Origin of the sequence: Pseudooceanicola spongiae (assembly GCF_014899185.1) — a bacterium.
GTDB lineage: Bacteria > Pseudomonadota > Alphaproteobacteria > Rhodobacterales > Rhodobacteraceae > Pseudooceanicola > Pseudooceanicola spongiae.
In genome coordinates, this window is sequence record NZ_CP045201.1 from 232,501 (window position 1) to 290,171 (window position 57,671).

Annotated in this window: 48 protein-coding genes and 2 rRNA genes (2 of these 50 only partly in view); 32 read left to right on the forward strand and 18 right to left on the reverse strand. The window is 63.6% G+C overall.

Features of this window, described 5'->3' with window-relative positions; translation table 11 throughout:
* The 4 genes from F3W81_RS01100 to F3W81_RS21070 all read left to right on the forward strand — a co-directional run.
* Positions 1-1,575: ribosomal RNA gene (locus F3W81_RS01100) — 23S ribosomal RNA — on the forward strand; it begins 1,257 nt to the left of the window's first position.
* A 104-nt stretch (positions 1,576-1,679) separates the two neighbouring features.
* Positions 1,680-1,794, forward strand: a 5S ribosomal RNA gene (gene rrf, locus F3W81_RS01105).
* Between the two features lie 1,358 nt (positions 1,795-3,152).
* A complete protein-coding gene (locus F3W81_RS01110; RefSeq protein WP_193081787.1) occupies positions 3,153-4,211 on the forward strand; it encodes a YcjF family protein in 1,059 nt (352 codons plus the stop codon).
* Positions 4,198-5,748 carry a GTPase family protein gene (locus F3W81_RS21070; protein ID WP_319022280.1) on the forward strand — a complete coding sequence of 517 codons (1,551 nt, stop codon included), beginning with the start codon at positions 4,198-4,200 and terminating at the stop codon, positions 5,746-5,748. The genes F3W81_RS01110 and F3W81_RS21070 overlap by 14 nt, the downstream gene beginning before the upstream one ends.
* Before the next feature lie 46 nt (positions 5,749-5,794).
* Here the strand turns inward: F3W81_RS21070 and F3W81_RS01120 are convergent, their stop codons facing one another.
* From F3W81_RS01120 to F3W81_RS01160, 9 genes are all read right to left on the reverse strand, one after another.
* Positions 5,795-6,118: a hypothetical protein gene (locus F3W81_RS01120; protein ID WP_193081788.1), complete on the reverse strand. Its 324-nt coding sequence runs from the start codon at positions 6,116-6,118 to the stop codon at positions 5,795-5,797.
* Positions 6,119-6,133: 15 nt separating this feature from the next.
* On the reverse strand, positions 6,134-6,844 hold the full coding sequence (locus tag F3W81_RS01125; protein WP_226941788.1) for an orotate phosphoribosyltransferase: 711 nt from the start codon (positions 6,842-6,844) through the stop codon (positions 6,134-6,136).
* Positions 6,841-8,106 carry a Zn-dependent hydrolase gene (locus tag F3W81_RS01130; protein WP_193081789.1) on the reverse strand — a complete coding sequence of 422 codons (1,266 nt, stop codon included), beginning with the start codon at positions 8,104-8,106 and terminating at the stop codon, positions 6,841-6,843. Before F3W81_RS01130 ends, F3W81_RS01125 begins: the two co-directional genes overlap by 4 nt.
* Positions 8,103-9,047: a dihydroorotate dehydrogenase gene (locus F3W81_RS01135; RefSeq protein WP_193081791.1), complete on the reverse strand. Its 945-nt coding sequence runs from the start codon at positions 9,045-9,047 to the stop codon at positions 8,103-8,105. The genes F3W81_RS01130 and F3W81_RS01135 overlap by 4 nt, the downstream gene beginning before the upstream one ends.
* Positions 9,047-9,892 carry a dihydroorotate dehydrogenase electron transfer subunit gene (locus tag F3W81_RS01140; protein ID WP_193081793.1) on the reverse strand — a complete coding sequence of 282 codons (846 nt, stop codon included), beginning with the start codon at positions 9,890-9,892 and terminating at the stop codon, positions 9,047-9,049. The genes F3W81_RS01135 and F3W81_RS01140 overlap by 1 nt, the downstream gene beginning before the upstream one ends.
* 14 nt (positions 9,893-9,906) lie before the next feature.
* The gene (locus F3W81_RS01145; RefSeq protein WP_193081794.1) at positions 9,907-11,190 is read right to left on the reverse strand and encodes a TRAP transporter large permease; all 1,284 of its coding nucleotides are present in this window, start codon (positions 11,188-11,190) and stop codon (positions 9,907-9,909) included.
* Complete coding sequence (locus tag F3W81_RS01150; protein WP_193081795.1) at positions 11,187-11,684, reverse strand: TRAP transporter small permease; 498 nt, start codon at positions 11,682-11,684, stop codon at positions 11,187-11,189. The genes F3W81_RS01145 and F3W81_RS01150 overlap by 4 nt, the downstream gene beginning before the upstream one ends.
* 80 nt (positions 11,685-11,764) lie before the next feature.
* The gene (locus F3W81_RS01155) at positions 11,765-12,775 is read right to left on the reverse strand and encodes a TRAP transporter substrate-binding protein (RefSeq protein WP_193081796.1); all 1,011 of its coding nucleotides are present in this window, start codon (positions 12,773-12,775) and stop codon (positions 11,765-11,767) included.
* A gap of 152 nt (positions 12,776-12,927) precedes the next feature.
* Positions 12,928-13,809: a helix-turn-helix domain-containing protein gene (locus F3W81_RS01160; RefSeq protein WP_226941789.1), complete on the reverse strand. Its 882-nt coding sequence runs from the start codon at positions 13,807-13,809 to the stop codon at positions 12,928-12,930.
* A gap of 378 nt (positions 13,810-14,187) precedes the next feature.
* Between F3W81_RS01160 and F3W81_RS01165 the strand changes: the two genes are divergently transcribed.
* From F3W81_RS01165 to F3W81_RS01205, 9 genes are all read left to right on the forward strand, one after another.
* A complete protein-coding gene (locus F3W81_RS01165; RefSeq protein WP_226941790.1) occupies positions 14,188-14,934 on the forward strand; it encodes an ABC transporter ATP-binding protein in 747 nt (248 codons plus the stop codon).
* The gene (locus F3W81_RS01170) at positions 14,934-15,701 is read left to right on the forward strand and encodes an ABC transporter permease (RefSeq protein WP_226941791.1); all 768 of its coding nucleotides are present in this window, start codon (positions 14,934-14,936) and stop codon (positions 15,699-15,701) included. The genes F3W81_RS01165 and F3W81_RS01170 overlap by 1 nt, the downstream gene beginning before the upstream one ends.
* On the forward strand, positions 15,691-16,455 hold the full coding sequence (locus tag F3W81_RS01175) for a nucleoside phosphorylase (protein ID WP_193081798.1): 765 nt from the start codon (positions 15,691-15,693) through the stop codon (positions 16,453-16,455). The genes F3W81_RS01170 and F3W81_RS01175 overlap by 11 nt, the downstream gene beginning before the upstream one ends.
* 19 nt (positions 16,456-16,474) lie before the next feature.
* Entirely contained in the window at positions 16,475-17,464 is a 990-nt protein-coding gene (locus tag F3W81_RS01180) for an ABC transporter substrate-binding protein (RefSeq protein WP_193081799.1), read from the forward strand.
* A gap of 3 nt (positions 17,465-17,467) precedes the next feature.
* Positions 17,468-18,211 carry an ABC transporter permease gene (locus F3W81_RS01185; protein WP_193081800.1) on the forward strand — a complete coding sequence of 248 codons (744 nt, stop codon included), beginning with the start codon at positions 17,468-17,470 and terminating at the stop codon, positions 18,209-18,211.
* Positions 18,204-19,448 carry a phosphopentomutase gene (locus tag F3W81_RS01190; protein ID WP_193081802.1) on the forward strand — a complete coding sequence of 415 codons (1,245 nt, stop codon included), beginning with the start codon at positions 18,204-18,206 and terminating at the stop codon, positions 19,446-19,448. Before F3W81_RS01185 ends, F3W81_RS01190 begins: the two co-directional genes overlap by 8 nt.
* A gap of 106 nt (positions 19,449-19,554) precedes the next feature.
* Entirely contained in the window at positions 19,555-20,418 is an 864-nt protein-coding gene (locus F3W81_RS01195; RefSeq protein ID WP_226941792.1) for an ABC transporter permease, read from the forward strand.
* Between the two features lie 24 nt (positions 20,419-20,442).
* Entirely contained in the window at positions 20,443-21,468 is a 1,026-nt protein-coding gene (locus F3W81_RS01200) for an ABC transporter substrate-binding protein (protein WP_193081806.1), read from the forward strand.
* On the forward strand, positions 21,465-22,211 hold the full coding sequence (locus F3W81_RS01205; protein ID WP_193081808.1) for an ABC transporter ATP-binding protein: 747 nt from the start codon (positions 21,465-21,467) through the stop codon (positions 22,209-22,211). The genes F3W81_RS01200 and F3W81_RS01205 overlap by 4 nt, the downstream gene beginning before the upstream one ends.
* 74 nt (positions 22,212-22,285) lie before the next feature.
* Here F3W81_RS01205 and F3W81_RS01210 read toward each other — a convergent pair whose 3' ends face one another.
* The 4 genes from F3W81_RS01210 to F3W81_RS01225 form a co-directional block, all read right to left on the reverse strand.
* A complete protein-coding gene (locus F3W81_RS01210) occupies positions 22,286-24,718 on the reverse strand; it encodes a membrane-bound PQQ-dependent dehydrogenase, glucose/quinate/shikimate family (protein ID WP_193081810.1) in 2,433 nt (810 codons plus the stop codon).
* Positions 24,719-24,931: 213 nt separating this feature from the next.
* Positions 24,932-26,080, reverse strand: a complete 1,149-nt coding sequence (locus F3W81_RS01215) for a GGDEF domain-containing protein (RefSeq protein WP_193081811.1) — start codon at positions 26,078-26,080, stop codon at positions 24,932-24,934.
* A 246-nt stretch (positions 26,081-26,326) separates the two neighbouring features.
* Positions 26,327-27,403, reverse strand: coding sequence for a GGDEF domain-containing protein (locus tag F3W81_RS01220; protein WP_193081814.1), 1,077 nt, complete (start codon positions 27,401-27,403; stop codon positions 26,327-26,329).
* Between the two features lie 237 nt (positions 27,404-27,640).
* The gene (locus F3W81_RS01225; protein WP_193081816.1) at positions 27,641-30,625 is read right to left on the reverse strand and encodes a sensor domain-containing protein; all 2,985 of its coding nucleotides are present in this window, start codon (positions 30,623-30,625) and stop codon (positions 27,641-27,643) included.
* A gap of 1,119 nt (positions 30,626-31,744) precedes the next feature.
* Here F3W81_RS01225 and F3W81_RS01230 point away from each other — a divergent pair.
* The 8 genes from F3W81_RS01230 (at position 31,745) to F3W81_RS01265 (ending at position 43,277) form a co-directional block, all read left to right on the forward strand.
* Positions 31,745-32,425 (forward strand): hypothetical protein, encoded by a 681-nt coding sequence (locus F3W81_RS01230; protein ID WP_193081818.1) that lies wholly within the window; start codon positions 31,745-31,747, stop codon positions 32,423-32,425.
* A 37-nt stretch (positions 32,426-32,462) separates the two neighbouring features.
* Positions 32,463-34,802 (forward strand): UDP-forming cellulose synthase catalytic subunit, encoded by a 2,340-nt coding sequence (bcsA, locus tag F3W81_RS01235; protein WP_193081820.1) that lies wholly within the window; start codon positions 32,463-32,465, stop codon positions 34,800-34,802.
* The gene (locus F3W81_RS01240) at positions 34,799-37,018 is read left to right on the forward strand and encodes a cellulose biosynthesis cyclic di-GMP-binding regulatory protein BcsB (protein ID WP_193081822.1); all 2,220 of its coding nucleotides are present in this window, start codon (positions 34,799-34,801) and stop codon (positions 37,016-37,018) included. Before bcsA ends, F3W81_RS01240 begins: the two co-directional genes overlap by 4 nt.
* Positions 37,015-38,133, forward strand: a complete 1,119-nt coding sequence (locus tag F3W81_RS01245) for a glycosyl hydrolase family 8 (protein WP_193081824.1) — start codon at positions 37,015-37,017, stop codon at positions 38,131-38,133. The genes F3W81_RS01240 and F3W81_RS01245 overlap by 4 nt, the downstream gene beginning before the upstream one ends.
* Positions 38,130-39,605, forward strand: coding sequence for a hypothetical protein (locus F3W81_RS01250; RefSeq protein WP_193081826.1), 1,476 nt, complete (start codon positions 38,130-38,132; stop codon positions 39,603-39,605). The genes F3W81_RS01245 and F3W81_RS01250 overlap by 4 nt, the downstream gene beginning before the upstream one ends.
* Positions 39,606-39,631: 26 nt before the next feature.
* Positions 39,632-40,522 (forward strand): viral aspartic protease, encoded by an 891-nt coding sequence (locus F3W81_RS01255; RefSeq protein WP_193081827.1) that lies wholly within the window; start codon positions 39,632-39,634, stop codon positions 40,520-40,522.
* A gap of 34 nt (positions 40,523-40,556) precedes the next feature.
* Entirely contained in the window at positions 40,557-41,618 is a 1,062-nt protein-coding gene (locus F3W81_RS01260) for an autotransporter outer membrane beta-barrel domain-containing protein (RefSeq protein WP_193081828.1), read from the forward strand.
* A gap of 171 nt (positions 41,619-41,789) precedes the next feature.
* The gene (locus F3W81_RS01265) at positions 41,790-43,277 is read left to right on the forward strand and encodes a sensor domain-containing diguanylate cyclase (RefSeq protein WP_193081829.1); all 1,488 of its coding nucleotides are present in this window, start codon (positions 41,790-41,792) and stop codon (positions 43,275-43,277) included.
* A 6-nt stretch (positions 43,278-43,283) separates the two neighbouring features.
* Here F3W81_RS01265 and F3W81_RS01270 read toward each other — a convergent pair whose 3' ends face one another.
* Positions 43,284-44,216 (reverse strand): LysR family transcriptional regulator, encoded by a 933-nt coding sequence (locus tag F3W81_RS01270; RefSeq protein ID WP_193081830.1) that lies wholly within the window; start codon positions 44,214-44,216, stop codon positions 43,284-43,286.
* Positions 44,217-44,336: 120 nt separating this feature from the next.
* Here F3W81_RS01270 and F3W81_RS01275 point away from each other — a divergent pair, with 120 nt between their 5' ends.
* The 7 genes from F3W81_RS01275 to F3W81_RS01305 all read left to right on the forward strand — a co-directional run bounded on the left by F3W81_RS01275 (position 44,337) and on the right by F3W81_RS01305 (position 49,461).
* On the forward strand, positions 44,337-45,344 hold the full coding sequence (locus F3W81_RS01275) for an ABC transporter substrate-binding protein (protein WP_193081831.1): 1,008 nt from the start codon (positions 44,337-44,339) through the stop codon (positions 45,342-45,344).
* 2 nt (positions 45,345-45,346) lie between these two features.
* Entirely contained in the window at positions 45,347-46,063 is a 717-nt protein-coding gene (locus F3W81_RS01280; RefSeq protein ID WP_319022314.1) for an isochorismatase family protein, read from the forward strand.
* A complete protein-coding gene (gene rutC / locus F3W81_RS01285; RefSeq protein WP_193081832.1) occupies positions 46,060-46,452 on the forward strand; it encodes a pyrimidine utilization protein C in 393 nt (130 codons plus the stop codon). Before F3W81_RS01280 ends, rutC begins: the two co-directional genes overlap by 4 nt.
* The gene (locus F3W81_RS01290; RefSeq protein WP_193081833.1) at positions 46,449-47,258 is read left to right on the forward strand and encodes an ABC transporter permease; all 810 of its coding nucleotides are present in this window, start codon (positions 46,449-46,451) and stop codon (positions 47,256-47,258) included. The genes rutC and F3W81_RS01290 overlap by 4 nt, the downstream gene beginning before the upstream one ends.
* Positions 47,259-47,295: 37 nt before the next feature.
* Positions 47,296-48,105: a pyrimidine utilization protein D gene (rutD, locus tag F3W81_RS01295; protein ID WP_193081835.1), complete on the forward strand. Its 810-nt coding sequence runs from the start codon at positions 47,296-47,298 to the stop codon at positions 48,103-48,105.
* Positions 48,102-48,875, forward strand: a complete 774-nt coding sequence (locus tag F3W81_RS01300; RefSeq protein ID WP_193081837.1) for an ABC transporter ATP-binding protein — start codon at positions 48,102-48,104, stop codon at positions 48,873-48,875. The genes rutD and F3W81_RS01300 overlap by 4 nt, the downstream gene beginning before the upstream one ends.
* Before the next feature lie 184 nt (positions 48,876-49,059).
* A complete protein-coding gene (locus tag F3W81_RS01305; RefSeq protein WP_193081839.1) occupies positions 49,060-49,461 on the forward strand; it encodes a (R)-mandelonitrile lyase in 402 nt (133 codons plus the stop codon).
* Between the two features lie 146 nt (positions 49,462-49,607).
* On the opposite strand, the gene F3W81_RS01310 is transcribed toward F3W81_RS01305, so the two are convergent.
* From F3W81_RS01310 to F3W81_RS01320, 3 genes are read right to left on the reverse strand one after another with little or no spacing between them, the layout of a single operon-like run.
* Positions 49,608-51,860 (reverse strand): xanthine dehydrogenase family protein molybdopterin-binding subunit, encoded by a 2,253-nt coding sequence (locus tag F3W81_RS01310; RefSeq protein WP_193081841.1) that lies wholly within the window; start codon positions 51,858-51,860, stop codon positions 49,608-49,610.
* The gene (locus tag F3W81_RS01315; protein ID WP_193081842.1) at positions 51,853-52,920 is read right to left on the reverse strand and encodes an FAD binding domain-containing protein; all 1,068 of its coding nucleotides are present in this window, start codon (positions 52,918-52,920) and stop codon (positions 51,853-51,855) included. Before F3W81_RS01315 ends, F3W81_RS01310 begins: the two co-directional genes overlap by 8 nt.
* Complete coding sequence (locus F3W81_RS01320) at positions 52,917-53,411, reverse strand: (2Fe-2S)-binding protein (protein ID WP_193081843.1); 495 nt, start codon at positions 53,409-53,411, stop codon at positions 52,917-52,919. The genes F3W81_RS01315 and F3W81_RS01320 overlap by 4 nt, the downstream gene beginning before the upstream one ends.
* Before the next feature lie 265 nt (positions 53,412-53,676).
* On the opposite strand from F3W81_RS01320, the gene F3W81_RS01325 reads away from it, so the two are divergent.
* Both F3W81_RS01325 and F3W81_RS01330 read left to right on the forward strand, forming a co-directional pair.
* Positions 53,677-54,234, forward strand: a complete 558-nt coding sequence (locus F3W81_RS01325) for a TetR/AcrR family transcriptional regulator (protein ID WP_226941793.1) — start codon at positions 53,677-53,679, stop codon at positions 54,232-54,234.
* 121 nt (positions 54,235-54,355) lie between these two features.
* Positions 54,356-55,186 carry an SHOCT domain-containing protein gene (locus tag F3W81_RS01330; RefSeq protein WP_193081845.1) on the forward strand — a complete coding sequence of 277 codons (831 nt, stop codon included), beginning with the start codon at positions 54,356-54,358 and terminating at the stop codon, positions 55,184-55,186.
* 14 nt (positions 55,187-55,200) lie between these two features.
* Here F3W81_RS01330 and F3W81_RS01335 read toward each other — a convergent pair whose 3' ends face one another.
* Positions 55,201-55,503, reverse strand: coding sequence for a DUF6476 family protein (locus F3W81_RS01335; protein WP_193081846.1), 303 nt, complete (start codon positions 55,501-55,503; stop codon positions 55,201-55,203).
* A 31-nt stretch (positions 55,504-55,534) separates the two neighbouring features.
* Between F3W81_RS01335 and F3W81_RS01340 the strand changes: the two genes are divergently transcribed.
* Both F3W81_RS01340 and rpoH read left to right on the forward strand, forming a co-directional pair.
* Positions 55,535-56,587, forward strand: a complete 1,053-nt coding sequence (locus F3W81_RS01340) for an RluA family pseudouridine synthase (protein WP_193081847.1) — start codon at positions 55,535-55,537, stop codon at positions 56,585-56,587.
* Between the two features lie 347 nt (positions 56,588-56,934).
* A protein-coding gene (gene rpoH / locus F3W81_RS01345; protein ID WP_193081848.1) for an RNA polymerase sigma factor RpoH crosses the window boundary here: on the forward strand, positions 56,935-57,671 show its 5' portion. 160 nt of this gene lie beyond the right edge of the window; the window shows 737 of its 897 coding nt (coding positions 1-737); its start codon is at positions 56,935-56,937; the stop codon falls past the right edge of the window.

Here is a 57,671-nt window from a genome sequence, read left to right on the forward strand (position 1 = left end):
GGAAGGATTGGACGCAAGGAGCTTTCTGTGAAGCCGGGGCGTGAGCCATCCGGTGGAGAGATCACTAGTGAGAATGATGACATGAGTAGCGACAAAGGGAGTGAGAGACTCCCTCGCCGAAAGTCCAAGGGTTCCTGCTTAAAGCTAATCTGAGCAGGGTAAGCCGACCCCTAAGGCGAGGCCGAAAGGCGTAGTCGATGGGAATCAGGTTAATATTCCTGAGCCAGTAGGATGTGACGGATCTCGAAGGTTGTTCCTCCTTATCGGATTGGAGGGGCCGCTTAGAGGTTCCTGGAAATAGCCCTACATGAGATCGTACCCTAAACCGACACAGGTGGACTGGTAGAGAATACCAAGGCGCTTGAGAGAACGATGTTGAAGGAACTCGGCAAAATACCTCCGTAAGTTCGCGAGAAGGAGGCCCGGTATGTACGCAAGTGCGTGCCGGGGGCACAAACCAGGGGGTGGCGACTGTTTACTAAAAACACAGGGCTCTGCGAAGTCGTAAGACGACGTATAGGGTCTGACGCCTGCCCGGTGCCTGAAGGTTAAAAGGAGGGGTGCAAGCTCTGAATTGAAGCCCAGGTAAACGGCGGCCGTAACTATAACGGTCCTAAGGTAGCGAAATTCCTTGTCGGGTAAGTTCCGACCTGCACGAATGGCGTAACGACTTCCCCGCTGTCTCCAACATCGACTCAGCGAAATTGAATTGCCTGTCAAGATGCAGGCTTCCCGCGGTTAGACGGAAAGACCCCGTGCACCTTTACTACAGCTTCACACTGGCATTAGGCCGAACATGTGCAGGATAGGTGGTGGGCTTTGAAGCAGGGACGCTAGTCCCTGTGGAGCCTCCCTTGAGATACCACCCTTGTTCTGCTTGATGTCTAACCGCGCACCGTTATCCGGTGCCGGGACCCTGTGTGGCGGGTAGTTTGACTGGGGCGGTCGCCTCCTAAAGCGTAACGGAGGCGCGCGAAGGTTGGCTCAGAGCGGTCGGAAATCGCTCGTTGAGTGCAATGGCAGAAGCCAGCCTGACTGCGAGACTGACAAGTCGAGCAGAGACGAAAGTCGGCCATAGTGATCCGGTGGTCCCAAGTGGGAGGGCCATCGCTCAACGGATAAAAGGTACGCCGGGGATAACAGGCTGATACTGCCCAAGAGTCCATATCGACGGCAGTGTTTGGCACCTCGATGTCGGCTCATCTCATCCTGGGGCTGGAGCAGGTCCCAAGGGTACGGCTGTTCGCCGTTTAAAGAGGTACGTGAGCTGGGTTTAGAACGTCGTGAGACAGTTCGGTCCCTATCTGCCGTGGGTGTAGGATACTTGAGAAGAGTTGCCCCTAGTACGAGAGGACCGGGGTGAACGAACCACTGGTGGACCAGTTGTCGTGCCAACGGCAGTGCTGGGTAGCTATGTTCGGACAGGATAACCGCTGAAGGCATCTAAGCGGGAAGCCCCCTTCAAAACAAGGTATCCCTGAGGGCCGTGGTAGACCACCACGTCGATAGGCTGGAGATGTAAGTGCAGCAATGCATTCAGTTGACCAGTACTAATTGCCCGATAGGCTTGATTTGATCCAGTAGAAGTCAGACTTCTGCGATTAATCAAAAGCATACACAACATAACAGTGTATCAGTACAATACGGACATCATTGATATCTCTCTGCTTTTTCCTCGGTCTGGTGGTCATAGCGCGAGCAAAACACCTGGTCCCATCCCGAACCCAGCCGTTAAGTGCCGTAGCGCTGATGGTACTGCGTCTTAAGACGTGGGAGAGTAAGTCGCCGCCAGACCTAGAAAAAAGCAATTACGATGTCAGAATACACAAAACCCCGGAGCAGAAATGCTCCGGGGTTTTGTCGTTCCTAATACACACCAAAAACACCCAAGACAGCGCCACAAATCCTCACGTCGGTATCCCGTCGGTATCAGAACGGTATCCCGTCAGTCCTAAATCACAAACACAACAGAAACTCACAGACCGCCAGATGGCCTGGCTCGCCGGCAACCCGCCCCCTCAGAGCCCTCCCGCCAACGCCTCACGCCAGACACGCGCAAGCACAGAAACGCGCGCGAGCGACGGACCCTGCAGCGAAGAGCAGGGGCCTCCAGGACGGACCGACCCTGTAACCGACAGGCGACGCCCGCCCGGCCGCCAGGCTTCGCGACGCCACGAGCAAAGCGCCAGGCAAGGACCGGGAGCCGTCAGCTGACCAGCCTAGAAGGCCCGCCTCACGGCCCTCCCAGACCCCCTGAGGCCCGCAGGAGACGCCCTCCAACGCCGCAGCACACTGGTGACACACAGGCGCAGTCGCCCGCCTCAGGGCGTTCCTGGAGGCCCTGCAGGAAACGTACTCCAAGAAGCAGTACAGCTCAGAGCTCCCAGAACGCCCTCACGAAGGCCGCGGGGGGCATGGAGCAGAAGGGGTGCGAGAGATGATGGGCGAATTTTCAGTTGCTTAGCATCTGCGCTTGTTACAGCCGTGAAGGGGGCGATGAATATGGCTATGGGGGATTGCATCAAACGTTGAACTGCCATCTGAAATATAGCCGGAACCTCAGGTAGCAAGGTAGCAATACGTCTGCCGCCATCGCTTCGAGAAGTATCCATCAGACGACACGCGTCATGGTGACTGGATCGGCTTATAGAACAGTCGCTGCTCTCGTCTGGCGCTTGCAATGCGCTCGGCTGCCGAGGTTTTCAGATGAGCGGCTGAGCCTGAGCTGATTTGGAGGGGGCAGTAGAGCAGAGGCCGCCCGCAGCCGCCTCAAGCCAGACGCAGGTTGGGCGGGACGGGGCTCTCTGCTGTCCTCAGAAGGTGACGCGCCGCAGGCGCAGCCCTTCAGGGTCTTCCGAAGCCAAAGAAACTCTCAAATATTATGGATCAATCAGAGGCTTTCAGGTGGAGGGTTGCCCGCCTGAAAGCCTCTGCAACGCCACAACACCGGCCAGAGCTACACAGAAGAGGCGGGCAGCAGGTGCCGCGAGGAAAGCCGTTTTGGGGGCCGCCCAGATAATAGGGGCGATGAAAGCCCAAAACCGCTCAGCGAAGATGAAGACCGTCTTAACGCAGCACAACGCATTGCAGAGGCACAGTCTTTCGCGGAAAGATGGGCGGACTGGTCCCTTGCCGAAAGCTGAGCTGCCGTGATGCCCTTTTCCGATGACAAAGATCCGATCGCGGAGGCGCTGCCGGTCGAGGCGCTGCCGGTGGTCTGGCTGCTCGGCAAGACCGGGGCGGGGAAATCCTCGCTGGTGCGGGCGTTGACGCAGCAGAGCGACGCGGAGATCGGCAATGGCTTTCAGGCCTGCACGCCCTCGGCCAGAGCCTATGACTTTCCTCCCGATCTGCCGCTGTTGCGCTTTCTCGACACGCGCGGCTTGGGCGAGGCAAACTATGACCCCACAGCGGATCTGGCGGAGTGTCGCAACCGCAGCCATGTTGTTTTGGTGGTCTGTCGGCTGGATGACCCGGTTCAGGGCGCTGTTGCGGATGCTTTTGAGGAGATTGCCCGGCATGACGCGAAACTGCGGGCGATCCTGGTGCTGACGGGCGCGGATCTGCTGCGCGACGTCGGCGCGCGCGAGCGGGCGCAGACCACTGTGTTCAAGACGATGTCGCGGGCCGCGCGGCGCAAGGATCTGCCCGTGGTCACGGTGTCCCTGTCGCCCGAGGCGGAGGAGGGGGTGGAGCAATTGCGCGCGGAATTGCTCAAGGTGCTGCCCGCTGTCGGGCTGTTGCTGGCGCAGGATCGCGCCAGCGGCGACGAGGGCGCGGCGTTTCAGGCGATCCGCAACAGGGTGCTGTTTTACGCGGGGCTTGCGGCCTCGACCGATCTGGTGCCGATCGTCGGTGCTGTCACTGTGCCGACGGTGCAGCTGGGGATGCTGCGCGAACTGGGGCAGCACTACGACGTGCACTGGGATCGGCGGACGATGTCGGCGTTTCTCGGTGCGCTCGGGGTTGGGCTGGGGGCGCGCTTTGCCGCGAGCTACGGGTTGCGCCAGCTGGCCAAGCTGATCCCGGTCTACGGCCAGACAGTGGGGGCGGCGGCCTCAGGCTCGATCAGTTTCGCCACGACCTATGCGCTTGGCCGGACAGCGGCCTATTTCCTGCACACCCATGCCTCTGGCAGCGACACGGACGAGGCGGATCTGCGCGCGGTCTATGCCAAGGCTTTTTCAAGGTCCTCTGATGCGCCTGATTGACCGCCTGCGCCCGGCCCTGTTGCGCTGGGATACCGTGCTGACCGTTTCCGTGGTGGGGCTGCCGTTTCTGGCGGCGATGATCGCGGGCTTTGCCTGGATGCTGGAGCACGGCTGGATCGTGACCTTCATCGTCGCCTCGATTTCCTTTTACGGTGTCGTCAGCCTGACCCGGTTGGCGGCGCGCTGGTGGCGGGGGCGCAGCGGTGCGGCCGAGCAGCCTTCTGGCGCCAAGTTTCACGCACGCATCGATCCCGAATGGTCCGCCAGCGAGACCCGCGCCTTTCAGGAGGCGCGCGACTATATCAGCACCAAAACCAGCGCGCCGCTGCCTTGGGAGGAGCTTTATCCGGTGGCGGAGGAAGTGGTGCGCCTTGTCGCCAGCGGGTCTGGCGAAAAGGGCAAGGGGGTGCTGGATTTCACCGTGCCCGAGGCGCTGATGCTGGTCGACCGGGTGGTCGTGCGTCTGCGCCGGGACATGCGCGACAACGTGCCCTTTGTCGACAGCGTTTCCGTCGGGACGCTCTACTGGCTGTGGACGCACCGCGAGGCGTTACGGCAGGCGCGCACCCATGGCATGACCGCCTGGCGCGTGTTTCGTGCCATCAAGTCTCTGCCCGTCGCAATCCTGCGCGAGATCGAGGGCGCGATTGCGGAGGGGCATACCTCGTTCATCACGGGCGAGGGGACGGCGATCCTGCAGGCGCTGCTGCTGGAGGAGGTCGCGGCGTCGGCGGTGGATCTCTACTCCGGCAAGCTGCGGTTTTCGGTCAATGAGATGCTGGAGCTGCGCCTTGCCGAGGGGGAGGAGGACTCGGCCCGTCTGGCCGCGCCGGATACGCCGCTGCGGGTGGCGATGGCGGGGCAGATCAGTGCGGGCAAGTCCAGTCTGGTGAACGCGCTGGTTGGCAGCAACGTGGCCGAGACGGATGTGATCCCGACGACAGACCGCCCGCAAACCTATCCCGCCGATTTCGATGGCATCGCGGCGGTGCTGCTGGATATGCCGGGGCTGGACGGTTCGAAAGCGCTTGCGCGGACGGTGCTGGAGGAATTGGAGGACTGCGATCTGATCCTCTGGACGATCCGGGCCAACCGCCCGGCGCGCGAGATTGATCGCACCGTTCTGGCGCAGCTGCAGCAGGCCTTCCGCGAGACGCCAGAGCGGCGGATGCCGCCGGTGATCGTGGTGATCAGCTGCGTCGACGAGATCCTGCCGGACTGGCCCTATCCTGAGAATTTGCTGAGCGAGCCTGCGATGGATCTGACGCGCGACATCGTTGCGGCCGTGATCGCGGATATCGGCGATCTGCGGATCCACCCGGTGCCGGTGGTGCTGACCGAGCCGGACTGGAACATCGCCACACTGCGGGCGCGCATCGATGCCAATGTCGGGGAGGCGCTGATGACACAGCGCAATCGCCTGCGGATCGAGAACCGCCGCTCGGGCCTGTTGAAGGAAGCGACACGGGCCGGGCGCGGTCTGGGGCAGGCGTTTTCAATCTTCGGGCTGAACAAGAAGCGGCCCGAAGACAAGTGAGACAAGAGCCTTGCCGCGCAGTTTCTTGCTGCGCGGCAAGGTGTGTTCAGTCAGCGGTGTTGCGGGCGCGGGCGTTCGCAATCCGGTTCAGGGTCGCGAGGATGGCCTTGGTATCGTCGCTGTCATGGGCGGCTTGCAGGGCCGTGATATCGGCCTGAAAGGCGTTATAGGCGTCCTCCAGCTCATGCGCTGACATCGGCATGCGTTCGTGGCGGTCGACGAACGTGTCGGCGCTGGTGGCCAGAATATAGAAGGCGGCGGCGTTGTCGGGGCTTTCGGCGGCCTTTTCAAACAGCGCCTTGGCGGCAGAGCGATAGGCGTGAATGCCGCGGCCCTGGTCTTTGAGGGTATCAAGGATGAACGTGAACATAAGTGTATCCTTCAGTCAGAAAATGAGGCGGCGTGAGCCGCCGTGGGCCGCCGACCACTCAAGCGGCGCTTGCAGAAAGCTCTCGATGCGATCCAGATCGGCCTGCGGAAAATGCGTGGTGTCCGCCGCAGCCGCCAGAATATCGCGCCAGTTTGCCAGAGTGTGCAGCCGCAGGCCATGGTCGGCCAGCGCGCTGCGGGTCTCGGTAAAGATGTCGTATTGGAACAGCATCAGCACATCGCGTACCTCTGTGCCTGCCTGACGCAGCGCCTCGCAGAAGCGGATCTTGGAGGCGCCGTCGGTGGTCAGATCCTCGACCAGCAGCACGCGCTGACCGGGGTAGGAGACGCCCTCGATCTGGGCACCGGGGCCGAAGCCCTGGGCACGTTTGCGCACGTATTGCATCGGCAGGCCGGTCAGCGTGGCGATCCATGCGGCAAAGGGGATGCCGGCGGTTTCGGCCCCGGCAATGGCGTCGATGCTGTCGCGCCCGATCTCGTGGTCGATCACATCGGTGGCAAAGCTCATCAGCATGTCGCGGATCGCGGGGTAAGAGATGACCTTGCGCACGTTGATATAGACCGGGCTGGCGACGCCCGAGGACAGGATGAAGGGCCGCGCCCCCGCCAGTTCGACCGCGCCGATATCCAGCAGCGCGAGGGCGGTGCGGCGGGCATAATGGGCGCGGGTTTCGGCGGTCAGGGGCATGGTGAGGGGCGCTTTCATGAGACCTCCTCCAGATAGGTGGATAAGACGGCGGTGCCTACCAGAAAATCTTCGATCTCCATCGCCTCATCCGGGTTATGGCTGCCGTTGCGATTGCGCACGAAGACCATGCCCGAGGGGATGCCCGCCTGCGCAAAGATCGCCGCATCATGGCCACCGCCCGAGGCCATGGTGAAGCTGTCGCCGGTGGCGGTTTGCATCGCGCCCTCAAGCCCTGCGATGATCGCAGGGTCCATCAGGGCAGGGGCGACGGCGACCTCGGCCCCGGTGTCGAAACGCACGCCGCGACTGCGGGCGATATCGTCCATCTGGGCGCGCAGATAGCTGCGCATCTGGTCCAGAACGCCCGCCTCCTGCGAGCGGATGTCGAGTGAGAACAGCAGCTGATCGGGGATGCGCGAGATGGCGTGGCTTTCCGCGTCCGTGCCGACGATGCCGGAGGTCAGCACCAGATCCTGCCCGGTTTGGAGCAGGTGGCTCCAGGTGGAATCGAGGCGGTGCATCAGCTCGGCAAAGGCCAGCACGGGGTCGTGGCGATAGGCGCGCGGCACGGCGCCAGAGTGCCCGGCCTGCCCGATGCAGCGGATCGCCCGGTGGCGAAAGTTGCCGCGGATGCCCGAGACGACAGCGGCGGGGATATTGCGTTCGACCAGCAGCGGGCCCTGCTCGATATGCAGCTCGAGGTATTCTTCGATCCGGGCAAGGTCGCAGATCGGCAGGTTGGCGGCCAGCGGCGCGGTGTCGATGCCGAGGTCGGACAGATGCGCCGAGAGCGGGCGGTTGTCACCCTTGTGGGTGGCGGAGAGTTCGTCTGCGGGCAGTTGCCCGGTCAGCATCTTGGAGCCGAGGTAGCAGGCGCCGAACCACGCGCTTTCCTCACCGCGCATGGCGATGCATTTGACGGGGCGGCGGAAGCGGCGGCCGAGGCGGGCGGCACGGATCAGCACGATCAGCCCGGCCGCAACACCGGCGAGGCCGTCGTAATTGCCGCCCATGGGCACGGAGTCGACGTGGCTGCCGATCAGCACCCAGCTGTCGGCCTTGGCATCTTCTGGCAGGCAGAACAACAGGTTGCGCCCGGCGTCTTCTTCGACATGCAGTCCGTGGGCTTGCGCAAATTCGGACAGCCAGTCGAGGGTCTGCGTCTCAAGCGGGGAGAACGCAGGGCGGCTGACGCCTGCGGTGTCGGGCGAGAGGGCGCGGATCTCGTCAAAGATCTGCTGGGCGAGTGGGGCGAGGGTGTCCGTGTCCAAATCCTTCATGAATGGCCCCCTGTCGGCGCGGTGACGGTGCCGATGATCTGCTCGATCGAGGTCAGTCCCTCAGCCGCAGCCCAGTCCGAGAGTTCGGCCACGAGGCGGGCCATGACGGTGGGGGACTGGAACGTCGCGGTGCCGACCTGCACGGCGCGGGCGCCGGCAATCATGAACTCCAGCGCGTCGTCGCGGGTGGCGATGCCGCCGCAGCCGATCACGGGCACGGAGCAGGCGCGGGCGATCTGATAGGTCATGCGCAGGGCAATCGGCTTGATCGCGGGGCCGGACATGCCACCCATGATATTGCCCAGACGCGGCTGGCGGGTTCTGACGTCAATCGACATGCCGAGCGCGGTATTGGCCACGACCAGCGCATCGGCGCCAGCGGCCTCGGCAGCGAGGGCGACCTCGACCGGCTCGCCGGTGTTGGGGGTCAGCTTGGCCCAGAGCGGCAGGTCGGTGGCGGCGCGCAGGCGTGTCATCACCTGTTCGGTGGTGTCCGGGCGCATGGCGAAAGCGCGGCCGTCCGCCTCGATGTTGGGACAGGAGATATTGGCCTCGATCGCGGCGACGCCGGGCAGGGTGACCTCTTCGCAGAGCTGCGCGAATTCGTCCATCGTATGGGCCGAGATCGACACGATCAGCGGCGCGGAATAGCCCGCCCAATAGGGCAGCATGGTGTCGCGGAAGTAGCCGATGCCTTTCGACGGGATGCCGATGGCGTTCAGCATGCCGCCTTGCAGGTCGCAGACGCGCGGCGTCGGATTGCCGGCGCGGGCATCGCGCATGATGGTTTTCAGCACATGCGCGCCGAGGATGTCGAGGTCGAAGACATCCGACAGATCTTCGGAAAACGTGCCAGAGGCGGGCATGATCGGGTTGGCCAGACGCAGGCCGCCGATCTGTACGCCCATGTCGCAGGGCGGCGTATTTTGCAGGTCTTTCATCACGCAATCGCCTCCGAAATCGGGAAGACCGGGCCTTCGCGGCAGACGCGGCGGTGCACGACCTGATCGCCTTCGCGGAAGCTGCGCACGCAGGCCTGACACATGCCGAGGCCACAGGCCATTTGCTGTTCCATCGCGACTTCGCCGGGGATGTTGTGCTTTGCGCCAAGCTCCTGCAGCAGGCGCAGCAGGCGGGCCGAGCCGCAGGTGTAGAAGGCATCGACGCGGCCTTGCGCGATCTGCGCCTCGATCACGCTGCGCAGCGCCTCGGGCGTGGCACTGCCATCGCCGTCATGCACCACGATCACCTCGGCGCCGTAGCTGAGGAACAGATCGACCGACATCGCCAGTTCAGGGCGGCGGGCGGAGCAGATGGCGGTCAGGCGGCGGCCCTGTTGCTGGGCCATGCGCGCCAGTGGGGCAAGCGTCGCAAGGCCAACGCCACGCGCCAGCAGCAGCAGGTTCTTGCGCTCTGCCGGCATGGTGAAGCCCTGACCGAGCGGGCCGAGCACGTTCAGCCCGTCGCCGGATTTCAACGTCGCAAGACCGCGCGTGCCCGCACCGGTGACCTTGTAGAGGAACTGCAGCTGACCGGCCTCGGCGTCATAGCCATAGATGCTCATGGGGCGGCGCAGGTAGGGGTGTTCGCCTTCGGGTTCGGGGCAGAGCAGCTGGAAGAACTGACCGGGCTGGCAGGCCAGAACCTCAGCCGGGGCATCGAGGGTCAGCAGGTGATATTCGCCGTTCACGGGCGTGTTGGAGACGACGCGGGTGCGCGCCTCGGCGCAACGGGGTTGCAACCCCTCGGGCGCCGGAACGGAGAGGATTGTCGGATGGATGGTCATGGAATGAGCCTTTCTCAGCCGAAGATCAGTTTCGGCACGAAGAGCGAAATCTGCGGAATATAGGTGATCAGCATCAGCACGATCAGGTTGATCAGCACGAAGGGCCAGACGCCGCGGATGATGTCGGCCACCGGCTTGTTCAACGTCGAGGAGGCGACAAAGATATCGAGGCCGAAGGGGGGCGTGATCATCCCCAGACAGACGTTCAGCGTGACGATCATGCCGAAGTGCACCGGGTCGATCCCGAAGGCCATGGCAACCGGGTAGAGCGGCGGCACCAGCACCAGCAGGGTCGAGTTCGGGTCGACGAACATGCCCGCGATGAAGAAGCAGATGTTGACGACGATCAGGAAGGTGATGCGCCCGGCGTCGAGGCTTTGCAGCAGGCTGATGATTTCATTCGGGACCTGTGCCAGCGTCACGAAGAAGGAAATGAGGCCCCCCATCGCCAGCAGCACGAAGATGATCGCGGTGTTGATCGCGCTTTCTTCGGTGATGCGGAACAGGCCGGACCAGTTGAGGCTGCGGAACACGACCATCTCGACGATGATCGCATAAAGGACGCTGACGGCGGCGGCCTCGGTCGGGGTGATGACGCCGGAATAGATGCCGCCGAGGATGATGACGGGCATGCCGAGGGCCCATTTCGCCTCCCACATGGCGCGCAGGCGGGCGGACCAGCCCATGCGGGGGCCGGGGATCACGCCGTCGCGCTTGGCCTGAATATGCACGAACAGCGAAAAGGCGATGGCGAGCACGATGCCGACGGCCAAACCCCCGGCGAAGAGCTTGGAAATCGAGGTGCCGGTGATCCAGCCATAGACGATCAGCGTGATCGAGGGCGGGATCAGCAGTGCGGTTTCGGCTGAGGCGACCAGCAGGCCGAGGCTGAACTTCTCGGAATAGCCCGCCGCGCGCATCTCAGGATAGACCATGCGGCCAAGGGCGGCGACGGTCGCGGGCGCGGAGCCGGAGACCGAGCCGAACGCCATGCTGCCACCGACAACGACATGGCCCATACCGCCACGGGTGTGGCCCAGCAGCGCCTTGATCACGCCGACCAGCTGACGCGCGATCTGGCCAGAGCCCATCAGGTTGGCGGCAAAGATAAAGAACGGAATCGCCAGAAGCGTCGTGTGGTCGATGCCACCGACGATCTTCTGCACCACGGCCGCGTCGGGCAATTGCCCCCAGAACACTTGTTTATAGGCGAGCGCGGGCAGACCCAGCACCAGCAGCATCTCGAATCCGGCGGCCAGCAGGACGACCGCCAGAAGGACGATAAGGGCGACGATCATTCGGCGGACTCCATGGGAACAAAGCGGTCAAAGACGCCAAACAGGCTGAGGCCATAGCGCAGCGCGAGCAGCAGAAAGCCGATGACGGGGGCGAGATAGATCAGCCCCATCGGCACATCCAGGGTGGGCGAGCGTTGTCCGCTTTTCAGCACGAACTGCACCAGCTCAAGCGCCAGCCAGGCGATGTAGAGGCTGAAGCACAGCCCCACGATGTCGATCAGCCCACCCATCAGGCGCAGAGCGCGCGGCGGCAGGCGATCGCGGAAATTGGTGATCCCGACGTGTTTGCCCCGCTCCAGCGCCAGCCCGAGGGCGAGGAACACCAGAAACAGGTTCATCAGCCGGACGGCCTCTTCGATCCAGGCGAACTGGCTGGCGAAGGTGCCGCCGATCTCGCGCGTCACGACCGAGCCGCAATAGAGCAGTACCATGGTCAGGAAGAGAGCGACAAGCACGCTGCGCTCGATCAGTCGCAACAGGTTGAGAGCTTTCATGGGGAGGGGATCCTTCGGGGGTTTCGGGCCCGGTATGGCAGGGGTGGGCCCACCCGGCAAAGGGCGGGCCCGGTCGTGGCTTACTTCAGGGCGTCGTAGGACTCTTGGTAGATGTCCAGCAGGGCCTGACCAGCATCGCCGGTTTTCTTGACGTAGGCGTCGGACGCCGGGCCGAACATCACGTCGCGCAGCTCGGTACGTTCTGCGGCATCGGCGATGCGGACGTTGGTGCCAGCTTCCTTGATCGTCTCAAGCGCGCTTGCAACGGCAGCGGCCTTATGCGCGGTCAGCTCGGGGATGACTTCGGCGAAGGCGTCCTTGATGATCTTTTGATCCTTCTCGGGCAGGCTGCTCCAGAAGGTCGGGTTGAACAGGATCACGTCTTCCATCGCGCCGTGGTCGGAGACGACGAGGTTCTTCTGCACTTCGTAAAATTTCATCGCCTTGATGGTGTCGAGGGGGTTTTCCTCGCCATCGACAACGCCGGTCTGCAGCGAGGTGTAGAGCTCGCCAAAGGGCAGGGCGATGGCCGAGGCGCCAAGCGCGTTGAACTGTTCGATCAGGATCGAGCTGTCCATGACGCGGAATTTCTGACCTTTGAAATCGGCAAGGGTGTCGATCGGATCGTTCGAGGTGAACTGCTTCTTGCCGTTCGGCCACAGGTCAATCGCGACCATGCCCTTGTCGGAAAAGCTGTCCAGCAGCGCCTGACCGAAGGGGCCATCGCGCAGCTCAGCGGCCTTTTCGGCGTCTTCCGGGATCAGGTAGGGGATGTCGAGGATCGACACCAGCGGGTTGAAACCGCCGAGGAAAGCCGCAGGCGCGACGGTCGCTTCCAGCGTGCCGAGCTGAACGCCTTCGTTCATCTGGCGCTGATCGCCAAGCTGACCTTGCGGGAAGATCTGGAATTCGACCTCGCCGCCGGTGCGTTCCTTGACCAGCTCGCCGACCTTCTCGAGAAAGATGTGGCGGCTTTGCTGTGTGCTTTCGAGGTGGCCGATTTTCGCAACGTAGTCTGCCGCCATGCCGGGCACGGCAGCGCCGACGAGGCCCATGGCAGTCAGCGCGGCGAGGATGAAGTTGGATTTCATGAAATGCTCCCTGAGTCACTTTTTTGCTTGAGATGGGAGTAAAGTTTCCTGCCGACGCGTCAGGGTCAATGAAATAATCTCAAAAATGAGACATTTGGTAAAAATGCCGAGCGTGCGTGGGCGTTGCGCTGATTATTTGTGCGCAAGTGACATCAGGAAATGCCGTGCCGCGCAATCAGCGACTCGACGTGCTGCGCCGCCTCCATCCCCTTGAGCGAGGTGGCCCAGAGACGCTGCGCGATCTCTTCGTGCAGCTCCAGAGCTTCGGGGGCCGCGGTGATCAGGCCGACGCCGACGCGGATGTTGGGGTTATGGCCGAGGCGGAAGGGGCTGATCGTCAGCGTCGACTGCGCCCCCTTGCGGATGATCTGGAACGAGGTCGAAGGGATGGGTTCGCGCGCCACGCCGATCTGGATGCCGATGTCGGGCGCCCGCAGCATCGCGGCGATGTGCTGCACCTCGGCCAGCGCCATGCGACGGCGCTGGGACCGCGTCTCGGCGTCGAGATCCATGTGCCCCTCAAGGCCGTCGCGCAGGAACTTTTCAAGGTCGGAGTCGGAGATGATCGAGGCCAGCAAGGGCCTGCGCTGCGCGAACCTGGCTTTGCGTTTTGCCAATATAGACAGGACCATGTCGACATCTTTCGAGGGCGCGCCGCCGGTTGATTCCCGCAGGACATCTGCCAGAACGATGTCGTATTGCCCGGTCGTTACGAGGTAGGAAATCGGGCTGAACAGACCGATGATCTGCTCGCTGTCTTCCTCCAATTGGCGCATCCGCTCAAAAAAGCTGATGGCGTTCGAGACATATTCGATGCCGACGCCCAGCAGGGTGGGCAGGGAAACGTGCAGCTCTTCCGCGATGGCGGTCAGCATTTCGATCTTGGCAATCTCGCCCTTTTCGGCGCGGTAAAGCGCGGCGCGGGAAATGTTGAGCCGCTTGGCGAGGTCCTCAGGGGACAACGCGCGCCCCAGCCGATGCGCGCGCAGCCGGGCACCAACCTCGACAAAATTCACTTTACTGTCCTGCGTCACCGCAACCTCTTTCTGCGCTCAACCCGTCCCTGCAACCCGTGGAATGCGGCTCTCTGCCGATGGTTGTGGCGTTGCTGCGTCATTCGCCTTGTCTCAGGATTGATCCAACCATGTGGCACGTAGGATCGCAATGCGTCTGCAAGCGCAGGCTGAGTTCATGATTCCTGTTTTCCACTGGTTTTCAGAAATTTATGTAGGAATATGGGCGATAATTTTTTGATCCGCGCGACGGAGTTGCGGAAAAACTGAGCAATTTTAACAAAATAATTTCAAAAAATCCGAACTCTGTCTAAGATTTGAGAATCTGGGCTTGCCGCCCACCCCATGAGTCCGCAAGGCAATGGGGATTTCAAAAGTCCGAGAAGAAAGGACAGAGCCGTGATCAGCGTTTCCGGTCTGAGCAAGAGCTTCAAAATGGAAGGCGGCAACAGCGTACTGGCGCTGTCGCCCATGGACCACCACATCCCCGAAGGTGCTTTCGTGTCGATCGTGGGGCCATCGGGCTGTGGCAAATCCACCTTCCTGCGGCTGGTTGCCGGGCTGGAGGACGCCTCGGGTGGCACCATCGACCTCGCGACCGGCGCGATCCGTCGCCCCGTCGGCTTCGTGTTTCAGGACGCGGTGCTGCTGCCGTGGAAATCGGTGCGCGACAATATCCGCTTTCCCCTCGACACCTCTGGCGTCAAGCGCGCCGCCGGCAATGCCCGCGTGCAGGAGCTGATCGACCTCGTCGGGCTGACAGGGTTCGAGGATGCGCTGCCCAAGCAGCTGTCGGGCGGCATGCGCCAGCGCGCCGCGATTGCCCGCGCTTTGGCTGATGATCCGCCGATCCTGCTGATGGACGAGCCGTTTTCGGCCGTCGATCTGCTGACCCGGGAGACGCTGAACGACGAGCTGCTGAAGATCTGGCAGCAGACCGGCAAGACGATCCTGCTGGTCACCCACTCGGTCGAGGAAGCCGCCTATCTCGGCAGCGAAATCATGGTGATGTCGCCGCGCCCGGGCCGCCTGAAAAAGACCTATTCCGTCGATCTGCCCTATCCGCGCACGCCTGACACCAAGGCGCTGCCGGGCTATCACGCGCTGGTGTCGGATCTGCGCCGCGATCTGCGGGACACCGAGTGATGCTGCGCGTCCTTCGCCCGATGGCCGAATATGGTGTGGCGCTGCTGCTGCTGATCGCGGCCTGGTGGTACGCCAGCGGCCCGATGGAGATGCCGCGCTATCTGCTGCCCTCGCCGCAGGCGACGATGGCCACGCTCTGGAGCATGCTGCTGAGCGGCGAGCTGTTGCCGCACCTCTGGTTCACCCTGCGCAACATCCTGCTGGGCCTCGCCATTGGCGCGGGCACCGGGATCGTCGGGGCCTATGCGCTGTATAAGCTGCCGCGGCTTGCGACGCTGCTGGATGGTCCGCTGGTGGTCTTTCAAACAGCGCCGAAGATCGCGCTGGCGCCGCTGTTCGTGGTCTGGTTCGGGCTGGGGCTGACGGCCAAGCTGGTGCTGATCTTCTCGCTGGTGTTCTTTCCGGTGCTGGTCGGCGCGCTGGCGGGGTTTCGCGGCATCGACAGCCGCATGCACGACATAGCCAAGCTGTTGAAGCTGAACCCGTTTCAGCGGTTCTGGCGGATCGACATGATGGCGGCGCTGCCGGGTATCTTTGTCGGGCTGAAGATCGGGGCAGTGCAGGCGCTGGTCGGGGCGGTGCTGGCCGAATGGATCTCGGGCAGTGACGGCTTGGGCTATCTGATGACCTACGCCGGGGCGACCTACAAGACGCCGCTGCTGTTCGGGGCGGTGCTGCTGACCTCGACGCTGGGCATCGTGCTGCATGCCGCCCTGACGATCCTTGAGAGCCGGTTGCTGGCGTGGAAGGTGCAGGATGGCCGATAAACCAACAGCGCGCCTGCCGTTCAAGGACGGCCGCCCGCCGCATCTGCCCTGTGGGCCGGGGGATGTCGCCGCCGATGTCCTGCTGCCGGGCGATCCCGACCGCGTGGCGCTGTTGCGCGACATGCTGAGCGACGTGCAGGATTTCGGGCGCAAGCGCGAGTTTGCGCTGATCACCGGGCGCTACAAGGGCCAGCCGCTGACGATCTGCTCCGGTGGTATCGGCGGCCCCTCGACCGAGATCGCACTGGTCGAGCTGGCCTATCTTGGCGCGCGCCGCGTCATCCGGATCGGCGGCATGTCGGCGTTGGTGCCCCAGATCGCGACGGGCAGCTACCTTGTGCCCGACGCGGCCATCGGCATGACCGGTGTCGGCGCGCTTTATACGGGGCAGGGGTTCGCAGCCGAGGCCGACGCCGACCTCGCCCAAGGCCTGCGCGACGCCGCGCAAGATCTTGGGCTGACGGCGCATCGCGGCACCGTTGCCTCGACCGACAGCTACTACCTCGGGCAGGACCGCCCCTTGCCCGACGGGACCGAGGCCGCCTTTCTCGACGGCTTCGCACAGGCCGGGGCCGTCGGCGTCGAGATGGAGAGCCAGGTCGTGCTCTCCGTCGCCCGTGCCCTTGGGCTGCAGGCCGCCTGCCTGCTGGGCGTGCACGGCAACCGCGCCACCAACGACTGGCTGGTCGACTATGAAACCACTCAGCGCAACCTGCTGCATATCGCGGGTCGCGCCCTTTTCCGCCAACAATAAACCCCAACAGGAGTATCCAATGTCCAACGTTTTCAAAGGAACCGTCGCCGCGCTGGCTCTGCTGGCCGCTGCCCCCGCCGCCTTTGCCACCGACAAAGTGACCATGCAGATCGACGGCGCGGCCGTGCCGTTCTATGCACCGCTCTATGCCGGTGTCGAGCAGGGCTTCTTCGCCGATCAGGATATCGAGGTTGAGTTCATCTATGCCGGGGCATCCGACATCCTGACCAACATCGCTGCCGGCAACGTCCAGTTCGGCTTTCCCAACGGGGATGCGGTTGTTGCGGCTGTCGCCAACGGCCTGCCGGTCAAGGTCGTGCACACCACCTATCAGCGCGGCATCGGCGCGCTTCTGGCCAAAGCCGACAGTGGCATCGAAACCTATGCCGATCTGAAGGGCAAGACCGTCGCCGTCTCCTCGCTCGGCAGCCCGAACTATCTGCAACTGCAGGTCGGCCTGAAGAAAGCCGGTCTGACCCTTGATGACATCAAGCTGGAGGTCGTGTCGACCGGGGCCATCGTGCAGGCGCTGCAAAGCGATCAGGTCGATGCGATCGTGTTTTCGGAACTGCGCAAGTACAACCTTGAAGGCGCAGGCGTTCCGGTCACGATGATCCTGTCGAACGACTTCCTGCCCTCCTTCGGCAATGTCGTCGTCACCTCGGACAAGCTGCTGGCCAGCGATCCCGATCTGGTCAAGCGCTTCACCAACGCCGTCACCGCGTCTTATGAGTGGGTGATCGACGGCCATGTCGCCGATGCGCTGGACATCTCGTTCGAGAAATACACCCCCACCTGGATCGACCAGAAAGCCCTGCTGACCACCGCGTTCGAGAACAGCTTCGTCGCCTCGGTCTGGCAGAGTGATCTGACCAAGGAAAAAGGCCTCGGCGCGGCGGATATGGATGCATGGCAGGCCAATGCCGATACGCTGAAGGAATACGGCGTCATCGACGTGGCCCCCAAAGCCACCGATTTCGTGGTCGATCCCTCCGACATCGGCAAATAAGCCATGTTGAAACGCGGACTTGCGGGCCTTCTTCTCATCACCGTCCTTTGGGGCGGTGGTGTGCTGCTCTTTGATGTGCCGGAGTATCTCTTGCCCGGGCCTTTGACGGTCCTGTCGCGGCTGGCGTTCCTGAACGCCAATGCCGGGTTGATGGGCCATGTTCAGGTCACCCTGATCGAGATCTTCTGGGGCTTCCTTGTCGGGCTGCTGGCGGGGGTGATGACGGCTGTCGTCTTCGTCCGCCTGCCGATCACGGAACGGCTCGCAACTCCGCTGATCCTGCTGCTGCAGACGGCCCCGAAAATCGCCATCGCGCCGCTGCTTCTGCTGTGGCTCGGGTTGGGGCCGGCGCCCAAGATCGTGCTGATCGCCATCGTGACGTTCTTTCCGGTGATGACCGGCATGGTCTCGGGGCTGCGCTTCGTCAACAAGAGCTACCTTGATCTGGCGCAGGTGCTGAAGCTCAGCCCCTGGCAGCGGTTCGTGCATATCGAGCTGCCGGCCGCCCTGCCGACCGTCTTTGCCGGGGCCACCGTGGCCACGACGCTGGCCATGACGGCGGCGGTGATCGGAGAGCTGATGGGCGCCAACAAGGGCCTCGGCTATCTGCTGTCGGCGGGGCAGGAGAACGCCGATACCGCTTCTGTCATCGGCATCGTGCTGGTGCTGTCGCTGATGGGCTGGCTGTTCTACGAGGTGTTCGAGGCCCTGCGCCGCCGCATGGAGTCGCGGTTCTCGGATGTCTGACTCGCCCCGCGTCTTTCTCTGCGTGCTGGATTCCGTTGGCATCGGCGGGGCACCGGACGCGGGCGGCTTCTTCAACGACGCGCATCCCGACACCGGCGCGAACACCCTGCTGCATATCGCCGAGGCCTGCGCGGCGGGGGCCTGCGACCAGCGCGGGCGCACAGGTCCGCTGCATCTGCCGGTGCTGTGCGGCCTTGGCCTGAACGCGGCGCTGCGCTGCGCCAGTGGGGCAGGGTTTCCGGGGGCCGCCGGGGCCAATGCGCAAGCGCGCTGGGCCGTTCTGCAATCCGCCTCGGCGGGCAAGGACACCCAGACCGGCCACTGGGAGCTTGCGGGCCTGCGCCTGACAACCGACTGGCATTATTTCCCGCGCACCATTCCCGCCTTTCCCGAGGAGGCACGGCAACGCCTGTGCGCCGCGGGCGGGCTGAGCGGCACCCTGGCGAACTGCCACGGCTCCGGCTCGGACCTGCTGGCGCGCTTCGGGGCTGAGCATATGCGCAGCGGCCAGCCGATCCTTTATACCTCTGCCGACAGCGTGGTGCAGATCGCCGCGCATGAAGAGAGCTTCGGTCTGGAACGCCTGCTGAGCCTCTGCGCGGCGGCGGCCGAGATCTTTCACCCGATGAATGTCGGCCGCATTATCGCGCGCCCCTTTGTCGGCGACGCTGAGGGCGGCTTTACCCGCACCGCCAACCGCCACGACCTCGCGATTGCGCCGTCCCGTCTGACCCTCTGCGACCGGGTTGAGGCCGCTGGAGGCCGGGTACATGGCATCGGCAAGATCGCTGACATCTTCGCCGGGCGCGGCATCACCCATGTGCTGAAGGGCGCCGATGACATGGCCCTGTTTGATTGCCTGCTCGAGACGGTTGAAACCGCCACCCCCGGCGATCTGGTCTTTGCCAATTTTGTCGAGTTCGACAGCCTCTATGGCCACCGCCGCGACATCCCCGGCTACGCCGCCGCGCTGGAGCGTTTTGACGCGCGCCTGCCCGCGCTGCTGGCGGCCCTGCGCCCCGGCGATCTGCTGATGCTGACCGCTGATCACGGCAACGATCCCTCCTGGCCCGGCACCGATCACACCCGCGAACGCGTGCCCCTGCTGCTGGTCGGGGCGAGGACGGCGCCGCAAGGCGTGCTGCCCTTCACCGCTGCCGCCGACCTCGCCGCCGCCCATCTGGGGCTGAGCGAGGATTTATCGCCCACCCCGCACGCGATAAGCAGCGCAGTCTGAGTATTCGCCCGCCAAAGCCTTCACGTCGTTTTTCATTGCTGTTAAGCGCGGAGCCAGAACTTGGCGGTACCCTAGGCGTACCTCCGTGGCGGGTATATATCGCACGATGACACGCAAATCCGAGACAGACCAAAGGCCCGCGTGGCGCGCCCGGCTGCGCCATGAGGCGCGTGTTGCCTCAGCGGACCTTGCCTGGGTCGGGCGCATCCCGCTCTATGTCTGGCTGCGTCTGGCGCTGATCCCGGCGCTGCTCTGGCTGTGGTCCCTGCTGGCCGGTCTGGCGCCTGCGGGCTTTGTGGCCGGGCCGTATCTGACGGTTCGCGCCTTCTTCCTGCTGCTGATGGACGACCGGCGCAACTTTCCCATCGCACTGTGGTCGACGCTGTCGGTCTATTACGGCGGGCTGGGGCTGGCGGCGCTGATCGGGATTCCGCTGGGCTATCTGCTGGGCAGTTTCCGCACGCTGGGACGCACCAGCGCGCCCTATCTGCACGGTCTGGCGGCGACGCCGGTGGTGGCGCTGGTGCCGCTGATCATCCTGCTGCTGGGCCTCGACTGGCAGGCCAAGATCCTGATCGTGTTTCTGGCCGCCCTCATGCCGGTGATGATCAACACGCAGGCCGGTTTGCAGGGCACTGACCCCGAGCTGCTGGAGATGGCGCAGGCCTATGCGCTGTCCCCCCTGGCCCGTCTGCGCCACGTCTATGCGCCCTCGGCCTTTCCCTCCGTCATGGCGGGGCTGCGGCTGGCGGCGATTGCCGGGCTTGTCGCCTCGGCGATTGCCGACCTCTACACGGCGATGACCGGACTTGGCGCCCTGCTGCAGGGCTTTGGCAACAGTTACCGGATGGACAGCTATTTTGCCGTCGTCCTGACCTACTCCGTGATCGGCGCGCTGACGACAGGTCTGCTGACCTGGATCGAACGCCGCCTCTCTCCTCCCGCGACCCGACAGCGGCTGACCTATTAGCCGCGCAAAAGACAAAGGACTTTCATGTTTTCGCTCCTCAAGAAACTCTCGCTCTGTGCCAGCCTCGCGCTGCTGGCCGGCATGGCCCAGGCCGAGCCCTTTCGCATCATCGTGACCAGCACCGAAGCGCCGCTTGTGCCCAATTCCCTGCTGTTCCTCAGCAAGAGCGCCGGGTATTTCGACCGGGCAGGCGTGGACGTCGAACTGGTCCCCACAGCCCAGACGCCGATGGCCGTCGCCGCCCTGCGCGCGGGCGAGGGCGAGATGGCCAATATCTCGCTCGACAGTGTCATTTCGCTGCACCGCGAGGGGGTCGAGGATATGATCGCCGTGCACTCGACCGACAAGTCGATCCCCTTCCTGATTGCCGGTCGCAAGGATCTGACGCTTGAGACGATGCCCGGCACCGCCTATGGCATCGGCCGCTTGCGCAGCCTGGATCACGACCTCTCCAGCCGCGTGCTCGAGGCGCTTGGCGTCAATGTCGATACGTTGAAACTGGTGCCGCTGGGCGCGCCCGCGACCCGCGCGCAGGCGCTGCTGGCCGGTCAGATCGACGCGACCACCATGTCGATCGGCACCTACCTTGCGATGCCCGAGCATGAGCGGTTCAAGGTGCTCGTCTCGGTCAAGGACTTCTTCGAGCTGAACCCGCTGGTCAGCAAGGTCGACGTGGTGCGCGCCGAGACGCTGAAAACCCGCGGCGATGACGTGGAAAAGGTGCTCGAGGCGCTGACCCTCGCGGCGCGTGACTATGCCGCGCACCCCGAAAAATGGGTCGATGACATGGCCGCCGCCCGCCCCGATGTAACGCGCGCCACGCTTGAGGAACTGGCCGTGACCTACAAGGACAGCTGGTCGGTCAACGGCGGCTTCCAGTTCGACGAGCTGCTGTTTTCCGCCCGCAACACCCAGCAGACCTTCAAGCGCGAAAATGGCGAGGACACGCCTTTCCGTGTCGAGATCGAGTATTGGGCCGATTTCGCGCCGATGGACGCCGTTCTGGCGAAACTCGGCACCTCGGACCTTGGTGACAAGGTCACCCGGTGAGCGATCCGCTGCTCTCTCTCTCGGGCCTCGGCCACAGTTTCGGCAGCCGTGCGGCGCTCGCGGGCGTCTCTTTCGCGCTGAACAGGGGAGAGAGGGTGGCGATCCTCGGCCCCTCGGGCTGCGGCAAGACCACCTTGCTGCGTCTGATCGCCGGGCTGATCCCGGTGCAAGAGGGGCACATCACCTTGCAGGGCGCGGCCCCCAAACCCGGCAAGGGAAGTGCGGTGATCTTCCAGTCGCCGCGCCTGCTGCCCTGGCGGCGGGTGGGCGAAAATATCGCCATCGTGCTTGCTGATCTTCCGGCGACGGCACGCGCCGCGCGGGTGGCAGACCTGCTGGCCCGCATGGGTCTGGCCGAGCGCGGCGAGGATTGGCCCGACGACCTCTCGGGCGGGCAAAGGCAGCGGCTGGCACTGGCCCGCGCGCTGGCGATGAAAGCGCCGCTGTTGTTGCTGGACGAACCCTTTGCCAACCTCGACCCGCTGGCGCGCGAGCAGATGCAGGACGTCGTGCTGGAACAGGCGGCAGAGGAGGGCAGCGCCCTGATCGCCGTCACGCATTCGGTCGACGAGGCGCTGATCCTCGGCGATCGCATCCTGCTGATGCAGGCGCAGCCGGGGCGGATCGGCCAAGAGTTCACGCCGGGTCTGCCGGGCCAAGGCAGCGACAGGCGCAAGGCGGCGGGCTTCTACCCGACGCTTGCCACGATCTCGGACGCTCTGCGCGCCGCCGCAACAACCTGATCCCCCAACCCTGAACGAAAAACGGCGCGCAGAACCCTGCGCGCCGTTTCCCATTTCAGTCGTCTCAACAGATCTTAGTCGAGCGCGTAGGCGATGACGGAGTCACCGGGCGTGGTGCCCAGCGAGCCGTGGCCGCCAGCTGCGATCACGATGAACTGTTTACCGGACTTGTCGCGGTAGGTCATCGGGGTCGCCTGGCCACCTGCGGGCAGGTGATGTTGCCACAGCACGGCACCGGTCTTCATGTCGTAGCCACGGATGGTGTCATCCAGAGCCGCACCCGAGAAGGCCAGACCGCCGGCAGTGGTCAGCTGACCACCATGCGCCAGCATGCCCATCTCGAACGGGATCGGGAACTTGACGCCAGCGAACTTCTGGCCGGCGACAGTACCGTTGCGGTATTTCCACGCGGTCGTGCCATCGGTCAGGTTGACGCCAACGCGGACACCCCATGGCGGCGCGTTACACGGTGCCTGAAGGCCCGAACGCAGGTGCTTGATCGACACGGCATAGGGCCCGCCCAGGTTTTCGTTGCCCGGCTTGGATTCACCCGACGCGCCACCCTTGGAGAACATGCGCTTGTCGAACTCGCCCGCGGGACGCGGGAACAGCTGGTAGCGGTAGCCGAGGTATTGCGGCGTTGCGACCATCCAGTGATTGACCGGATCAACAGCGACAGAGCCCCAGTTGAACACACCGATGTTGCCCGGCCAGACCAGCGAACCGGTCAGGGTCGGCGGCGTGAACGGGTTGCCGTCATAGCGCAGCGAACGATAATCCAGACGGCACTGGATCTGGTCGAACGGGGTGGCACCCCACATATCGGCCTCGGTCAGCGGCGCCGGGGTGAAGTTCACCGACGACATCGGTTGCACCGGCGACAGCTCTTCGCCGGGAATGTCGGTCTCGGTGGAGACTTTCATCTCGCTCACCGGCAGGATCGGTTCGCCGGTGCGACGGTCCAGAACCCAGACGTTGCCGATCTTGGTCGGGATCAGGATCGCGGGAACCTCTTCACCACCTTTGGGCAGGCTCAGCAGAACCGGCTGCGAGGGGATGTCGCGGTCCCAGAGGTCGTGCTTGGCGGTCTGGAAGTGCCAGATCATCTGACCGGTCTTGATGTCCAGAGCGGCCAGAGAGTCGATCATCTCCTGCTCGATCGGGCCACGGCTGATGCCGACCTGATCGGGAGAGGCGTTGCCGAAGGGCACATAGACCATGCCGAGGCCTTCGTCAGCCGACAGCTGGGTCCATGCCACAGCCGAGTTCGGCTCGTAGAGCTCACCCGGTTGCAGGGGATTGGTGTCGTCCGGCTTCTTGGCGTCGAACTTCCACACGATATCGCCGGTGCGCACGTCGTAGGCACGGATCACGCCCGAGGGGTTGTTCTCGTAGTAGTTATCCGCGATCGCGCTGCCCAGGATGATCAGATCCTTGGTCACCAGCGGCGACGAGGTCTGCTGGTAGGTGGCGCGCTCAAGGTTGGGCATCTGCGCCTTCAGGTCGACATAGCCGTTGTCGCCAAAGCTGGTGCAAAGCTCGCCCGTGTCGGCGTTGACGGTATACAGACGCGCATCGACCGAAGAGGCAACGATGCGACGCGGGCATTCAGCCACGGCATCGGCAGTACGCTGCGCCTTGGCCGGATCGGTGTCCGCAGGCGCAGTATAGGCCGAGCTGTCGCTGTAGGAGACGCCGCGGCAGGTCTGGTGCTGGTACTGCGGGTCGCGTTCCATCTGCGGGTTGAACGACCAGACCAGCTCACCGGTCTCGGGGTTCAGCGCCTGAATGATGTTGTGCGGCGTGCAGAAGTACAGCAGGTCGTTCACCTTGATCGGTGTCGCCTCGAAGGTATATTCGCCGGAATCCTCATCCGCGACACGCAGGTCGCCGGTGTGGTGTTCCCAGGCGACCTTCAGCCCCGACACGTTGTCGGTGTTGATGTCCTTCAGAGCCGAATAGCGCTGGCCGAGGTTGGTGCCACCATACGCGACCCAGTCATCGGCGGGGTAGGCCACGCCACTGGGATCGACGTCGGGATTGCCGGCATCCGTGGCCGCAACCAGAGTGCCGCTTTTCACCACCGGATCAATGAACCAGGACACGGCGCCCAGAACCACGATCACCGCGACAACGGCGCGCAGCACGAAGGGGCCACTGCCGAACGAAGGTTTCCAGGTGCGGGCGGGCAGATCGCGCAGGCCTTTGACGACCGGCGGCAGGCAAAGCAGCAGGCCAAGGAAGATGATCAGCGCCCCGCGCGGGATCCACTGCCACTTGTCAAAGCCGACTTCGTAGAGGGTCCAGCCAAAGGACACGACCAGCGTCAGGGCGTAGATCCAGAGACCGCTCTGACGGCGACGCATCAATTGCAGACCTGCGATCAGCAGACCAAGCGCCATGACGACATAGAAGGGGCTGCCCCCCGCGAGGGCAAGCTGCCCCCCGTAGTAGAGGATTGCGGCCCCCAGCAGTGCGGATAAAATACCGCCAAACTGTGCTAACATTCCGGATTACTCCATTGTTTACAAAGGAAAGGGGCGGTCCGGCGAAAGAGGCTCTGAAGCACAAGCAGCGCTGGCGCCCTTACGTGCGCGTATACTCTTGCTACCACGGACATGACAGTTACCCAGCATGTTTTCATGACGGTTATGCGTGCCCGGTATGGCTGGGTCCGCGATCCGTCACGAAACAGGCGATCCCGGACGGGGCGATCAACGTCAGAGGGCGATGCGATTGCGCCCCTCGCCCTTGGCGCGATACAGCGCGGTGTCGGCGCGTCCCAGCAGATCGTCCAGCGCCTTGTCCCTGTCGCCCAGCATGGCGATGCCGATGCTGACCGTGACCTCTGGCAGCCCGTCGTCCCGCACCGTGGCGGTCGCGACCCGGATCCGCTCAGCGATCTCCTTCGCCATCTCCTGCGTGACGCTGGGCACGAGAATGGCAAATTCCTCTCCGCCGGTGCGCCCACACAGATCGCTGCTGCGCAGCACGCCGCGGATCTGGGCCGAAAAGAACTTCAGCACGTCATCCCCGGCCTGATGGCCATGCACATCGTTGATCTGCTTGAAATGGTCGAGGTCGAGGATCATCGCCGCCAGAGCAACATCGCTGCGCTTTGAGATCCTGAACAGCCGGTCGGCATTCTCCATGAAGTGGCGGCGGTTCGACAGGCCCGTGAGACCATCCAGCGTCGCCATTTCATAGAGGTTGCGCGTGTAGCGGCTGACCAGACGCACCATCGGGCGAAAGATGAACAAGGCCTCCAGCGCGACGGCGCAGAGCAGGATCAACAGAACCGTCATCTGGGCGCGGCGCAGCCCGTCGACGCGGGCGTTGGCCTCCTGCTCGAAGATGGTGACGGCACCGTCCAGCGCGGGCAACAGACCCGAACGCGCCTTGTCCTGCAACGCGCGGCGTGCGGCGGCCCGCTCAGCGCTGTCCGGCGCGGTCTTCAGGAACGCCCGCGCGCCAGCCAGATAGAGCCGCACCTGAGGATCCAGCGCGTCAGGGCCGGTAAAGTAATAGGCATGCGCCAGATCCGACAGCTGATGGCGGATTTTCAGATCTCCGCCGCGCACGATGGCATTCTCGGAGCGTTCCATCAGATTGATGGCGCTTTCCAGCAACGCCTGATCCTCGTCCCCCGCGCCGGTCGCGTCTTGTGCCAGCAGGGCGATGCGCTGGCTCAGCATGCGTTGGCGCCCGGCGATATTCACCACCGTGCCAAAGTCGCGTTGCTGCGCAATCACCGAATCCAGCAGAAAATGCACCGAAATCGACAGGAGCGCGATCAGGAACAGACCGGCGGTGTAGCCAATCGTCAGGCGCTGCGCCAGCTGTCGGTCAGACGTGATATCAAGGTTCATGCTCTGCCGATCCAACCTCTAACAGGGACACTCTTTGAAGTCGGGGCCTCGAAGACACGCCCCGTCAGGCTGGCGCACAGCCCGCCCGCTCAGGTTACAGTGAAACTGTGAACATCATAGGATTCGAAGAAAAGCGTGAAACGGTGCGGGCAGGCGGCTAGGGCCGCACGACGCTGAACCGCGCATCACAACGCGACAAAAACGCGCGTTGAGAAAATCCGGGCGCGGAGTGGGCGCGACCTGCGCCTAGCGCGGCTCGGTGTCGGGAAAGACCATCCGGTCCCGCCCCTGACGCTTGGCTTCGTACATGGAGCCATCGGCCGCTTTCAACGCCGCTTCCAGCGACCTGCCGCCATGCTCCCAGAAGGAGGCCCCGACGCTGGCGGTGATGGTGATGCCCTCCACTCCGGCAGCGGTGTTGATCGCAGTGCGGATGCGCTCGCCAATCCGGCGCGCGGCGTCCTTGGTGAGGTCGGGCAAAAGCACGACGAATTCCTCGCCCCCGATCCGGGCCACGACATCCCCGGCGCGCACCGAAGACTGGATCGCCTTGGTGGCGGCGCGCAGCACCTCGTCGCCGAAGGCATGGCCGCAGGTGTCGTTGACCTTCTTGAAGTGGTCGAGGTCAATCAGCAGCAGACCCCGGCCGAAATGCTCGTCCATATACATGACATCGGAATAGAGCTTGTCGAGGCCACGCCGGTTATAGGCGGCGGTCAGCGGGTCCAGCTGCGCGTCCTTTTGCAGCTGGCGTTCACGCCGTGCACTGCGCCGCTCGCGCTCGAACAGCAGCCCGAAAATGACAGAGCCACCGATATTGAACAGCAGGATGAACGGGATGATCGGCAGATAGTTCTGCAAGGCCGGACCGCGCAGCACCGCCAGCCCGAGCAGCAGCGTCAGCGAAAAGCTCAGCCCCATGAAAACGCACAACAGTGGCGTCATCACCGGAGGACGTAGCCGGTTCAGGCCCCAGAGCGTCCCGATCACGCTGACCATGACCATCGAGGTCAGTCCCAACGCCAGCCCAGAGCCGCCGATGACAATGCGCGCTGTGGCGCCGACGATCAGGGCAAAGACCGCGCCGATCGGCCCGATAAAGGCACCGGCAAAGCCGATGAACAGATTGCGAGTGTCGACGATGACACCCGACGCCACCGTGATCGGCTGCATCATCGCCATTACGGCACCCACCCCGAAGCAAACGCCCAGCACGGCATGGCGTACCTCGCGCCGCCAGCTCATCCCATGCACGACGCTGAAGGCAATGGTCAGAAGTGCCAGAAGGCCAAGTCCCTGGACCACCAAGAGTGCACTTTGCATAGACCTTCTCCTTCGGAGCAACACACCAGCCGGATTTTACCCAACGTCACATACCATGACCTGAATATTCTATGGAACGGGACCGGCCACAAGCCCATCCTGCGGCGCGCGGCGCCTGTGCGCGGTCATTTTTCATCGCCATGGCACTAAGACGGGGCCTATGCCAAGGTGGCAGGCCCGGAGGCATCGCTTTATGCATGCGCGCAGGGCGCTGGGCACATCAAGGGCGGCGTGGCCTCAGCTGGTCAGTCTCGGTTCATCTGCGATCTGCATCGCGCCACGGGCCAGATGGATCTGCTCGAACACCTCGGGCGTCACGGCACGCCCGCCCAGATAACCCTGGATCATCAGACAGCCAGCCTTTTTCAGCCAGCGCATCTGGTCAACCGTCTCGACCCCCTCGGCCACGGTCTTCAGCCCGAAGGTATTGGCCAGCGTCAGGATGGCGCGCAACAGCACCTCGGTCTCGGGCGTCGGGACCGGGCCGATCAGCGGCTGGATAAAGCTCTTGTCGATCTTCACCTCGGTCGCAATCAGCCGCTGCAAATAGCTGAGCGAGGAATATCCCGTGCCAAAGTCATCCACCGAGATGTGGATGCCCCCGCGGCGAAACGCGTCGATATTGGCCAGCGCATGGCCCGAGGTCGACACCAGCGAGGTTTCGGTGATCTCGACCGTCACATCCTGCGGCGCAATCTCCTCCTGCGCCAGCATCTCCAGAAAGCGCTGCGCCAGCGTCGGGTTCTCGAAGCTGCGCGGCGACAGGTTCAGGCTGGCAGGCACGCAATGGCCCCGGCGACGCCAGGCACCCATCTGGCGGGTGAACAGGGACATCACATGAAAATCGATCTCGGTGATCATCCCGGCGGTCTCTGCCACGAGGATGAACTCATCCGGCCCGACCCAGCCCAGACGCGACGATTGCAGCCGCAGCAAGGCCTCGGCTCCGACCAGCCGGTGACCATCCTCAAGCGAGAATTTCGGCTGAAAGGCCAGCTCGAACTGGTCCTGTCTCAGCGCCAGACGCAGCGCCTGCACGATCTCGCTGCTGCGCGAGATCCGTATCTCCATCCCGGGCGAGTAATGCGCATGGCGATTGCCACCGGCGGCCTTGGCCGTCTCGATCGCCAGCTCGGCCTGCCGGATCAGCATCTCGGGCGCGACTGCGCGGTCCTTCATCTGGCTGATCCCGATGCTCGCCGTGGCATAGACGGTCATCTTGTCCAGCTCGCAGGGCTCGGCGATGGCCTGACAGATCCGCGTCGCCAGCTCAGAGGCACGCGTGGCTTCCTCCGAGACCATGAAGGCCACGAAGCAATCGCTGTCGGTGCGCGCCAGCCGGTCGCTGCCGCCCAGCACGTCGCGGATGCGTTGCGCGATCAGACAGATCATCGCATCCCCGACATCCTGGCCCAGCACGGTGCGGATACGTTTGAAATTGTCCATGTCGACGACCAGCACATGGATATCGCCAACGTCGACAGACTTCGACGCCAGTGCCCGCGACAGCTTGGTGTTGAAGTTCCTGCGGTTCGGCAGATCGGTCAGCAGATCGTGGTTGGCCTCGTGCTGCGCCTTGGAGGCGACCTGCCGCTTGGCCTCATCCGCTTCGAACTGGGCGGTCACATCCGTCAGGGTGACGACGATCTGCCCCTCGGTCTTGGCGGTGTGCAGGGGGGCGGTGTTTACCGAATAGATCCGGCGCGGCCGGCCCGGCAGGCGCAGCGAGAACGTCAGGTTGCGCACCGCGCTGGGGCTGCGCGCCACGGCGCCAAAGGGCAGGGCGGCCCCTTGCGACGGCCCGGCATAGATCTGGTGCAGCGGCCAGCTGTCGACCCGGTCCTGCGCGTCGCGCGGAAAGGTCGCCAGCAGCCGCTTGGCTTCGCTGTTGGTAAAGATGCACTTGCCTTCGCCGTTGCACACCACGATGGCCGAGACGCTGGTTTCCGTCAGCGTCGACAGGAAATCGCGTTCGTTGCGCAGGGCGATCTCAAGCTTGCGCTGCTTGGTGATCACCGTTTCGACAAAGACAAAGCCCGACAGCTTGCCGCGCGAATCGTTCAGCGGCTGCATGTTGAACGTCACCCAATACGGCGTGCCGTCCTTGGTATAGTGGATATCCTCGCCCTCATATCCACGTTCGGTCATGACCGCATGGCGCAGGCTCAGCGCGACCGAGCGGTTGCTGTCCGGCCCCGTCACCAGCTGCTTGAAGTCGCGGCCGCGGATTTCGTCGATGACATAGCCGCTGTGCGTCTCGAAGGCTGCATTGGTCCAGACGACGCAGCCATCGTGATCGATGATCGCCACGAGGTTGGTCATCAGCTCGACAATCCGGCCCAGCCGCTTCAACTCGGCCTCGCCCTCGATCCGCGCCGTGATGTCGCGCATGACCAGCAGATAGCCCAGAGCCTCGCCGCGGCGGCGCGGCGCGCAGTGAGAGCCGGACACCTCGTACCAGATGCTGTGCTTTTGCCCAGAAACCCGCTGGATTCGCCCCTGAACACGGTCGTTTTCATCGATCTCGGCCATATAGCCCCGCAGATCGCGCGCCACATCGGCGGGCAGAACGTCCTCCAGCATCAGCCCGACGGTGTCATCGGGCGCGTCATGTCCGCGTGGCGTATCGGGCGAGATGATGCGGCAGAACCGGCCCTCGCTGTCGAGCTCGAAGATCAGATCCGGCATCGCCCAGAGCGCGGCATTGCGGATCTCGTCCGGCACATCACTCCCGGCGTTCGCCGGCGCATCGGGGCGCGGGACGGCCTGCTGCGTCATGCTCAGCAACAGGTCCGCCACCATCGCGAGCAGGCCGGTTTCGTCCTCCTCCGGGCGCAGCGCGCGGCGCGGCGCGGCGATGCTCAGCACACTGCTGAGGTGATCCTTGCCCAGAAGCGGCACCAGAAGCGCGGCATCCTGCTCCAGCGTCGAGGGGGCGATATGCGGCGAATCACCATATGCGGGGGGCGGCACATGCAGGCTCAGACCGCTGTTGAGGTCCTCAAGCCAGGGCGAAATCTCGTCCGCGCGCACAAATTGGCGGCTGATGTCCAGCGGCGCGAGGCCCTTCACCGACCATTCAAAGGCCCTCTGCAGGGTGCCATCGGCCTTGATATCATAGAGGATCGCCCGCTCGGCCCCGTAGAACTCACAGAGCAACCGCAGGGCAGAGCAGACCGAACGCTCAACATTCTCGCTCGTCGCACTGAGGGCGAGTCGCATGAGTCGTCCCAGCAGGCTTTCACGCGCCATCGTCATGTTTTCAGGCACGGTTTTCTGCAAGATCGCAACTTTCCACGGGTAGGATGTCGGTTCGTCCGCGACAATAATGCCTAATACGGCCTCGCCGCTTTGGAATGACTGCGCAGTTCATGTGTCTACGGATAGTTAACCTATCATGGTTCAGAGGAATTGTATCGTTTTACTCTGGCGGAGCCGTTCCCACAGCTGCGCCAGATCCGTTACAGGCTAAGCCCATCTGAAGGTTGTAATGCAAGTCCGGGGTCAAAGATTTTGCCCGCCGGTATAATGTGTCCGTGTCGCGCAACTGCAATGGTGATTTCAATCGCCGACGATCTCTCTTCGCATATCGACGATACATATAAAAACCTGAATTTACCGATGTTTACCCGTAAAAGTTGTTGCGGGGCTCATCGCTGCACAGGCCCGATCCAGCACGCACGTCTCAGGGCTGGGGTCTTGAGCCAGACTCTCTGCGAGGCCGAATTTCGGGCCACCCGGGGCCGCAGACCCGCTGAACGCCAGTCCCTCTCAGGTTGTATAATTCCGCAGCCTGTCCCTCCACATCGGTTGAGCAGGCGCCCTCCAGAGCCCACGATCCGCCTGCAGGGCAGGGCGCGCGTCACCTTTGCGCAAAGGCTGTGCCACGGTAACAAAGTGACAGTTCCTCAACGTTTTTTTAATGTTTTTGATTTCGGGGCTTCCAAAATGTGAAATTTTCTATTCATTTGTGAACAACAAAAAACGCCCGAGTGAGCCGGAATCGGCCGCTGAGGGTGACTAGGGTAGACTGAGATAATTTTTTTGACGGCTCATGCGTTCGTCGCTCACAGCGGCGGAGCACTGTGTGTTGCGCATGATTTATACGTATCCATGTTGATTGGGGCGGGGACAGAATGATTTCTATGGCATTGCTCGGCGGGGGTGACCCGACCGGAACAGCACAATGGTGCGTCGCGTCGCGCTATTTGCGCAACGGTTGGCAGTTTTCGGCAAAGACCAACCCCCCTAATTTTCAAGACTCTTACCAATAGGTTAATTATAATTTCCGTGCGTGTTCGAGCGGGTTGTAACTGCGTCGTGTGTTCAAAAGGCTAAAATATGATTTCTGAGTTTGGCTTCAGTCACTTTCGTTCTGCTGGCAGGCGTATGGTTCTGGCGGGTGTGCTTCTTGTTGCTGCCTGCACCACCTCTCCCTCGCTGCGACTGGTGACGATGGATGCGTTGAAAACCACGGTGCAATACACCATCGGTCGCCTCGACAAGATGTGGGTCGCCCCGTCCAACGCAATGATCATGATCAACCGCAAGCTCGGACGTGAGGAAGAGCAGCTGATCGGCCTGCGCAACGACACCACGATGGAGGGCGACAACTTCATGTGGCTGCGCACCATGGGCTCTCAGGGGTTCGGCACCGGGCGCTTCCAGCTGGAAACCCTGCTCAAGGACTTCGGTGAAGTCCCGACGCCCTTCTCCTCGGTCAGCAACAAGAACCTGCGCAACAGCGAAGACAGCCTGGGGGCGTATTTCTGGAATGAATACCGCACCGGCGTCAACACGATCTGCGTCCTGGCCTTTCGCCGTCTGTCGGGTGGGGCACGGGTTCTGCCGGGCCGCGCCAGCAACATGGAAGTGCTGATGCGCAACTGCGTTCAGGGCACGGTTGACGACGCGCTTGCCCCGATCCGCGACGGTCAGATCGGCTTTGGTGTGATCACCATGCCCTCCGACCCTCAGGGCGGCAACCGGATGCTGTCGCCACTCGCGGCACCACGACAGTGATGTATCCCATGATGATGATGCAAATGGTGAGGCCACGATGAAAGGTAATCTCCTTCTCGGAGCCACGCGCAACACGCCGCTGATGGTTTTGTGGTGCCTGATGATGATCCCGATCGGGGTGCTTGTCAGTGTGCCGACCTCGACAAGCGGTCAGGCCTTCCTCGGCATCATCGCCGTGGCCATCGTCGCGCTGCTCAAGCCGTTCGCGCGCTTCATGGTGCCGCGGTTCTTCCTGCTGGCGGTCGCGACCGTGCTGGTGATGCGCTACTGGCTCTGGCGGCTGCTGGAAACGCTGCCCGATCCCTCGATCTCGCTGTCGTTCATCATTGCCGTGCTGCTGTTCATGGTCGAAACCTATTCGATCCTGGTCTTCATGCTGAACGCCTTCATCTCGGCCGACCCGACGCAGCGGCGCTTTCCGCCACAGGTTCCGCCCGAGGATCTGCCCACGGTCGACATCCTGATCCCGTCCTACAACGAGCCGATCGAGATGCTGAGCATCACGCTGGCCGCTGCCAAGAACATGATCTACCCGACCGACAAGCGCACCGTGGTTCTTTGCGACGATGGCGGCACCGATCAGCGCTGCAATTCCTCCGACCCCGAGCTGGCTGCGGCCTCGCGAAAGCGGCGCGCCGATCTGCAACGGCTCTGCAAGCGCCTCGGCGTCAAATATTCGACCCGGGCCCGCAACGAGAACGCCAAGGCCGGCAACATGAGCGCCGCGCTTGAGGATCTGCATGGCGAAATCGTCGTGGTCTTCGATGCCGACCACGTGCCCTCGCGCGATTTTCTGGCCCGCACCGTCGGCTATTTCGTCGATGACCCCAAGCTGTTCCTCGTGCAGACGCCGCACTTCTTCATCAACCAGGACCCGATCCAGCGCAACCTCGGCCTGTCACGCGAATGCCCCCCCGAGAACGAGATGTTCTATTCCCAGATCCACCGTGGTCTGGACCGCTGGGGCGGGGCGTTCTTCTGTGGCTCCGCGGCCCTGCTGCGGCGTGCGGCGCTGGACAGCGTTGGCGGCTTTGCCGGTGAGACGATCACCGAAGATGCCGAAACCGCCCTCGAAATCCACTCGCGCGGCTGGAAGAGCCTCTATCTCAACCGGGCGATGATCGCGGGCCTTCAGCCGGAAACCTTCGCCTCGTTCATCCAGCAGCGTGGCCGCTGGGCCACCGGCATGATGCAGATGCTGCTGCTCAAGAACCCGCTGTTCCGCAAGGGCCTGCGCTTTCCGCAACGGCTTTGCTACATCAACTCGATGAGCTTCTGGCTGTTTCCGCTGATCCGCCTGACCTATCTGATGGTGCCGCTGGTCTATCTGTTCTTCGGGATCGAGATCTTCGTCGCGACCTTCCCCGATGTCATGGCCTATATGCTCAGCTATCTTGCCGTGTCCTTCCTGACGCAGAGCGCGCTTTATTCGCGCTATCGCTGGCCGCTGATTTCGGAAATCTACGAGATCGCGCAGGCGCCCTATCTGTTCAAGGCCGTGTTCAAGACCGTCCTCAGCCCGCGCAGCGCCAAGTTTGCCGTGACCGCCAAGGACGAAACGCTGGAGCAGGATTACATCTCGCCGATCCACTGGCCGCTGACGATCCTGTGGATCTGCATGGTGGCAGGCATCGTCGCCCTTGGCATTCGCTGGTACCTCTTCCCCGGGGATCACCCGGTGCTGGCGGTCGTCGGCGGCTGGGCGATGTTCAACTTCATTCTGGTGACCATCGCTTACCGTGCCGTGGCCGAAAAGCAGCAACGTCGCTCCTCGCCGCGGGTTGAGATGAACGCCCCCGGCACGATGTGGGCCGGTGACGGCGATCAGCTAATGGAGGCGCCCGTGCGCATCCTTGACGCTTCGACCCGTGGGGCGCGTCTTCTGATCGAGGAAACCAGCAACCGGGCGCCCTCGACGCAGCAGCTCAAGGGCTCCAAGATCTACTTCCGCCCGCAGTTCGCGGAATCGCCGCACCTTGAAACCAAGGTTCTGGCCAAGGTGATGTCCGTGCAATCTTCGCCGCGCGGCCAGATCCTGGGCCTGCTGCTGGAAGCGGATCAGGACCTGAAAGCGCAGGAAACCGTCGCCTACCTGATCTTTGGCGACAGCGAAAACTGGCGCCGGATGCGGATGTCGACGGAAGCCAGCAAGAGCATGATTGTCGGCTTCGGCTATGCGCTGATGTTGTTCGTGCGCGGCTTCCCGGCGCTGATGTCGGACCTCGCGAAAGAGCCCGGGCGTCTTGCGATGGTTCATGCCACCACCCCGTCCGAAAAGAAATCGGCGCACCTGCTCGCCTTCGGTGTCGATCTGGAGGAACAGAACGACCATGCGATCGAGATCCCGCGCGACGAAAGTATCGGTGCATCAGTATGATACAGGTTCACAATCGCGCTTCGGCCTTCCGCTCCGTCTGTCTGGCCTGCCTGCTCTCCGGGATCGCGTTCTCGGGGGTCGCCCAGACCACCACGGCCACGCCTGAGGAGGAGGTGCCCACCATCGACCTCGCCCCGGTGCTGGAAATGTTCAAGACCGAAGAGGCCCCTGCCGACGCGGAGACCCAGACAACCTTCTCCATCCCGGAATATGACCGGGGTGGCGATACCTCCAAGCCGATGTCCATTCCCACGGGCAATGTGCTGCTGCCGCTGCGCTCTGCCGGGGTGGCCGCGACCGGCAATAACCGCATCGTTCGGCTGACCGGCGAACGCACGGCGGCGTCGTTCTTTGTCGACCTGCCGAATACCGCGCAGGCGAAGTCGTTCAAGCTGTCCTACCGGATCAGTATCAACGTGCTGCCAGAGCGCTCGAAACTGTTGATCACCGTCAACGGCAAGGCGCTCGACCCGATCGAGCCGACGGCCTTTTCCGGGTTCGAGGATATTGATCTGCCGGTCGATGTGCTGGTGCCGGGGCGCAACGAAATCACCGTCGTAGCGCAGGAATCCCACCGCATTTTCTGTGGCCCCGAAGCGACGTTTGAAATCTGGACCGAACTCGATCTCGGTGGCAGTGGCGTGGAATACGACAGCGCCGATCTGTCCAGCGATCCCGAAGGCTTCACCTCCGCTCTGCTGGCGCAGCTGGTGTCGCAGAACGTCATTCCGGTGCGTGCCGATCCCGAAATCCGCGATCAGATCATGCCCGAGCTGACGGACCGCCTTGCCGGTCTGCGCAACGGCGCGCCGGTGATGCTGCGGGCCCAGAGCATCTATGCCAGCCCCAGCATCATCCCGCCCATCGCGCGCATCACCATCCTGCCCGACAACCGTGATTTCGCCCAGGTTCGTCAGGGCGCAGATGGCGCACAGGTTCTGGTCATGTCGCTGACCCCAGAGGGCACCCTGCCGAACATCGACTTCCTGCTGCCGGCGCCGCCCTCAATGCCCGATGTCGGCGTGCTGGAGCCGGGCAAGCGCACCAGCCTCGAAGACCTCAAGTTCACCGATGTCTCGGCCTATAATCGCTATTCGGAACAGAACGTTACCTTCCGTCTGCCGGACGAGTGGCTGGTACTGTCGTCGCAGAACGCGATGCTGAAACTGCTCTACAGCTTTGCCGATGGCCTGCCGGAAAACGCCCTGATGCTGATCAAGGCCAATGGCACCACCGTGCGCCTGCTGCCGCTGGATCAGGGCGGCGGCCGTGCGCTGCCGCTGCTCGACATCGGCTTTCCGGCGCGTCTGCTGCACTCCGGTGTCAACAACCTGACCTTCGTGTCGATCGTCCCCGGCGATCCGCCCGATATGCCATGCCCGGCGTTTGAAAATCCGCTGCTCAACATCGACCCGACCTCGACCCTCTTCGTGCCGAAGGTTCCGAAGATGACCTTCGTCGGCGTTTCGGATGCGCTCGCCGCTCTTGGACCCAGCCAGATCAGCTATCAGGCCGATGGCGAAGACGACGACAGCACTCTCGAAATGGCGCTGAAGACCGCGCTGCGCCCTCTCGAAGGGCACACCATGATCGAGGGCGCCAAGCTGAACGTGATCACGGCCGACAGCCTTGACCAGATCACCCTTGGCGAACTCGGCCTGACCCGGCGCGAGCTGGAGGCCGTTTTCCTCAACAGTCGCCCCGCGCCGCTGACCCAGCAGATCGATGATCCCTCGACCCGCACATGGGTGCTGCCTGCCTTCTCCGAGCTGCTGAACGCCGTGTCCCGGAACGTCCGGGGCCTTGCCAAGCCCGGCGACGGAGAGCTGAAGGACTGGCTCGCCAGCCGCAATGGCAAGGCCGTGGTGGTGATCCCTCAGGAAGAAGATCCTCTTTCGCTCTGGTTGATCGTGCGTCCTCAGGCGGACCCGGTTGAAGTTGCCGCGAATCTCGCGCAGGCTCGTCTGTCTGCGACTGGTCCGACGGGGCGGTTTGCACTGCTCACCAACGATGACCAATGGGACAGCTGGCATGATCGCACCTATCCCCCGAAACTCGAAGAACCCCTGTCTTTCCGTAACTTTCGGGAAGTGGCAGGGAACTATGCCTCTTGGTCACCGCTTTACTTTGTACTCGTTCTGTTTGGATTGACGATCGTTTCCGTTTGTCTGGCCCTGGCGTTTGTTGTGACCACGAGAGGAAGGCGCAAGCGATGAAGCGTAGAACTATGCTCTACTCGATGGCCAGTGCCGTTGGCGGGGTTTTCGCCCCGGGGTTGATTGGCACCCAAGCCAAAGCCCAATACTTTGCTGGTGAACTTAGCGATGTGAACGGACCGTTGGCGGCGCCATGGGCGGCGTGGAAAGCGGCGTTCCTGCACGAGGACGGGCGCGTCGTCGATGAATTGCAGCAGGGGGCCAGCCACTCTGAAAGTCAGGGCTACGGCCTTTTGCTTTCGGCGATTCTTGGCGACAATTCCGCCTTTGACCGGATCTACCGCTGGACCGAAGCCAATCTGGCCGTGCGCTCTGATGCGCTGCTGGCCTGGCGCTTTCTGCCCGACTCTCCCGACCGGGTGCCCGACAAGAACAACGCCAGTGATGGCGATCTGTTCTATGCTTGGGGTCTGGCCGTGCGCGGTCAGCGCGATGGCAGACCGGAGCTTCTGGACCGTGTCAGCGCCATTGCACGCGATCTGGTGGCGAAATGCCTGATCCGCGCCCCCGACAGGAGCGGGCGTCTGTTGCTGACCCCGGCGGCGCAGGGCTTTGACCGTGGCGATGGCGTGATCATCAACCCATCCTACTACATGCCTCTGGCGCTGCGCACGATTGCTCAGATCACGGGGCAGGCTGACCTTGCCACCTGCGCGACGGACGGCGAAACCCTGATGTCGCAGCTTTCGGGCGGCGGGCTGATCCCCGACTGGATCCGCATCGGCCCCGATGGCATCAGCACGGTCGAGGGCATGTCCTCGCGCAATGGCTATGACGCCCTGCGCGTGCCGCTGTTCCTGATCTGGTCGGGCAACCCCGGCCATGTCGCCGTCACCGCCGAGGCGCAGGCCTATCAGCGGGCGGTGAATTCCGGTCGCCTGTCACAGGGCGAATATGTGACTGTATTTGACCGACTTTCTGGTAGTGTGATCGAAACCAGCCGTCACGTTGGCTATGGCGCTGTTGCCGCCTTCGTCAATTGCTCGGTTGTCACGCAGTTCGGTGCGCCTATTCCGTTCTTTCAGACTGTCGATCAACCCTATTACCCGGCGACCCTGCATTTGATGACCCTGATTTCTCAAATCCAGACCGCTTCCACATGCGAGCCGATATGAAGATGTACCGTACCTCCCTCCGCCTCGCCCTGTTCGCCGGACTTATGGCGGCAGGCCTGTCGGCCTCGGGGCCTGCTCTGGCCCAGGACGCGCCCTCGACCGAGGATCTGCGCGCCCTCCGTTTTTACATAGAGCAGAACGAAACCACCGCCGTCAGCGCTGAAATCCGCCGCCTGCAGAACGAATTCCCCAGCTGGACGCCCCCCGATGATCTGAGCGCGCTGCTCAAGACCGGGCCGACGACCGAGGTTGCGGATATGTACAGCCGCATGTCGCGGGGCGATATCGCCGGCGCGCGGCGCATTCTGGAACAGACGCAGGCGAAATATCCCTCCTGGCAGGTACCTTCGGATCTGACGCAGCAGCTCGACCTCTCGGAAGCCCAGACCGTATTTGACCGCGCCGTCGCTGCGCGTGACGTCAACACCGCGATCCAGACCGTGACGGCCACGCCGTCGCTGCTGCGCTGCGACCGGATCAACAACACCTGGAACCTTGCCAGCCTGCAGGCCGGGACCGGCAACAAGGCCGGGGCCTATGTGGCCTATCGCCAGATCGTCAACACCTGCAACGAAATCCCCGATCTGATCTCGACGATCGAAAAGTCCGAAGCCGTGACCACTGACGATCAGCTGGAAAGCCTGCTCGACGCCGCCAAGGCCCGTTTCGTGACGCAGAGCGCGACCTTCGACGCGCTTGGCAACCGCCTGCTGGCCGGTCGTGGCATCGTTCAGGACCCCACCGCCCCTGCGCGCATCACCACCCCGACACGCACCCCCGTCGCTGAGCCCAAGCCAAGCGCGGCCCCTGCGCCCGCGCCGCGTGCCGCCAACAACGCCCCCGCAGCGGCCGCCGTGGCCCGCAGCTCCGGCAGCCAGCGCACCGCGCGCGTCCAGACCACACTGCCGCGCACCGGCGACGGGCGTCTGTCGCGCACGATCTCGGCCGCACGCTCCGGCAATTTCCGCGAATGCGCCGCGCAATCGGCCCGCCCACGCTCGCTCGACATCGCGTATGAGCGCGCCTGGTGCGTCTACAACCTCGAACGTCCGCTTGAGGCGCTGGCCTATTTCAACCTCGCGGCCAATGCCGGCATCAGTGCTGGCGTGACGCGGGATGCGCGCTTCGGGATGACCCTTGCCATGCTCAAGCGCAACATGACGGAAGAGGCCTCGCGCATCGCCGCCAGCACCGATCTGACGATGGAACAGCGCCGCGAAGTCGAAGCGACGATCCTGAACCAGCGCGGCGTCCAGTCCTATGCCAAGGATGATTACGTCGCCACGATCAACTATTTCAACGCTCTTGAGGCGATCAGCGGGCCCCTGCCGCGCGATCTCGCGATCATTCGCGGCTATGCCTACCTCAACAAGGGCGACAACCTGAAGGCGCGTAGCATCTTTGAAAAGCTGCACAACGACCTCGCAACCGACGAAACGCGGGCTGCGATCACCTCGACCTACAACTACTGATCTCATTCAAGACTAGGGTTATCACCATGACCTGCGACATTGCTTCGACCCCCCTGCGCGTGTCCCGCCGTACGGCGTTTCGCCTTGCGACACCACTGGCCTGCCTGACCGCGCTTTCCGCCTGCATGGGCGGAAGCAGCGAGCCCGTTGTCCAGCCGACTCCGACCGAGATCAGCACGCCGGGCATCCAGCACTACAAGACCAACCACAACGGCTATTCCCGCGCCCGCATCGATCGCTATGGCGCCGAGGATGTCAGCATCATTTCCCAGTTCGAGGATCCAAGCCCCGCCAACCCGGCAGGCTACAAGAACCTCATCGCGCTGACCGAGGCGCGCTATTGGGACAACATGCAGCTTGAGGTCATCGCCGAGGTGAAAACCACCGAAGCGGGCGAAGAGATTGTCCGCGTTCTGCGCGTCACCGCCGATCAGGGCAGCTTCGACAACGTCGACAGAAAAGGCAATCTGATTGCCTCCGGGAAATACTACTTCCGTGGCAACGCCGAGGTCTACGCCTCCGTCGATGGAGGCGCACTGCAGCGCGGTGTCGGCACGCTGGAAAACATGGTTGTCGATTTCGACACCCGTTCTGTGATGATCGACCTGCGCACGCCCAACGACCCTGCCAGGGGTTCGCAGATCGAAACCACCATGCTGGTCGACAATATCCCCCTTGATGTCGTGACCGGGGCCTTCGGCGGCACGGTCACCCTGTCGACGCGTGATCTGACCGATACCGACAAGAAGATCGTCTCGTCCGGCACCCTGCGTGGCAATCTCAGCGGCAGCGAAAAAGGCACGTCGCGGCTGAAAGAGGATCTGACCACCTCGGGCATCTTCACCGTCGGCAGCGACGGTGATCGTCTCAAGGCGGACGGCATTTTCTACGGCACCCAACTGAACTATGCCAAGTAAGCAGGCGCGACAGGCATTCAGGGCCATAGCCCTGATGCTGTTGGCCGGGGCAGGGGGCGTGATCCTCTCCGGCAGTGCGGCCTCGGCGCAGACTGCGCCCGAGGCCGCGACCGCCAGCCCCGATCAGCTGCGCGACACCGCTCAGCTGGTGGTCTCTGAACGCCTGCGCACCTTCGCTCTGGCGCGTGGTCTTGCGCAGGGCAATGCCGGGATCGGCACCGCGCGCGATCTCAGGGCACTGCTGCAGGCGCAGGGCTACTACATGGAGGGGACCGGCCTGCAGCTGCTGGAGTTCGAGCAGGGCGTCTATCCGAACCTCGCCTATGTGCCCAACATGAACGGCGGTCTGGAGAATGACACCCTGATCCTTCAGGGCCTCGTCTTCCGCCTGCGCAGCGATCTGGTGGCGCGCGGTGGGGCCGCCTTCGGGCTCTCCTATGACGGGCGGGTCCGTGTCGGCCTGTCGCAGGGCCACTATGTCGAAGCCGAGGCCCAGCTCGGCGTCCTGCACGCCCCCGAACCAAATCTGACCCGAACCGTCGGGCAGATCTCGGTCTGTTCGCGCAACGAGCTGGTCAACTGGAACTTCCTCGATCTGTGCTACAACCACGTGGAAGTGCGCCGCGACCTCTCCGATCAGACGCAGGACGACCTTGAGATGCGCTATAGCCACCTGTTCGAGATCGGCGAAAGCCGTCACGAGGTCGGGTTTGCCGTCGGGCGCTCGAAATACAAGGACCTCTACCAGACCCATGGCACTGTCAGCTTTGACAGTGTCGGCCGCCGCATCGCGACCCGCCTGTCGCTGGATCTGTCAGAACCGCTGCAGGACTCCACCGGCAACGACCTCTCGGTCAGGGGCGAGGTGCGCTGGCTCGCCGCGGGCCATGTCGTCGGCCTCGGGCTTGAGGCCTCGCAATCGGCGCAATCGACCTTTTTCGGGGAACGCCGTCAGGACTATGGCCTCGGCGTCACCGCGCTCTACCAGATCAAGGACAACCTTGTCCTCTCCGTCGGGGTGTCGCAAACCGACTCCACGGTGGACTTTTTCGACAGCAACAGCGTCCAGTTCAACATCTCGACCAAGCTGAACTAGGGCGCGCTGATCCCGTCTGCAGCCGCTGCAAAGCCCTTGATGACTGCAGTAAACTGCAAGTTGCCTAATCAGAGGCGAATAGATTATGTTAACCATGCTAGGCTGTATACAACGATTACCGTGCCCTCCCGCAGGGATAGATGCGCGCGTTTTTTACCCAAGGCTCAACAAATGAACGACAGTCCCGACTTGCAGGATGTCACGGCCACGTTCGACCTGGCCCCGGTGTCCCTTTGGCTTGAGGATTTCAGCGGTGTCGCGGAGATCTTTCGTAAATGGCGTGCGCAGGGCGTCAATGACATCCACGCCTTCCTCAGCGCCGATCCCGCCCGCGTGGCCGAATGTGCCCACCGTATCCGCGTGCTGCGCGTCAACGCCCGCACAGTCGAGATGTTCGAGGCCGAGGATGAGGCGCATCTGATCGCCAACCTCAATCTGGTGTTTCGCGACGACATGCTCGACAGCCATATCCTTGAGCTGGTCGAGCTGTGGAACGGCAAGACCAAATTCGGCAGCTATGCCGTCAACTACACGCTCTCTGGCCGCCGCCTTGATATCCAGCTCAACGCCGTGGTGCTGCCGGGCCATGAAGACAGCCTCGCGCAGGTTCTGCTGACGCTTGAGGATGTGACCCAACGCGAAGATGCCCGCCGCGGCGCCGAGGCGAGCCAGGCCTACGCCGAAGGTGTCTTCGATCATTCCCCGGTCTCGCTCTGGGTCGAGGATTTCAGCCGCATCCGCGAAAAGCTGGAAGACATGCGGATGCGCGGCATCAGCGATCTGCGCACCTTCATCGACGTGCATTCCGAATTCGTGCTGCAATGCATGGCCGAAATCCGCGTGCTCGACGTCAACAACGCCACGCTGAAACTGTTCAGGGCCCGCGACAAGCCGCAGCTGCTGGCCAACCTCGCCTCGGTGTTTCGCGACGGCATGGAATATCACTTCCGCGAGCAGCTGATCGACCTGTTCAACGGCAACACCTTCCACTCGCGTGAGGTGCTGAATTACGCCCTCGACGGCACCGAACGCCACCTGATCATGCAGTTCTCGGTTCTGCCGGGGTACGAACATGACTGGTCCCGCGTGCTTGTCGCGCTCACCGATATTTCGGCGCGCAAGAAGGCCGAGGCCTATCTCGAATACCTCGGCAAGCACGATGTGCTGACCGGCCTGCACAACCGTTCGTTCTTTGCGGATGAGCTGCATCGCATCGAACGCCGCCGCATCTACCCGACCTCTCTCGTCGTGCTCGACCTCAATGGCTTGAAAGAGGCCAACGACAAGCTGGGCCATGATGCCGGCGACCAGCTGCTGCGCCGCGCTGGCGAAGTGCTGAAAGAGGCCACAGTTGGCAGCGGCAAGGCCGCGCGCATCGGCGGCGATGAATTCGTCATCCTGATGCCCGGCGCGGGTGAGGCCGAGATCCATGATCTGGTCGAGAACATCAACAAGCTGATCACTCTGAACAACCGCTTCTACTCCGAACATGAGCTCTCGGCCTCCATCGGCTGGGCCAGCCGCCTCGAAGACGAGTCGATGGAAGCACTTGTGCAGCGCGCCGACATGAAGATGTACGAGGCCAAGCGCGTGTTCTACGAGAGCCGGGACAACAACCGCCGCCAGCGCGCCGAACAAACCGCCGTGACGCAACGCTGATCCGCCTCAGGCGCGCGGCAGTTCCTCCAGTTCGATGGCTTCGCGCGTCGCTTCGGTGATGATGGTGCGCCGGAAATGCCAGGCCCCCGGCGACAGCGACCGCCCCGCCCTCTGGATCAGATGCAGCGTGCGCGTCACGCGGGGCCGGGTCAGCGGCCGGATCGTCAGCAGGCGGTTTTCCGGCGGCGGCCAGGCCAGACTCGGCAACGGCGCCACGCCAAGGCCACGCTCCACCATCGCCAGCAGGCTCACCGGGTGCTCTGCCTCATAGAGCGCGGTGACATCCGGCGTCCCCTCGGGCAGACCATGGCGGATCTCCAGCCGGATGCCGGTCTGCGCGCCCATCATCACCAGCCCGGCCGCCTGTGCCTGCGCCCAAGTCACCTCCGCGCGCGCCGCCAGCGGATGATCGCGCCGCATCACCAGCGCAAAGACATCCTCCATCAGCCGCGTGCTCTCAACGTCCGAGGCATCGCCGGGCTCATTCGCAATCGCGAAATCCGCCTCGCCATTCCGCACCATTGCCATCGTCGTGCCACGTGGCACCTCCGACAGCTTGACGCCGACGCGGGGAAAGTCCTGCCGGAACCGCTCGATCACCCGTGGCAGCAGCCGCATCGCGACCGAGGGCACGCAGGCCAGATGCACCTGTCCGCTCTGGAAGGTGCGCAGGTCCTCCAGCCCCTGCAACTGCCGGTCGACATCGTCGAGAATCCGCTTCACGCCGGGCAAAAAGTCCTCGCCGATCTGGCTCAGCACCACTTTTCGGGTCGTCCGGTCGATCAGCTGAACGCCCAAGGACGCCTCCAACTGCTGAAGGATTGTGCTGACCGACGATTGCGACAACCCGCAGGCCCGCGCTGCGTGGCTGAAGTTCTGGGTGCGCGCAACCGCCGCAAACACCCGTAAATGGCGCAATTCCACGTTTTCTATCGTCATGGACGATATATTTATCGGATTATCCGTAATTGACAATATCTGCCCCGAATTTCCTAACCTGAGGACATCGACGCCACCTGCTCAGGGTCGAGACGTCGAAGCCAACATGGGATGATCCAGATGTTCAACAGACGCCAATTCCTCCAGACCGCCTCTGCCGGGGCCGCGCTCGCCACCTCCGGTCTTGCCGCACCGGCCTATGCCGCGGGCACCAAGGTGCTGATCTCCGACGCGCTGCGCCTTGCGATGTATTCGCCGCTTTATGTCGCCGACAACCTTGGCCTCTTCGCCAAGCACGGCCTCGACGCCGAAGTGTCGACCGCCGGTGGCATCGCTCTGCCGGTGCCGCTTTTGCTCTCGGGGCGGAGCCAGTTCGGCGTGACCAGCCCGGGCATGTCGGTCAACGCGGTGCGCGAGGGCGGCGACGTCAGGAACATCGCCAAGATCGTCGGCGGCGTCTCCATGTGGGCGATGGCGAAACCCGGCAGCGGCATCAAGACCGTCGACGACCTGCGCGGCAAGACCATCGCAACGCTGAAATTCCCCTCCTCGACCATTCAGGTGCCGACCTACCTGATCAAGGAAGTCGGCGGCTTCACGGCCGAGGAAGGCAACGTCACCTTCCTCGAACTGCCCTCCGGTGCGCAGGCGACCGCCGTGCGCGATGGCCGCGCCGATGTGGCGACCGCGTTTGAATGGGACATCTCGGTCGGCGCCTCCGAATTCGGGCTGGAGCCGGTGCTGTCCTTTGCTGACATGATCGGCCCGCTCGCCTTCACCACCGCCATGACCACCGGCAAGGTGATCGAGGAGGCGCCCGACACCGTGCAGGCCTTCTGTGATGCGCTGGCCGAGGCGATGACCGCCATGCACGCTGATCACACCGTCTTCACCGACCTCGGCCCGAAATACTTCCCGCAGGTCTCTGAGGAGGTCATCAAGGCCGCTTCGGTCAACTTCTTCGGCTCCTCCACCGCTTTCCCGACCGCGCCGACGATTTCCGAGGCCGAGTGGGACAACGCCATGAAGCTGGAAAACGGCGGCGGCGCGATCAAGGACCCGATGCCCTACGCCAAGATGGTCGACAACAGCTTCGCGACCCGCGCGGCTGAGAAGTTCGGCGCTTGACCATGGCCGCAGATCTGACCCCGGGCAGCAATATGCTGCCCGCCCGCCCCGAAGCGATCCCGTTCGATCCGGCAAAATCGGCGCTGATCGTCGTCGACATGCAGAACGCCTACGCCTCGCCCGAGGGCTACCTCGACCTCGCGGGCTTCGACATCTCCGGCACCCGTGACGTCATCGCGCGGGTGGGCGAGGCCGTCGTCGCTGCCCGTGCCGCCGAGATGCCGGTGATCTTCCTGCAAAACGGCTGGGACCCGGCGCTGAAAGAGGCCGGTGGCCCCGGTTCGCCCAACTGGACCAAGTCCAACGCCTTGAAATTGATGCGCAAACGCCCCGAGCTTGCGGGCAAGCTGCTGGCCAAGGGTGGCTGGGATTACGCGCTGGTCGATGACCTGACCCCGCAGGACAGCGACATCGTGGTGCCGAAGGTCCGCTACTCCGGCTTTCACAACACAGCCCTGAATTCGATCCTGCGGGCGCGCGGCATCACCCATATCGTGCTCTGCGGCGTCGCCACCAATGTCTGCGTCGAGAGCACCCTGCGCGACGGCTTCCACCTGGAATTCTTCGCCGTGCTGCTTGAGGACGCCTGCCATCAAGCCGGGCCGCGCGCCCTGCATGACGCCGCCGTCTACAACACCGAAACCTTCTTCGGCTGGGTCTCCTCCACCGCCGATTTCACCAGCCACCTCGCCACCTCCGCACAAGGAACCGCCCCATGAGCGACCGCGTCATCCTGCCCGCCGGCACGCCGGCCCCCCTCGGCCCGTTTTCCCCCGCGATGGCGGCCGACAATGCCATCTACACCGCCGGTATCCTCGCCTTTGACGACAACAACGACGTGGTCTTTCCCGGTGACGCCGCCGCCCAGACCCGCCATGTGCTGGAGACGATCAAGGGAATCCTCGCCGCCGCCGGGGCCAGCATGGACGACATCGTCTTCAACCACGTCTTCCTCAAGGACTGGGCCGACTACAAGGCAATCAACGAGGTCTATGCCTCCTACTTCCCGAACGCCAAACCGGCGCGCTACTGCGTGCAGGTCGGCCTCGTCAAACCCGAGGCGCTGATCGAGATCGCCTCCATCGCCCACCTGCGGCCCGCCTCATGACCCATGTCGCCACGGACCCGGGCGCGCGTGCTCCCGCCAAACGCTGGGAGGTCCGCCTGCCGCCCCCCGGCCTGATCCTGATCGGTCAGGTTTCCCTGCTGGTGGCCATGCTCGGCCTCTGGCAGATCGCCATCTCGCTCGGCTGGATCGAGGCCTATCTCTACGGCAAACCCATTGGCATTATCACCACGGGGTGGGAGATGATACGCTCCGGAGCTTTGTTCCGTGACATGGGCCTGACCGCGTTCGAGGCGGTCAGCGGTTTCCTCATCGGCACCATATCCGGCAGCGTCATCGGCCTCGCACTCTGGCTGACGCCCACCGGCTCGGCGATCCTGAGGCCCTACATGATCGCGCTGAACGGGCTGCCCAAGATCGCGCTTGGCCCGCTGATCATCATCTGGTTCGGCATCGGCCTTGGCTCCAAGGTGGCGCTGGCGGCGCTGATCACCTTCATCGTCGCCCTGATCGCCGCCCAGCAGGGCGCGCGCGAGGTCGACAATGATCTGGTCAAGCTGATGCGCTCACTCGGGGCGTCACGTCTGCGCACATGGCGCACGGTGATTGTGCCCGGCGCCATGCCCTGGATCGTCTCGGCCTTCCGCCTGAACGTCGGCTTTGCCCTGATCGGCGCGGTCGTCGGAGAATATATCGCCTCGAACCAAGGGCTTGGCTATATGATCGCCTATGCCGGTACGCTCTATGACCTTGATGCAGTCTGGGTCGGCATTGCCGCGCTGATGGTTGTCGCCCTGCTGATGTACGGCGCGATCGACTGGTGCGAACGCCGCCTGTTGCGCAACTGACGCCCCCCAAGACGGCCCGAAGAAGGACGGCACCCATATGCCAATCGCACAGAACGGAGCGGTCTCGCTCCACTACGACACCTGCGGGGACGGCGAGCCGCTGATCCTGTCCAGCGGCCTCGGCGGCTCGGGCGGGTTCTGGAAGCCCCAGCTCGCCGCGCTTGCACAGCGTTACCAAGTCATCACCTATGACCACGCCGGGGCAGGGCGCTCCTCCCGCGACGTCGGCGCGCGCAGCGTGGCTGAGATGGCCTCTGACCTGCTCGCCGTGCTCGATGCGGCGGGGGCGGAGCGTGCCCATGTCGTCGGTCACGCCATCGGCGGCACCCTCGGGCTTGAGGCGGCGCTGCAAGCGCCTGCGCGTCTGCGCAGCCTCGTCATCGTCAACGGCTGGGTTGGCCCCGACGCCCATATCGCGCGCTGTTTTGCCATCCGCACCGAGATCCTGCGCGCCTCGGGACGCGCCGCCTATCTGCAGGCCCAGCCGCTGTTCCTCTATCCCGCCACATGGATTTCGCGCCACGCCGGCGAGATCGACGCCCACGCCGCCGAGGCCCTCAGCACCATGCCCTCGGACAGCGACCTGCTGGCGCGCATCGCCGCCTTCACCGCCTATGATCCCGGTCGCGCGCTGGCCGCGATGCAGGTGCGCACCCTCTGCGTTGCCTCGCGCGATGACATGCTGGTGCCTTGGCACATGTCGAAAACCCTCGCCCGGCGCCTGCCCGATGCGCGCCTCGCGCTCGCAGACTGGGGCGGGCACGCCTTCACCCAGGCGGTGCCAGAGGTCTTTCACGACCTGCTGCGCGAATTCTACCATGACCTGACCGGAGACGTCGTCGCATGAACACGCCCATCCTTTCCGCCAACGCCATCGGCATGCGTTTCGAGTCCGCCTCCGGCCCGGTCGAGGCCATCGGCAACGTCAGCTTCGATCTGCGCGAGGGCGAGATCCTCGCCCTTGTCGGCCCCTCGGGCTGTGGCAAGACCACGCTGTTCAACATCATCACTGGCCTGCTGGCCCCCAGCCGGGGCGAGATCGTGATCGCCTCGGACCGCGCCGGGCAGGACGTCGGCTACATGCTGCAAAAGGATCTGCTGCTGCCCTGGCGCTCGGTCATCGACAACGTGATCCTCGGGCTTGAGGTGCGCGGCATGGCCCGCGACAAGGCCCGCGCCATCGCCCGCGACCTGATCGAGGCCTACGGGCTGAAGGGGTTCGAGGATGCCCGCCCCAGCACACTGTCGGGCGGCATGCGCCAGCGCGTCGCGATCATGCGCACGCTCGCCTTCGACCCGGCGGTCGTGCTGCTGGACGAGCCCTTCTCGGCGCTGGATTTCCAGACCCGCACCCTGCTGCAACAGGACGTCGCCCGCATCATCGCCGAGCGTCGCAAAAGCGCGATCCTGATCACCCATGACATTGGCGAGGCGATCACCATGGCCGACCGCATCCTCGTGCTCTCGACCCGGCCCTCGACCGTGATCCGCACCATGGACATCGAGATCCCGCGCGACGCCCGTGATCCGATCTCGCTGCGGTCCGACCAGCGCTACAACGACTACTTCGTCAGCATCTGGGAAGACCTGCAACTGCCGAACGCCCGCGTCGCCTGAGGCGGCGGGGGCAGGAAGAGGGCGGCGAAACCGCACCGTTGAGTTACCGTTCAGATACCGACGCAATACCGACATGCCGATTTGGGCATTTTCGCGGTGAAACGCCCCCTCGTATCTGCGCCGCGATGCCCTATGATCGGCGGGCAATGCGCCGCCTCGGCGGCATCAGGAAAAGGACAAGATCATGGAGATCACGCGCAGCGGCTCCCAGCCCTCCAAAGCCGGCCCCAGCGATTATTTCACCGGCAGCGTCCGCATGGATGCGCCCTTCAGCGCCACCTCTCCGGCGCGCATCAGCGGCCTCACCGTGACCTTCGAACCCGGCGCGCGCACCAACTGGCACACCCACCCGCTGGGCCAGACTCTCTTCGTGCTGAGCGGCCTCGGCTGGGCGCAGCGCGAGGGGGGCGAGGTTGAGGAAATCCGCCCCGGCGACATCGTCTGGTTCGCCCCGGGAGAGCGCCACTGGCACGGTGCCAGCGACAGCTGCGCGATGAGCCACCTCGCCATCGCCGAGGAACAGGACGGCAGCCGTGTCGACTGGGCCGAGCCTGTGTCAGACACCGACTACCTCGGCTTCAAGTGATTTGATATCAGGGTTTTGCAGCGCGTACTTAAAGTGAAGCATGAGCTTTCCTTAACGCGCCCAAGCCCTGCGACTGACGCCTTTCACACCGAAAAACAGCCGCCCCACGGGGCGGCTGTCTGCATTCTCAGCGCTGCATTCCAGCCTCAGCCGATCAGCGTTTCCAGATGGATCGGGAAGGATCGCGGCCGCACGCCGGTGGCATGCCAGACCGCGTTTGCGATGGCTCCGACGCTGCCGGTAATCCCCAGCTCGCCGACGCCTTTGACGCCCAGAGGGTTCACGAAGTCGTCGTCCTCATGCACCATCAGCGCCTCGACCATCGGCACATCGGCGTTGACCGGCACGTGATATCCCGCCAGGTCGCCGTTCACCGGCCGCCCCGTGCGTTTGTCGTGGATCCCTTCCTCCATCAGCGCAAAGCCAAGGCCCCAGATCATGCCACCGAGCAGCTGGCTGCGCGCCAGATGCGGGTTGATGATCCGCCCGGCAGCAAACGCCCCGATCAGCCGCGTGACCCGCACCTGACCCAGCTCCGGATCGACCTTTACCTCAGCAAAAACAGCACCATGCGAGAACATGGCGCGGGCCTCGGCGTGCCCCGGATCGCGCGCGCCTTCGCCCTTGCCCTCCAGTTCCTCGACCCCGGCGTTCCTCAGGATCTCGCTGTAGCTCTGGCTGCGGCTGTCGTCATCCGCCCGGTGCAAACGCCCGTCGCGCGCCACGACACCGGCATTGCCCGCCCCGAACAGCGGTGACTCCGGGTCCTCCGTGGCAAGGTCGGCGAGCTTGCGGATCACGCCCTCACCGGCAGCAAACAACGCGCTTCCCGCCGTCGCCGTATGCCCCGAACCACCCGCCACGCCCCCGTTTGGCAGCGTGGAGTCGCCCGAGCGGAACTCGACCTGATCGATGCCGAGGCCCAGCCCATCCGCCGCGATCTGCGCCAGCGCGGTCCAGGCGCCTTGACCCATATCCGCCCCCGCCGTCGCGATCATGGCCGAACCGTCGGCCCGCAAAACCGCGCGCGCCTCGGCCTTGTTCATATGCGCCGCGAAGAGGGCGGTGCCCATGCCCCAGCCCACCAGATGGCCCTGCGCATCGCGCATCTGACGCGGTGCCAGAGGGCGGTTTTCCCAGCCAAAGGATTTGGCACCCAACGCATAACATTCGCGCAATGCTTTGGAGGAGAAGGCTTTTCCCGTCTGCGGATCGGTCTCGGCGTAGTTGCGCAGACGAAACTCTAGCGGATCGAGGCCCATCACCTCGGCGGCCTCATCCACAGCGCATTCCAGCGCGGCCGAACCCGTGGCTTCGCCCGGCGCACGCATCGCGCCGGGGGTGCCGGTGTCGACCCGCACACCGCTGTGGCTGGTGGCGATGGCGGGGCTGGCATAGGTGTTGCGCGACGCCGCCGAGGCACCCTCGATGAAGGTGTCAAAGCTGCTGGTCGTGGCCGTGGTGTGGTGATCGATGGCGGTCAACTGGCCCGTCTCGTCCATATCCAGACGCAGGCGCTGCCGGGTGGCCCCCCGGTGCATCACGGGGCCGAACATCTGGTCGCGGCGCAGCGCCAACTTCACCGGACGCTGCAACTCGCGCGCGGCCAGAATGGTCAGCAGTTGTGGGCCAATGGGCAGAGCCTTTGATCCGAAGCCGCCCCCCAGGTAGGGGCTGCGCAGCACGACATTCTCGGCCGGGATGTCGAAGTAGTCAGCAAAGGCCCCACGCGCCATGACAATCGCCTGGTTCGGGGTGTCGATGGTCAGGTGGTCACCGTCCCATTCCGCAACGATTGCATGGGGTTCCATGGCGTTGTGGTATTGCAGAGGGGTCTCGTAGGTGGCGTCGAAATGATGCGTTCCGGCGGCGCGGCCCGCTTCGATATCGCCGACATTGACGGTCGGAGGGCTGCCAAAGCCGGTGCTGTCGGTCTCAAATGCCTCGCCGCCGTCAAAGCCGATACGGGCCGGCTCAACGGCATAGGTCGGGCTGAGAAGGGCCGCGCCCTCGGTTGCCGCCTCCAGCGTTTGCGCGACGACCAGAGCAATCGGCTGACCGACGTAACGCACTGAATTGTCCTGCAAAGCCTCGGTCCGCAGGGCCATCCCACCGGGTTTGGAATCCGGATCGCGGGCCAACGGTGGGCGGTTTTCGGGCGTCATGACATGCACGACGCCGGGATGCGCCAGGGCCGCTGCGACGTTGAGAGAGGTGACCTGACCACGGGCTTCACTGCTCATCGCATAGACGGCGTGCAGCACACCCTCGGGACGGTTGTCGGCGGCATAAGTTGCGGTGCCGGTGACTTTCGCGAGGCCGTCGCGGCGCGTCATCGGCTGCCCGGAGTTGGAGCCCATACGGGTATGGGCGCCGCTTGTGGGGAAGGTATCAGGCATCGGCATGGTCTCCGCGATCTGTGGGTTCGGAGGGGAAGACGGAGGCGGGCAAGGCTGGCATGACCCCGGGCGTTCCTTCGGCTGCGCGCTGCAGCGCCCGGGTCGCCAGCCGTTTCGCCAGCGTGATCTTGGCGGCGTTGTCGCCAGAGGGTTTCGCACCCGCCATCAGGGCTTTGGCAGCGGCGTGGAAGGTCTCGGCGTCGGGTTTGGTGCCCCGCAGCATGGCCTCGGCTTCAGGCCGGCGCCAGGGTTTCGCAGCAACGCCGCCAAGGGCCAGCCGCGCCTCAAGTATGACACCATCTTCTATCCGCAGCATGGCGGCGGCCGAGACGATAGCGAAGGCGTAAGACGTCCGCTCGCGCAGTTTGAGATAGCGGGAATATGCCCTGAAACCAGCAGCTTCGGGGGGCAAGCGCAGGCCTGTGATCAGCTCCCCCGGGTGCAGCGCCATGCCACCGGCTGAGGCGGCATCGGGCAGAAGGTGCAGCTGGTCGATGGGCAGATCACGGGTGCCGTCAGGTCCTGCGATCTCGACAACAGCGCCGAGGGCGGCAAGGGGCACGCAGAAGTCCGAGGGGTGCGTGGCGATGCACTGATCGCTCCAGCCGATCACCGCGTGATTGCGGGTCTCGCCCCCGATTGCCGCACAGCCAGTGCCCGGCGCACGGCGGTTACAGGCGCTCTTTGGGTCCTGATAGTAGGCGCACCGGGTTTGCTGCATCAGGTTGCCGCCAAGCCGGGCGGCATTGCGCAACTGACCCGAGGCCCCGGACAACAGCGCCTCGGCGACAGCCGGGTAGGCCGTGGCAAAGTCGCTGTCGTGGGCGAGGTCAGAGTTGCGCACCATGGCGCCGATCCGCGTCGCGCCGTCGGCCAGCCGCTCGATGCTGTCGAGGCCGGGCAGCCGCGTGATGTCGACCACCGTTGCAGGAGTCTTGACGCCAATCTTCATCAGATCGAGCAGGTTGGTGCCGCCCGACAGATAGGCCGCCCCCGGCGTGGCACCTGCGGCAATCGCTTCGTCCAGCGAGGTGGGGCGGATATAGTCGAACAGGTTCATATTTGGCTCTCCCCGGTGTCGGTCATCGCCTTGTGGCCCTTGATCACCGCTTCGGTGATCCCCTGATAGGCGGCGCAACGGCAGATATTGCCGCTCATGCCTTCGCGGATCCGCTCGGGGTCGTTGTCGGCAAGGCCTTCGCGGATCAGGCCAAGCGCACTCATGATCTGGCCGGGGGTGCAATAGCCGCACTGAAAGCCGTCGGCCTCAATAAAGGCGGCCTGAAGGGGGTGCAGGTCGTCGCCTGTGGCGAGACCTTCGATGGTGGTGACTTCGGCACCATCCTGGCTGGCGGCCAGCGCCAAGCAGCTGTTGATGCGCCGCCCGTCGACCAGCACCGTACAGGCACCACACTGGCCGCGATCGCAGCCTTTCTTGGTGCCTGTCAGGCCGACGCGATCGCGCAGGACGTCGAGAAGTGTGGCGCGTGGATCTTCCAGCGCGATGTCTTTTTGCTCACCGTTCACAATGAGGCTGATGGAAAGGGTCATGGTCCCTCCATTGAATATGTGGCTGTTTTTGGAAACTGTGGGCACGGGTATGCCGGTCGTGATAAGCAGCAGTCGGGCAGGATTGTGGCCCGTTCGGTTTTATTAATATACGGAGGTCGCCTCCGTTTAGCAAGGGGATTGCTGTCGCATGGCATCTTGGTGCCATTGATCAGCATCGATTCAGATGGTCGCAGAGGCGAAAAAGGCAAGAAAAGAAAGTGCTCAGGGCGTCACGAACGGCAAAGCTCCGCCCCCTGAGAGCCCGGTGCGCAAGCCGCGTGCCGATTCACTGCGCAATCGGGAACGCTTGCTGGTGGCGGCGCGTCAGGTCTTTGCGGCGGGCGGCACAGGCGCCAGTCTGGAAGCCGTCGCGCGGGATGCCGGGGTTGGCATCGGCACGCTTTATCGCCATTTCCCGACCCGCGAGGCCCTGTTTCAGGCCGTCTACGCGCGCGAAGTCGATGAGCTTGTCGCGCTGGCAGAGGCGCTGGCGGAGGAGGTGGAGCCGGTCAGCGCGATCCGGCGCTGGCTGCATGGGATGGTGCGCATGGTGGCCACGAAACGTGGCATGCTGGCCGCGCTGGAGCCTGCGCTGGAGACCTCACAACCCTTGTTTTCAGCCTCCTCTGCGCGGATGCAGCAGGCGGCGGGGGGCTTGCTGCAACGTGGTGTGGAGCTGGGCGCGATCCGGGATGATGTCAGCGCAGAGGATGTCATGCGTGCGGTTCTGGGGATCTGTTACATCCGGCAGGACGACGGCTGGCAGGCGCGCACGATCCGTCTGCTGGATATCTTTGTCGATGGTCTGGTGGTTCTGCGCTGATGGTCTGGGCAGGCGCCTTCGGCCCTGTCCTGTTTTACCCCTATGGCCTTGACGCGCACCTTTCGGGCGCGCAAGGCTCAACCCTTGCACGCCGCCCTTCGGCGGTCCGGGAGGTCAAGATATGCGCGATCTGAACGATGACGGGACACGCTTGGTGGCCGAACTGGCGCAGCGCCATGGCTTCAGTCAGGACGCTGTGGAACACATGTTGCGCGCGATTGCCGCCGGGCAGGGGACTCAGGCGCAATTTCGCCATCCGGAATTCGGCGGCATGGGGCAATGGTCCTACGGCGGCATGACGATGATCGGCGACATGTTCAACAATGGCCTGAAGACACGGGTCAACGCCCTCTGCGCCGAGCTGTCGTCCTCTCTCGCGCAAGACAGCATTTTCAAGCCGACGTCGCAGACCAGCGGCCAGACCGGAGCCTCGTTTCAGCTCCAGTCGGGGCATATGTCATCGGGCAATGCCGACTGGCCTGCGGAACTGGGCGCGCCGACGTCGCAAGGCGCGCAAAATGATATGCGGTATGCCTACTTTCCGCAGACGCGGCGCCTCGGGATCGCCCATGGCGGGTCGATGATGATCTATGACACCGGAGAGCATCAGATCTATGGTTTCGGACAGGCGCAGAGCGGCTGGCAGTCCCTGACCTTCAACAGTCAGCTTGGTCAGGTGCATGTGACAGATCTGAAAGTTGTACCCATGCTGGATCTCGACACACTAGAGCGCCCTGACGCAGTGTCCGCGGCTGACCGCCCCGCCTCGCCAGCACCGGCGCCTGCAAAAACGGCGCCTGCAAAATCTGACGAGATCACGGCCTCAGCCGTGGACACCAGTGACGAGCAGATATTCTCCAAGATCGAACGTCTGGCGGATTTGCGGGATCGCGGCATTCTCAGTGAAGCCGAATTCACCGACAAGAAGACCGAGCTTTTGTCACGTCTGTAATGCCTCTTGGGGGCTCACTCAGGCAGCGTCACAGGGATATCCTGGCGCAGCTGGCCGCTGCCCGCATCAAAGATCAGGATGTGCTGGTTGCGCGTCACGACAGCGTACCATCCACGGCCTTGCGTGAAGGCGTCGGCCACCACACCATCGGGCAGAGTGATCGCTTCGGGCAGCTGAATTTGCGGTGCAGTGGCAAAACGGATGACAATCAGCCCCACCAGGCTTAGAAGGCCCAAAATCATTACCACCATCAGGGCGGTGACGAGCCTCCGCAGCAGCCGCAGATTTGCCGGTTCCGCGATGTCGTTTGTTGTCATGTTTTCCTGATCCGAACCCGAGTTACCCCGCATGAGCGAACACCGCCTTGTTGTCAGGATCTCCGCTGATCCACCCGCGCGTCTTGATAAAGCGCTTTCCCGTGATGTTCCAGAGGAGGCGGCGCTGTCGCGCACCCGCCTGGCCCGTCTGATCGCCGATGGTCAGGTGCAGCGCGATGGCGCCCCCCTGACCGACCCCAAGGCCAAAGTGGCCGAAGGGGATCTGATCGAGATTGCCGTGCCGCAAGCCACCGATGTCGAAACGGTGGCCGAGGTGATCCCGCTCAGCGTGATCTATGAGGACGAGCAGCTGATCGTGATCGACAAGCCTGCAGGCATGGTCGTGCATCCCGCGCCCGGCTCTCCCTCGGGCACGCTGGTCAACGCCCTCCTGGCGCATTGTGGTGATAGTCTTTCGGGGATCGGGGGCGAAAAGCGCCCCGGGATTGTGCACCGCATCGACAAGGAAACCTCTGGCCTGCTGGTCGTCGCGAAAAGTGACCGCGCCCACCACGCCCTTGCCGCCCAGTTCGAGGCGCACACGGCCGAGCGCGCCTACCTCGCCCTTTGCCACGGCGTTCCGGATGCGGGCGATCCGCGTCTGCGCGGTATCCGCGGCACCTCGTTCGAGCCGGGCAATGTACTGAAGATCACCACTCAGCTTGGGCGCCATCGCACGGACCGGCAGAAGCAGGCGGTCAGTTTTGACAGTGGCCGCCACGCCATCACCCGGGCGCGTCTGTTGCACAGCTTCGGCACGCCGCCGTCGATGGCGCTGATCGAGTGCCGTCTGGAGACCGGGCGCACCCACCAGATCCGTGTTCATATGGCCCATGCTGGGCATGCGCTGATCGGCGATCCGGTCTATGGGGGCGGTCGTCGTCGCGCCTCTCCCACCGCCCTTGGGGTTTCGGCAGCTGCAGCTGTTGATGGCTTCAGACGACAGGCCCTGCATGCCGCCACGCTTGGTTTCGTACATCCTACCACCGACGAATGGCTCAGCTTTTCTGCGCCGCTGCCCGATGACATGGTCGCGCTGATCCATGCGCTGCCCGGCGGCGTGGATCTGGACATTCAGAACTGATTGTACCCGGTGCCGGCCCATGCGGACTGGCACCGGGAGACATGGTTGCGACATCACTTTCCCCAAATTTGAGGCGTCGATCATGCAGATATGCGTGTTTCGGCAAAAATGGACCGACCCATGTGCGTGCATGCAGGGGCGGTTTACCTTGCTGCACCCCGGTGCGAGGGGATACCCGGTTGAGAACAAACCGGCGTGATGCACTGAAATCTTCGGATCTTTTTGAGACAGAAAACGTAAACCCTTCGTTAAAGTAACTGTGTCAGATGCTTGAACGCATCGTGCAACACGCCTATTTAGATGTTAAGCTCATTTACATGGGCAGAAAAGCAGGGGAAGGATCACACTTGAGCAATTATTCCACACTCCCGGCGCCGACTCCCGAAGGTGGCCTCAACCGTTACATGCAGGAAATCCGGAAGTTTCCGATGTTGGAGCCGGAGCAGGAATACATGCTGGCCAAACGGTGGGTCGAAGATCAGGATACGGTCGCGGCGCACAAGCTGGTCACATCTCACCTGCGCCTCGCGGCGAAGATCGCTATGGGCTATCGCGGTTATGGCCTTCCCCAGGCCGAGGTGATCTCCGAAGCGAATGTTGGTCTGATGCAGGCGGTCAAGCGGTTTGACCCCGAAAAAGGGTTCCGGCTTTCGACCTATGCCATGTGGTGGATCCGCGCCTCGATCCAGGAATACATCCTGAGGTCGTGGTCGCTGGTGAAACTGGGCACGACATCGGCGCAGAAAAAGCTGTTCTTCAATCTTCGCAAGGCCAAGTCCCGCATCGGTGCGCTGGAAGAGGGCGACCTGCGCCCTGAAAACGTCAAGCAAATTGCCAATGACCTCGGGGTGACCGAGGCCGAGGTGATCTCAATGAACCGGCGGATGTCGGGGGGCGATGCCTCACTGAACGCGACGGTGGGCAGTGACGGCGACAGCACGATGCAGTGGCAGGATTGGCTGGAGGACGAAGATGCCGACCAGGCCGCCGACTACGAGGCCCGCGACGAGATGACCGCACGGCGTGAGCTGCTGGCAGAGGCGATGGAAGTCCTCAACGATCGTGAGAAGGACATCCTGACGCA

Excerpts from the sequence above, each read along its gene's own strand:
- F3W81_RS01110 (WP_193081787.1), top strand. The coding sequence starts at position 3,153 with ATGCCCTTTTCCGATGACAAAGATCCGATCGCGGAGGCGCTGCCGGTC.
- F3W81_RS21070 (WP_319022280.1), top strand. The coding sequence starts at position 4,198 with ATGCGCCTGATTGACCGCCTGCGCCCGGCCCTGTTGCGCTGGGATACC.
- F3W81_RS01120 (WP_193081788.1), bottom strand. The coding sequence starts at position 6,118 with ATGTTCACGTTCATCCTTGATACCCTCAAAGACCAGGGCCGCGGCATT.
- F3W81_RS01125 (WP_226941788.1), bottom strand. The coding sequence starts at position 6,844 with ATGAAAGCGCCCCTCACCATGCCCCTGACCGCCGAAACCCGCGCCCAT.
- F3W81_RS01130 (WP_193081789.1), bottom strand. The coding sequence starts at position 8,106 with ATGAAGGATTTGGACACGGACACCCTCGCCCCACTCGCCCAGCAGATC.
- F3W81_RS01135 (WP_193081791.1), bottom strand. The coding sequence starts at position 9,047 with ATGAAAGACCTGCAAAATACGCCGCCCTGCGACATGGGCGTACAGATC.
- F3W81_RS01140 (WP_193081793.1), bottom strand. The coding sequence starts at position 9,892 with ATGACCATCCATCCGACAATCCTCTCCGTTCCGGCGCCCGAGGGGTTG.
- F3W81_RS01145 (WP_193081794.1), bottom strand. The coding sequence starts at position 11,190 with ATGATCGTCGCCCTTATCGTCCTTCTGGCGGTCGTCCTGCTGGCCGCC.
- F3W81_RS01150 (WP_193081795.1), bottom strand. The coding sequence starts at position 11,684 with ATGAAAGCTCTCAACCTGTTGCGACTGATCGAGCGCAGCGTGCTTGTC.
- F3W81_RS01155 (WP_193081796.1), bottom strand. The coding sequence starts at position 12,775 with ATGAAATCCAACTTCATCCTCGCCGCGCTGACTGCCATGGGCCTCGTC.
- F3W81_RS01170 (WP_226941791.1), top strand. The coding sequence starts at position 14,934 with ATGCTGCGCGTCCTTCGCCCGATGGCCGAATATGGTGTGGCGCTGCTG.
- F3W81_RS01175 (WP_193081798.1), top strand. The coding sequence starts at position 15,691 with ATGGCCGATAAACCAACAGCGCGCCTGCCGTTCAAGGACGGCCGCCCG.
- F3W81_RS01180 (WP_193081799.1), top strand. The coding sequence starts at position 16,475 with ATGTCCAACGTTTTCAAAGGAACCGTCGCCGCGCTGGCTCTGCTGGCC.
- F3W81_RS01185 (WP_193081800.1), top strand. The coding sequence starts at position 17,468 with ATGTTGAAACGCGGACTTGCGGGCCTTCTTCTCATCACCGTCCTTTGG.
- F3W81_RS01190 (WP_193081802.1), top strand. The coding sequence starts at position 18,204 with ATGTCTGACTCGCCCCGCGTCTTTCTCTGCGTGCTGGATTCCGTTGGC.
- F3W81_RS01195 (WP_226941792.1), top strand. The coding sequence starts at position 19,555 with ATGACACGCAAATCCGAGACAGACCAAAGGCCCGCGTGGCGCGCCCGG.
- F3W81_RS01200 (WP_193081806.1), top strand. The coding sequence starts at position 20,443 with ATGTTTTCGCTCCTCAAGAAACTCTCGCTCTGTGCCAGCCTCGCGCTG.
- F3W81_RS01210 (WP_193081810.1), bottom strand. The coding sequence starts at position 24,718 with ATGTTAGCACAGTTTGGCGGTATTTTATCCGCACTGCTGGGGGCCGCA.
- F3W81_RS01215 (WP_193081811.1), bottom strand. The coding sequence starts at position 26,080 with ATGAACCTTGATATCACGTCTGACCGACAGCTGGCGCAGCGCCTGACG.
- F3W81_RS01220 (WP_193081814.1), bottom strand. The coding sequence starts at position 27,403 with ATGCAAAGTGCACTCTTGGTGGTCCAGGGACTTGGCCTTCTGGCACTT.
- F3W81_RS01225 (WP_193081816.1), bottom strand. The coding sequence starts at position 30,625 with ATGCGACTCGCCCTCAGTGCGACGAGCGAGAATGTTGAGCGTTCGGTC.
- F3W81_RS01230 (WP_193081818.1), top strand. The coding sequence starts at position 31,745 with ATGATTTCTGAGTTTGGCTTCAGTCACTTTCGTTCTGCTGGCAGGCGT.
- bcsA (WP_193081820.1), top strand. The coding sequence starts at position 32,463 with ATGAAAGGTAATCTCCTTCTCGGAGCCACGCGCAACACGCCGCTGATG.
- F3W81_RS01240 (WP_193081822.1), top strand. The coding sequence starts at position 34,799 with ATGATACAGGTTCACAATCGCGCTTCGGCCTTCCGCTCCGTCTGTCTG.
- F3W81_RS01245 (WP_193081824.1), top strand. The coding sequence starts at position 37,015 with ATGAAGCGTAGAACTATGCTCTACTCGATGGCCAGTGCCGTTGGCGGG.
- F3W81_RS01250 (WP_193081826.1), top strand. The coding sequence starts at position 38,130 with ATGAAGATGTACCGTACCTCCCTCCGCCTCGCCCTGTTCGCCGGACTT.
- F3W81_RS01255 (WP_193081827.1), top strand. The coding sequence starts at position 39,632 with ATGACCTGCGACATTGCTTCGACCCCCCTGCGCGTGTCCCGCCGTACG.
- F3W81_RS01260 (WP_193081828.1), top strand. The coding sequence starts at position 40,557 with ATGCTGTTGGCCGGGGCAGGGGGCGTGATCCTCTCCGGCAGTGCGGCC.
- F3W81_RS01265 (WP_193081829.1), top strand. The coding sequence starts at position 41,790 with ATGAACGACAGTCCCGACTTGCAGGATGTCACGGCCACGTTCGACCTG.
- F3W81_RS01270 (WP_193081830.1), bottom strand. The coding sequence starts at position 44,216 with ATGACGATAGAAAACGTGGAATTGCGCCATTTACGGGTGTTTGCGGCG.
- F3W81_RS01275 (WP_193081831.1), top strand. The coding sequence starts at position 44,337 with ATGTTCAACAGACGCCAATTCCTCCAGACCGCCTCTGCCGGGGCCGCG.
- F3W81_RS01280 (WP_319022314.1), top strand. The coding sequence starts at position 45,347 with ATGGCCGCAGATCTGACCCCGGGCAGCAATATGCTGCCCGCCCGCCCC.
- rutC (WP_193081832.1), top strand. The coding sequence starts at position 46,060 with ATGAGCGACCGCGTCATCCTGCCCGCCGGCACGCCGGCCCCCCTCGGC.
- F3W81_RS01290 (WP_193081833.1), top strand. The coding sequence starts at position 46,449 with ATGACCCATGTCGCCACGGACCCGGGCGCGCGTGCTCCCGCCAAACGC.
- rutD (WP_193081835.1), top strand. The coding sequence starts at position 47,296 with ATGCCAATCGCACAGAACGGAGCGGTCTCGCTCCACTACGACACCTGC.
- F3W81_RS01300 (WP_193081837.1), top strand. The coding sequence starts at position 48,102 with ATGAACACGCCCATCCTTTCCGCCAACGCCATCGGCATGCGTTTCGAG.
- F3W81_RS01305 (WP_193081839.1), top strand. The coding sequence starts at position 49,060 with ATGGAGATCACGCGCAGCGGCTCCCAGCCCTCCAAAGCCGGCCCCAGC.
- F3W81_RS01310 (WP_193081841.1), bottom strand. The coding sequence starts at position 51,860 with ATGCCTGATACCTTCCCCACAAGCGGCGCCCATACCCGTATGGGCTCC.
- F3W81_RS01315 (WP_193081842.1), bottom strand. The coding sequence starts at position 52,920 with ATGAACCTGTTCGACTATATCCGCCCCACCTCGCTGGACGAAGCGATT.
- F3W81_RS01320 (WP_193081843.1), bottom strand. The coding sequence starts at position 53,411 with ATGACCCTTTCCATCAGCCTCATTGTGAACGGTGAGCAAAAAGACATC.
- F3W81_RS01330 (WP_193081845.1), top strand. The coding sequence starts at position 54,356 with ATGCGCGATCTGAACGATGACGGGACACGCTTGGTGGCCGAACTGGCG.
- F3W81_RS01335 (WP_193081846.1), bottom strand. The coding sequence starts at position 55,503 with ATGACAACAAACGACATCGCGGAACCGGCAAATCTGCGGCTGCTGCGG.
- F3W81_RS01340 (WP_193081847.1), top strand. The coding sequence starts at position 55,535 with ATGAGCGAACACCGCCTTGTTGTCAGGATCTCCGCTGATCCACCCGCG.